Annotated in this window: 50 protein-coding genes; 30 read left to right on the top strand and 20 right to left on the bottom strand. The window is 71.5% G+C overall.

The window, feature by feature from the left end; translation table 11 throughout:
• The 3 genes from ABT297_RS29880 to ABT297_RS29870 all read left to right on the top strand — a co-directional run.
• A partial coding sequence (locus tag ABT297_RS29880; RefSeq protein ID WP_350555646.1) for a ComEC/Rec2 family competence protein occupies window positions 1-2,280 on the top strand: 2,280 nt, incomplete at its 5' end.
• 4 nt (window positions 2,281-2,284) lie between these two features.
• Window positions 2,285-3,262, top strand: coding sequence for a DNA polymerase III subunit delta (holA, locus tag ABT297_RS29875; protein ID WP_350555644.1), 978 nt, complete (start codon window positions 2,285-2,287; stop codon window positions 3,260-3,262).
• The gene (locus ABT297_RS29870; RefSeq protein ID WP_350555642.1) at window positions 3,259-4,857 is read left to right on the top strand and encodes a hypothetical protein; all 1,599 of its coding nucleotides are present in this window, start codon (window positions 3,259-3,261) and stop codon (window positions 4,855-4,857) included. Before holA ends, ABT297_RS29870 begins: the two co-directional genes overlap by 4 nt.
• Window positions 4,858-5,612: 755 nt before the next feature.
• Here ABT297_RS29870 and rpsT read toward each other — a convergent pair.
• The 4 genes from rpsT to ABT297_RS29850 form a co-directional block, all read right to left on the bottom strand.
• Window positions 5,613-5,882, bottom strand: coding sequence for a 30S ribosomal protein S20 (gene rpsT, locus ABT297_RS29865; RefSeq protein ID WP_350555640.1), 270 nt, complete (start codon window positions 5,880-5,882; stop codon window positions 5,613-5,615).
• A gap of 117 nt (window positions 5,883-5,999) precedes the next feature.
• On the bottom strand, window positions 6,000-7,232 hold the full coding sequence (locus ABT297_RS29860; RefSeq protein ID WP_350555638.1) for a L,D-transpeptidase: 1,233 nt from the start codon (window positions 7,230-7,232) through the stop codon (window positions 6,000-6,002).
• Window positions 7,233-7,297: 65 nt separating this feature from the next.
• Window positions 7,298-9,772, bottom strand: a complete 2,475-nt coding sequence (locus ABT297_RS29855) for an ATP-binding protein (RefSeq protein WP_350555636.1) — start codon at window positions 9,770-9,772, stop codon at window positions 7,298-7,300.
• A gap of 61 nt (window positions 9,773-9,833) precedes the next feature.
• A complete protein-coding gene (locus ABT297_RS29850) occupies window positions 9,834-10,580 on the bottom strand; it encodes an ABC transporter ATP-binding protein (RefSeq protein ID WP_350555634.1) in 747 nt (248 codons plus the stop codon).
• A 99-nt stretch (window positions 10,581-10,679) separates the two neighbouring features.
• Between ABT297_RS29850 and ABT297_RS29845 the strand changes: the two genes are divergently transcribed.
• Entirely contained in the window at window positions 10,680-11,264 is a 585-nt protein-coding gene (locus tag ABT297_RS29845; protein ID WP_350555632.1) for a helix-turn-helix transcriptional regulator, read from the top strand.
• A gap of 12 nt (window positions 11,265-11,276) precedes the next feature.
• Here ABT297_RS29845 and ABT297_RS29840 read toward each other — a convergent pair whose 3' ends face one another.
• Complete coding sequence (locus ABT297_RS29840) at window positions 11,277-12,386, bottom strand: NAD(P)/FAD-dependent oxidoreductase (protein ID WP_350555630.1); 1,110 nt, start codon at window positions 12,384-12,386, stop codon at window positions 11,277-11,279.
• Window positions 12,387-12,452: 66 nt separating this feature from the next.
• Between ABT297_RS29840 and ABT297_RS29835 the strand changes: the two genes are divergently transcribed.
• Complete coding sequence (locus ABT297_RS29835) at window positions 12,453-13,460, top strand: bifunctional heptose 7-phosphate kinase/heptose 1-phosphate adenyltransferase (protein WP_350555628.1); 1,008 nt, start codon at window positions 12,453-12,455, stop codon at window positions 13,458-13,460.
• Window positions 13,461-13,475: 15 nt separating this feature from the next.
• Here the strand turns inward: ABT297_RS29835 and ABT297_RS29830 are convergent, their stop codons facing one another.
• Window positions 13,476-13,868, bottom strand: a complete 393-nt coding sequence (locus ABT297_RS29830) for a hypothetical protein (RefSeq protein WP_350555626.1) — start codon at window positions 13,866-13,868, stop codon at window positions 13,476-13,478.
• Window positions 13,869-14,035: 167 nt separating this feature from the next.
• On the opposite strand from ABT297_RS29830, the gene ABT297_RS29825 reads away from it, so the two are divergent.
• Genes ABT297_RS29825 through ABT297_RS29810 form a run of 4 tightly spaced genes read left to right on the top strand, consistent with a single transcriptional unit; the run spans window position 14,036 to window position 17,817 of the window.
• Entirely contained in the window at window positions 14,036-16,465 is a 2,430-nt protein-coding gene (locus tag ABT297_RS29825) for a sensor histidine kinase (RefSeq protein WP_350555624.1), read from the top strand.
• Window positions 16,466-16,888, top strand: a complete 423-nt coding sequence (locus tag ABT297_RS29820; protein WP_350555622.1) for a roadblock/LC7 domain-containing protein — start codon at window positions 16,466-16,468, stop codon at window positions 16,886-16,888.
• Window positions 16,875-17,258: a DUF742 domain-containing protein gene (locus ABT297_RS29815; RefSeq protein ID WP_350555620.1), complete on the top strand. Its 384-nt coding sequence runs from the start codon at window positions 16,875-16,877 to the stop codon at window positions 17,256-17,258. Before ABT297_RS29820 ends, ABT297_RS29815 begins: the two co-directional genes overlap by 14 nt.
• The gene (locus tag ABT297_RS29810) at window positions 17,239-17,817 is read left to right on the top strand and encodes a GTP-binding protein (protein ID WP_350555618.1); all 579 of its coding nucleotides are present in this window, start codon (window positions 17,239-17,241) and stop codon (window positions 17,815-17,817) included. The genes ABT297_RS29815 and ABT297_RS29810 overlap by 20 nt, the downstream gene beginning before the upstream one ends.
• Here ABT297_RS29810 and ABT297_RS29805 read toward each other — a convergent pair.
• Entirely contained in the window at window positions 17,776-19,083 is a 1,308-nt protein-coding gene (locus ABT297_RS29805; protein WP_350555615.1) for an FAD/NAD(P)-binding protein, read from the bottom strand. The two genes, ABT297_RS29810 and ABT297_RS29805, sit on opposite strands and share 42 nt — an antisense overlap.
• A gap of 104 nt (window positions 19,084-19,187) precedes the next feature.
• Here ABT297_RS29805 and ABT297_RS29800 point away from each other — a divergent pair, with 104 nt between their 5' ends.
• A complete protein-coding gene (locus ABT297_RS29800; RefSeq protein WP_350555613.1) occupies window positions 19,188-20,672 on the top strand; it encodes an amino acid permease in 1,485 nt (494 codons plus the stop codon).
• A 3-nt stretch (window positions 20,673-20,675) separates the two neighbouring features.
• Here the strand turns inward: ABT297_RS29800 and ABT297_RS29795 are convergent, their stop codons facing one another.
• The 4 genes from ABT297_RS29795 to hrpB form a co-directional block, all read right to left on the bottom strand.
• Window positions 20,676-21,380, bottom strand: a complete 705-nt coding sequence (locus tag ABT297_RS29795) for a hypothetical protein (RefSeq protein WP_350555611.1) — start codon at window positions 21,378-21,380, stop codon at window positions 20,676-20,678.
• A gap of 136 nt (window positions 21,381-21,516) precedes the next feature.
• Complete coding sequence (gene ybiA / locus ABT297_RS29790) at window positions 21,517-22,077, bottom strand: riboflavin biosynthesis intermediates N-glycosidase (RefSeq protein ID WP_350555609.1); 561 nt, start codon at window positions 22,075-22,077, stop codon at window positions 21,517-21,519.
• 110 nt (window positions 22,078-22,187) lie between these two features.
• Window positions 22,188-23,468, bottom strand: coding sequence for a DUF1254 domain-containing protein (locus ABT297_RS29785; protein WP_350555607.1), 1,281 nt, complete (start codon window positions 23,466-23,468; stop codon window positions 22,188-22,190).
• A gap of 78 nt (window positions 23,469-23,546) precedes the next feature.
• Window positions 23,547-25,865: an ATP-dependent helicase HrpB gene (gene hrpB / locus ABT297_RS29780; protein WP_350555605.1), complete on the bottom strand. Its 2,319-nt coding sequence runs from the start codon at window positions 25,863-25,865 to the stop codon at window positions 23,547-23,549.
• Window positions 25,866-25,899: 34 nt separating this feature from the next.
• Here hrpB and ABT297_RS29775 point away from each other — a divergent pair, with 34 nt between their 5' ends.
• Window positions 25,900-26,718 (top strand): DNA-formamidopyrimidine glycosylase family protein, encoded by an 819-nt coding sequence (locus ABT297_RS29775; protein WP_350555603.1) that lies wholly within the window; start codon window positions 25,900-25,902, stop codon window positions 26,716-26,718.
• A 26-nt stretch (window positions 26,719-26,744) separates the two neighbouring features.
• On the opposite strand, the gene ABT297_RS29770 is transcribed toward ABT297_RS29775, so the two are convergent.
• Window positions 26,745-27,008, bottom strand: coding sequence for a hypothetical protein (locus ABT297_RS29770; RefSeq protein ID WP_350555601.1), 264 nt, complete (start codon window positions 27,006-27,008; stop codon window positions 26,745-26,747).
• Window positions 27,009-27,243: 235 nt separating this feature from the next.
• On the opposite strand from ABT297_RS29770, the gene ABT297_RS29765 reads away from it, so the two are divergent.
• On the top strand, window positions 27,244-27,666 hold the full coding sequence (locus ABT297_RS29765; protein WP_350555599.1) for a helix-turn-helix transcriptional regulator: 423 nt from the start codon (window positions 27,244-27,246) through the stop codon (window positions 27,664-27,666).
• 22 nt (window positions 27,667-27,688) lie between these two features.
• On the opposite strand, the gene ABT297_RS29760 is transcribed toward ABT297_RS29765, so the two are convergent.
• Window positions 27,689-30,619 carry an AfsR/SARP family transcriptional regulator gene (locus tag ABT297_RS29760; RefSeq protein WP_350555597.1) on the bottom strand — a complete coding sequence of 977 codons (2,931 nt, stop codon included), beginning with the start codon at window positions 30,617-30,619 and terminating at the stop codon, window positions 27,689-27,691.
• A gap of 412 nt (window positions 30,620-31,031) precedes the next feature.
• Here ABT297_RS29760 and ABT297_RS29755 point away from each other — a divergent pair, with 412 nt between their 5' ends.
• Window positions 31,032-32,063: a hypothetical protein gene (locus ABT297_RS29755; protein WP_350555595.1), complete on the top strand. Its 1,032-nt coding sequence runs from the start codon at window positions 31,032-31,034 to the stop codon at window positions 32,061-32,063.
• A gap of 22 nt (window positions 32,064-32,085) precedes the next feature.
• On the opposite strand, the gene ABT297_RS29750 is transcribed toward ABT297_RS29755, so the two are convergent.
• Both ABT297_RS29750 and ABT297_RS29745 read right to left on the bottom strand, forming a co-directional pair.
• Window positions 32,086-34,113, bottom strand: coding sequence for an NB-ARC domain-containing protein (locus ABT297_RS29750; protein ID WP_350555593.1), 2,028 nt, complete (start codon window positions 34,111-34,113; stop codon window positions 32,086-32,088).
• Between the two features lie 88 nt (window positions 34,114-34,201).
• Entirely contained in the window at window positions 34,202-34,573 is a 372-nt protein-coding gene (locus ABT297_RS29745) for a hypothetical protein (protein ID WP_350555591.1), read from the bottom strand.
• 473 nt (window positions 34,574-35,046) lie between these two features.
• Here ABT297_RS29745 and ABT297_RS29740 point away from each other — a divergent pair, with 473 nt between their 5' ends.
• On the top strand, window positions 35,047-36,858 hold the full coding sequence (locus tag ABT297_RS29740; RefSeq protein ID WP_350555589.1) for a glycoside hydrolase family 15 protein: 1,812 nt from the start codon (window positions 35,047-35,049) through the stop codon (window positions 36,856-36,858).
• 41 nt (window positions 36,859-36,899) lie between these two features.
• Here ABT297_RS29740 and ABT297_RS29735 read toward each other — a convergent pair whose 3' ends face one another.
• On the bottom strand, window positions 36,900-37,145 hold the full coding sequence (locus ABT297_RS29735; RefSeq protein WP_350555587.1) for a hypothetical protein: 246 nt from the start codon (window positions 37,143-37,145) through the stop codon (window positions 36,900-36,902).
• An 888-nt stretch (window positions 37,146-38,033) separates the two neighbouring features.
• Between ABT297_RS29735 and ABT297_RS29730 the strand changes: the two genes are divergently transcribed.
• From ABT297_RS29730 to ABT297_RS29700, 7 genes are all read left to right on the top strand, one after another.
• A complete protein-coding gene (locus tag ABT297_RS29730; protein ID WP_350555650.1) occupies window positions 38,034-39,695 on the top strand; it encodes a glycoside hydrolase family 13 protein in 1,662 nt (553 codons plus the stop codon).
• Window positions 39,696-39,831: 136 nt separating this feature from the next.
• Window positions 39,832-41,199: an ABC transporter substrate-binding protein gene (locus tag ABT297_RS29725; RefSeq protein ID WP_350555585.1), complete on the top strand. Its 1,368-nt coding sequence runs from the start codon at window positions 39,832-39,834 to the stop codon at window positions 41,197-41,199.
• 102 nt (window positions 41,200-41,301) lie between these two features.
• Window positions 41,302-42,291 carry a carbohydrate ABC transporter permease gene (locus tag ABT297_RS29720; protein ID WP_350555583.1) on the top strand — a complete coding sequence of 330 codons (990 nt, stop codon included), beginning with the start codon at window positions 41,302-41,304 and terminating at the stop codon, window positions 42,289-42,291.
• Between the two features lie 38 nt (window positions 42,292-42,329).
• Complete coding sequence (locus ABT297_RS29715; RefSeq protein WP_350555581.1) at window positions 42,330-43,310, top strand: carbohydrate ABC transporter permease; 981 nt, start codon at window positions 42,330-42,332, stop codon at window positions 43,308-43,310.
• A gap of 115 nt (window positions 43,311-43,425) precedes the next feature.
• Window positions 43,426-43,974 carry a DUF1707 SHOCT-like domain-containing protein gene (locus ABT297_RS29710; RefSeq protein WP_350555579.1) on the top strand — a complete coding sequence of 183 codons (549 nt, stop codon included), beginning with the start codon at window positions 43,426-43,428 and terminating at the stop codon, window positions 43,972-43,974.
• Between the two features lie 97 nt (window positions 43,975-44,071).
• Window positions 44,072-44,245 (top strand): hypothetical protein, encoded by a 174-nt coding sequence (locus ABT297_RS29705; RefSeq protein ID WP_350555577.1) that lies wholly within the window; start codon window positions 44,072-44,074, stop codon window positions 44,243-44,245.
• Between the two features lie 681 nt (window positions 44,246-44,926).
• Complete coding sequence (locus ABT297_RS29700; RefSeq protein WP_350555575.1) at window positions 44,927-45,400, top strand: hypothetical protein; 474 nt, start codon at window positions 44,927-44,929, stop codon at window positions 45,398-45,400.
• A 108-nt stretch (window positions 45,401-45,508) separates the two neighbouring features.
• On the opposite strand, the gene ABT297_RS29695 is transcribed toward ABT297_RS29700, so the two are convergent.
• Complete coding sequence (locus ABT297_RS29695) at window positions 45,509-45,868, bottom strand: tautomerase family protein (RefSeq protein ID WP_350555573.1); 360 nt, start codon at window positions 45,866-45,868, stop codon at window positions 45,509-45,511.
• 2 nt (window positions 45,869-45,870) lie between these two features.
• Here ABT297_RS29695 and ABT297_RS29690 point away from each other — a divergent pair, with 2 nt between their 5' ends.
• Window positions 45,871-46,035 carry a hypothetical protein gene (locus ABT297_RS29690; protein WP_350555571.1) on the top strand — a complete coding sequence of 55 codons (165 nt, stop codon included), beginning with the start codon at window positions 45,871-45,873 and terminating at the stop codon, window positions 46,033-46,035.
• A gap of 374 nt (window positions 46,036-46,409) precedes the next feature.
• Here the strand turns inward: ABT297_RS29690 and ABT297_RS29685 are convergent, their stop codons facing one another.
• Window positions 46,410-47,528, bottom strand: a complete 1,119-nt coding sequence (locus ABT297_RS29685) for an NYN domain-containing protein (RefSeq protein ID WP_350555569.1) — start codon at window positions 47,526-47,528, stop codon at window positions 46,410-46,412.
• Window positions 47,518-48,042: a hypothetical protein gene (locus tag ABT297_RS29680; protein WP_350555567.1), complete on the bottom strand. Its 525-nt coding sequence runs from the start codon at window positions 48,040-48,042 to the stop codon at window positions 47,518-47,520. Before ABT297_RS29680 ends, ABT297_RS29685 begins: the two co-directional genes overlap by 11 nt.
• A gap of 168 nt (window positions 48,043-48,210) precedes the next feature.
• On the opposite strand from ABT297_RS29680, the gene ABT297_RS29675 reads away from it, so the two are divergent.
• From ABT297_RS29675 to ABT297_RS29655, 5 genes are all read left to right on the top strand, one after another.
• A complete protein-coding gene (locus ABT297_RS29675) occupies window positions 48,211-49,191 on the top strand; it encodes a sensor histidine kinase (protein WP_350555565.1) in 981 nt (326 codons plus the stop codon).
• A complete protein-coding gene (locus ABT297_RS29670; RefSeq protein WP_350555563.1) occupies window positions 49,188-49,826 on the top strand; it encodes a response regulator in 639 nt (212 codons plus the stop codon). The genes ABT297_RS29675 and ABT297_RS29670 overlap by 4 nt, the downstream gene beginning before the upstream one ends.
• A gap of 305 nt (window positions 49,827-50,131) precedes the next feature.
• A complete protein-coding gene (locus ABT297_RS29665; protein WP_350555561.1) occupies window positions 50,132-50,341 on the top strand; it encodes a hypothetical protein in 210 nt (69 codons plus the stop codon).
• Between the two features lie 477 nt (window positions 50,342-50,818).
• Complete coding sequence (locus ABT297_RS29660) at window positions 50,819-51,274, top strand: cupin domain-containing protein (RefSeq protein WP_350555559.1); 456 nt, start codon at window positions 50,819-50,821, stop codon at window positions 51,272-51,274.
• Window positions 51,237-51,518: a type II toxin-antitoxin system Phd/YefM family antitoxin gene (locus ABT297_RS29655; protein WP_502885668.1), complete on the top strand. Its 282-nt coding sequence runs from the start codon at window positions 51,237-51,239 to the stop codon at window positions 51,516-51,518. The genes ABT297_RS29660 and ABT297_RS29655 overlap by 38 nt, the downstream gene beginning before the upstream one ends.
• Window positions 51,519-51,778: 260 nt before the next feature.
• Here ABT297_RS29655 and ABT297_RS29650 read toward each other — a convergent pair whose 3' ends face one another.
• Window positions 51,779-52,522, bottom strand: a complete 744-nt coding sequence (locus ABT297_RS29650) for a TetR/AcrR family transcriptional regulator (RefSeq protein ID WP_350555557.1) — start codon at window positions 52,520-52,522, stop codon at window positions 51,779-51,781.
• A gap of 79 nt (window positions 52,523-52,601) precedes the next feature.
• Between ABT297_RS29650 and ABT297_RS29645 the strand changes: the two genes are divergently transcribed.
• The 3 genes from ABT297_RS29645 to ABT297_RS29635 are packed head-to-tail and all read left to right on the top strand — an operon-like array spanning window position 52,602 to window position 55,472.
• Window positions 52,602-54,113 (top strand): MDR family MFS transporter, encoded by a 1,512-nt coding sequence (locus ABT297_RS29645; RefSeq protein ID WP_350555555.1) that lies wholly within the window; start codon window positions 52,602-52,604, stop codon window positions 54,111-54,113.
• Entirely contained in the window at window positions 54,106-54,708 is a 603-nt protein-coding gene (locus ABT297_RS29640; protein ID WP_350555553.1) for an NADPH-dependent FMN reductase, read from the top strand. The genes ABT297_RS29645 and ABT297_RS29640 overlap by 8 nt, the downstream gene beginning before the upstream one ends.
• Window positions 54,642-55,472: an SDR family oxidoreductase gene (locus tag ABT297_RS29635; protein ID WP_350555551.1), complete on the top strand. Its 831-nt coding sequence runs from the start codon at window positions 54,642-54,644 to the stop codon at window positions 55,470-55,472. The genes ABT297_RS29640 and ABT297_RS29635 overlap by 67 nt, the downstream gene beginning before the upstream one ends.
• Window positions 55,473-56,058 lie beyond the last annotated feature (586 nt).

The following is a 56,058-nucleotide window of genomic DNA, read 5'->3' as shown; positions in this document are numbered from 1 at the left end:
GGGCAGCGTCGTGGGCCGGGCGTCGCGCCGCGACAAGTCTCGGCGGACGGGCGGGGCATCCATACCGGGCGGCCTTTGGGGCCGGTCCCCGCGCGGCGATGGGGTTCGGTGGCCGGGCGGGGCATCCGCGGTACCAGATGGATTGTCGCGGCGGTCGCGGCCGGGGTTGCGTGCGGCGCGGCGGCCACCGCGGCGCGGGTCGGGGAGCGCGACGCGGAACCGCTGCACGGGCTCGCCGCGCGGCATGCCACGGTCCGGATGGGGCTGCGGATCACCGATGACCCTCGGCTCGGGCGGGCGCGTGCCGGGCGGGACGCCACCGTCGTCGTGCAGGCCGAGCTGGATTGGCTGTCGACCGCGGACGGCGCGCGGATCGCGGTCTCCGCGCGGGTGCTCGTGCTCGCCGGCGACCGCGGGTGGCTCGGACTGCTGCCGGGGCAGGCGGCCGAGGCCGACGGGCGGCTGGCGCCGGCGGACGGCGGGGACCTGCGCGCCGCGCTCGCCTCGGTTGCCGGGGCGCCCACGCTCGCCGGGGGCGCGCCACTCGTGCAGCGGGCCGCGGGGACGCTGCGGGCCGGGCTGCAGCGGGCGTGCCTCGGCCTGCCGCCGGAGCCGGGCGGGCTGCTGCCGGGGCTCGTGGTCGGCGACACCAGCCGGCTCGATCCGGCGCTGGCGGACGACTTCAAGACGACCGGGCTGACGCACCTGACGGCCGTGTCCGGGGCCAACCTGGCGATCATCGTGGGGCTGGTGCTCGCGGTCGTGCGGTGGTGCCGGGCCGGGCCGCGGGTCGCCGCCGTGGTGTGCGTGCTGGCGCTGGCCGGGTTCGTGGTGCTGGTACGGCCGTCGCCCAGCGTGCTGCGCGCGGCGGCGATGGGCGGGCTGGCGCTCGTCGCGCTGGCGCTCGGGCGCCCGCGGGCGGCGGTGCCGTCGCTCGCGGCCGGGGTGTTCGCGCTCGTCGTGGTCGATCCGGAGCTGGCGGTGGACGCCGGGTTCGCGCTGTCGGTGCTGGCCACCGGCGGGCTGGTGCTGATCGCGCCGCGGTGGACGGAGGCGCTGCGGGCGCGGGGCTGGCCGCGGGTGGCCGCCGAGGCGCTCGCCGTCCCGGCCGCGGCGCAGGCCGCGTGCGCGCCGGTCATCGCGGCGATCTCGGCGAGCGTCAGCCTGACCACCGTCCCGGCCAACCTGCTCGTGGAGCCTGTGGTCGCGCCGGCCACGATCCTGGGCATCTTCGCGGCGGTACTGTCGCCGCTCGCCCCGTCCGCCGCCGCCTTCGCGGCCTGGCTCGCCTCGTGGCCGGCCCGCTGGCTGGTGTTCGTCGCCCATCGCGGTGCGGACGTGCCGGCCGGGTTGCTGCCGTGGCCCGGCGGGACCTGGGGCGGGCTGCTGCTGGGCGCGCTGGTCGCTGTGACGCTGTTCGCGGCCCGGCGGCCGGCCGTACGCCGCTGGGCGCTCGTCACGGCCGTCGCGGCCGTGCTCGGCGCCGTGCCGGTGCGCCTGCTCGCCGCGGGGTGGCCGCCGCCCGGGTGGCTGGTCGTGGCCTGCGACGTCGGGCAGGGCGACGCGCTCGCCGTGGCAGCCGGGCCGGGCGCGGCCGTGGTCGTCGACGCCGGACCGGACCCGGACGCGGTGGACGGGTGCCTGCGCAGACTCGGCGTTCGGCGGGTACCGCTGCTCATGCTCAGCCACTTCCACGCCGACCACATCGGCGGCCTCGACGGGGTGCTGCGCGGGCGGCGGGTGGACGCCCTGCTCGCCCCGGACTTCGCCGAGCCCGCGGCCGGCCGGGCCGCCGTGCTCGGGCGCGGCCTGTCCCGGGTGGGCGGGCCGGCCGGCGCGGTGCTGGACGTCGGCCCGGTCCGCGTCGCGGTCCTCGGCCCGGTCCAGCCCGTGACCGGCACGCGATCGGATCCGAACAACAACTCGCTGGTCCTGGCCGTGGCGACCGGCGGGTTCCGGCTGCTGCTCACCGGCGACGCGGAGACCGAGGAGCAGCTCAGCCTGCGTGCCGCGGACGATCCTGGGCTGTTGCGGGCGGATGTGTTGAAGGTCGCCCATCACGGCTCGGCTTACCAGGACGAGGGGTTCCTGGAGGCCGTTGCGCCCCGGATCGCGCTGGTCAGCGTGGGAGCCGGCAACGACTACGGGCATCCCAGCCCCGTGCTGCTGGCCCGGCTCGTGCGGGGCGGGGCGCAGGTGCTGCGCACCGACCTGCAGGGCGATCTGGCCGTGCTGCGCGACGGCGACGGTCGCCTGGCGGTCGCGGTCCGCAAGGCGTGACACGATGGCTGGCGTGTCGAATCTTCCCCGCCTTCGCCTGGTGATCGGCGACGAGGAGCTGCTCGTCGCCCGCGCCGTCGCCGAGACCATCGCTGCCGCCCGGGCCGAAGACCCGGAGACCGAGGTGCGCCGGCGACCCGGCGGCGAGCTCGTCGCGGGGGAGCTGGCCGAGATGCTGAGCCCCTCGCTGTTCGGCGGGCGGCGGGTGCTCGTCGTGGACCAGGGCCAGGACGCGAAGAAGGACGTGTCGGCGGCGCTGGTCGCGTATGCGAAGGACCCCGAGGACGACGTCGTGCTCGTGGTCACGCACGCCGGCGGGGCCAAGGGCAAGGCGCTCGCCGACGGCCTCAAGTCCGCCGGCGCCGACGTCGTGCCGGCCGCGAAGATCACCAAGCACCGCGAGCGCGTCGATTTCGTGCGCAACGAGATCCGGCGGCAGGGCGGCAAGATCGGCGAGGACGCGGCCGAGGCGCTGCTCGCGGCCGTCGGCAACGACCTGCGGGAGATCGTCGCAGCTTGCTCGCAGCTCATGGCCGATACGGGGGGCCGGATCGACGCGAAGATCGTCGCGCAGTACTACAAGGGCCGCGCCGAGGTCTCCGGCTTCACGGTCGCCGACGCGGCGATGGTCGGCGACGTGGCCGGCGCGCTGGAGGCGCTGCGGTGGGCCCTGCACGTCGGCGTCGACCCGGTGCCGATCGCCGACGCCATCGCCGACGGGGTCCGCACCGTCGCTCGAGTCGCCGCCGCCGGGAAGGGCGGCGCATACCAACTCGCCGGGAGTTTGGGAATGCCTCCGTGGAAGGTCGAACGTGCGCAGCGCCAAGCCCGTGGCTGGACGGCCGAGGCGCTCGTTGATGCCATGCGGGCGGCTGCGGAGTGCAATGCCGCCGTGAAGGGTGGATCCGATGACCGCGGTTACGCGCTCGAGCGGGCGGTGTTCGCAGTGGTCGCTGCACGCGGTGGAGGAATAGGACGATGACGACGAGCAACGGGGTTGCGCACCAAGCGCCGCTGTATGTCCGTGCGCTGCGGCTTCGGCACCTGTACGTGGGCGGGTTCGTGAGTTTCCTGCTGTTCGAGTGCATGATTGCCGTCGGGGTGCTGCTGGCACTCGCCGAACTGGTCAGCTGGTGGGCGGTGCCGGTCCTGCCGGCCGTCGTGGCGATCATGGTCAAGGTCAACGACATGGTGATCGGCGGCTCACGCCGGGCGCGCGTTCAGGCCCGAGTTCAGGTCCGGCCCGCCGAGCGCGGTTCATCCGATCGAGCGTCATCCACCCGGGTGCATTCGGATGCCCGAACCGGCGAGGCGCCATCGGTTTCCCGGCGTACCGCGACCGCACTGGACCGCGCCGAGATCGCCCGCGCCGGTCGGGCGGCATCTGGGGGTACCGCCGGATCGGACGCCACCGGGTCAGGCACCGCGACCGGGGTGCGCGCCCGGACCGTCGAGCCGCCGGCGCAACGCAAGAAGGTCGGCGTCATCAAGATCTCGGTTCCGGCCCGCGACGGCGGCCCCGGCGCGGGCGTCCGCCACGCTGCCGACGGCGGCCACGGGATCTCGCCGGCCTCGGACGAGCCCCCGGCCGTCCCCGCCCCGGCGGCCGAGGAGCCGGCCGGCACGGTCGCGCCCGGCGACGAGTGGACGGACACTGACGCATACGGGTTCCAGCGGTCGCGCCCCCTGCACCCGTCCGGCTGGAGCGAGCGGCCCGCCCAGGACCCGTGGGCCGGGCGCGCCGCCGAGCCGGCCCGCCCGGCCGCGCCCGATGTTCAGGCGGACTGGCCCGGCGAGACCGGCGGCTGGGGCGACCGGGCCGCGTGGAGCACAGCCTCGGCGGGCGCCACCGCACCGGCGAACTGGGGCGACGAGACCGTGTGGGGCGACCGGGCGGCGTGGGGCGACGAGAGCGCCGCGCGCCGCGCATTCCAGCAAGCGCCTCAGCAGGCCCCTCAGCAGGTGCACGCCGACTGGGACGACGAGGCCGGTTGGGCGGACCAGGCGGCGTGGGGGAGCGCCCGTTCGCAGCCCTCCTGGGACCCGTACAACGGCTGGGAGGGCGGCGCGCCCGATTACGCCGCGGACCACACCGGCGAGCACACCGGCGCGCGGCCGGCGTTCGGCCAGGTGGGCCACGAGCAGGCGGCCCGCGACCTGGCGGCCCGCGGCGAGGCGCAGCGCGCGGCGGCATACGGTTACCCCGACCACACCGATGGTTACAGCCGCTACGGCGACACCACCGACGGTTACGGACGTTCCGGCGACGCCGCGGGCGGCTACGGGCACTTCGGCGGTGCGGCGACGGAACACCGCGGGTACGAGGGCACCGCGGGCGACGAGCGCCGGCGGTTCGACGACGGGCACGCCCGGGACGGGGAGTGGCGCCCGCAGAGTCGCGAGTCCGCCGGCCGGCACGCGCGGCACCAGCCCCCCGGGCGGCGCCGGTCGGAGGACACCGACAACGTCACGTCGGGCCACTTCGCGACCGGACGGCACGCGGACCGCCAGTGGCGGTCGGACGACGACCTTGCCCGGCAGCGTACGGGCGGCCTCAACCAGGGCCGCTTCGCCTGACGAGAGCAGACAGAACTTCGATCCGCCGCCCGCCCGCGGGTGCGGCACGCAACCGATAGTTCCGATTTATCCGGCATGCGAGTGTCGGTGCTGTGACCTTGGAAGCCCACGGCCTCGCCGGGATCTTCCAAGGTCACTTTTTTTTGTCGGCGTCTCAGCAACGGGAACCGAGTCGGCGGGCTCGACCGGCGCCGTTGCGGGGCGAGGGCACGGCCACGACGGCGATCGCCCCAGAGCGTCGGCGGGGCGCTGATCGGCTTCATCGCCGCGAACGGCCGCCCGACGAATCCGGCCGGGGTCCAGCTGAGCAGCCCGATCGTCCCGCCGGGCCGGCGCACGCGGACGAGCTCGCCGTCGGCGGTGCGGTGCGACGGCGCGAACACCACGCCGACGGGCGCGGCGAAAGCCCCGCGGCGACGGTGACGGGGCCGCAAGGCGGCGGGGTTGCGGTGGCGGGGTTGCGGTGGCGCGGTTGCGAGGACGGCGGGGAGCGTGGGTGACCGTGGCTGCAGGCAGAGTCAGCGCTACTGCGGCTCGAGCGTGTGCGGAGGAAGGCGTTCGCGGCGGTGCGGAAAGCCGCGTCGTGCAGGCCCGGCGCAACGGTGGCGGGACGCGGAGGCGCCGCCGCCCACGAACCCACGCGCGGCGAAGGAGCGCAGCAGTGCCGGCGGTGGGGGCGTGAGCACGGCGAAAGCGCCGCTCCACCTGGGGTGGGCGGCGCTTTTCGCAGTGCGGCAGCGCTGGCGGCGGAGCCGTCAGGCAGAGGTCAGCGTGCTCAGCTTCTTGGTGATCGCCGACTTGCGGTTGGCGGCCTGGTTCTTGTGGATGACGCCCTTGCTGGCGGCCTTGTCCAGCTTGCGGGACGCGTCACGAAGCAGCGCGGTGGCCGTCTCGTTGTCGCCGGCAGCGGTCGCCTCGTGGAACTTGCGGATGGCCGTCTTCAGCGACGACTTTACCGACTTGTTGCGCAGGCGGCGCTTCTCGTTCTGCCGGTTGCGCTTGATCTGGGATTTGATGTTCGCCACGCGACAGCCTCGTCTTGATAGCTCGGGTTGGGTTTCCTTGGCGCATGGAACAACGACGCGTCACCGTGCGCGATGAATCAGGCTACCAGGTCCCCCTCGGCCAGCCAAAACTGGGCTCTAGAGAGCGCTGCCCTTGACGTACTGCTCCCATGGGAGCTCCCAGTCGGTCCATCCGTCGCCGTACTTCACGCGCTCCTCGGTCCCCTTCACGATCACCGGGTCGCCGATGTGCGTGACGCCGTAGAGCCACTGGGCCAGCTCCAGCGAGATGTTCACGCAGCCGTGCGAGACGTTGCGCCTGCCCTGGTCGGCGACGGACCACGGGGCGGCGTGGATGTACTGGCCGCTCCACGTGATGCGCTGCGGGAACTGGACCTTCGTGCGGTAGCCGTCGGCGGAGTCCACCGGCACGCCGTAGGTGGAGGAGTCGAACCACTCCCACTCGTTCTTGACCATCACGATGAAGTTGCCGCTGTCGGACGGGCTGCTCGGCTTGCCCAGGCTCACCGGCATGGTCTTGAGCAGCACGCCGTCCTCGGTCACGGTCATCTTCTTGGTGGCGTTGTCGACCTCCATGATGAGCCGCTTGCCGACGGTGGCGTCGACGGTGAGGTCCCGCTCGCCGTACGTCTCCTTGCCGGACTGCCCGCCGAACGAGACGCCCCCGAGCGCCGCGCGCAGGGTCAGCTTCGTGCCCGCCTGCCAGTACTCCTTCGGGCGGTAGTGGATCTCCTTGGAGCTGAACCAGTTCCAGACGCCCTCCTGCGGCGGGTCGGAGGACATGAAGAGCCGCCGCTGTACGTCGGCCCGCTTGTTCTTCGGGATGTCCACCCCGAACTGCAGGATCATCGGCATGCCCACGCCGACGACCTGATGGTCGCCGACCTGGCTGGTCACCCGTGTCGTGGCGGGCTTGGCCATGGTGGTGAACTTCACGCTGCTGGTGGCGCCGTCAGCGGTGACGGTGGCGGTGTAGCCGGTGCCCCATTTGAGCTGTTTGTCGGGAATCCACCGAACGCTGTCCGCCGCGGGGGGCGACGAAGCGGCGGACGAGGCAGGGGCCGAGGCGGGGCCTGAGGCGGGGGCCGAGGCAGCGGCCGAAGCGGTGGTGGGGGACGCGGGTGCGGGCGAACCGGTGATCGTCGCGCCGGAGTCGTCCTTCAGCGTCACCGTCGCCGAAGCCGAGGTCTTGGCCGAGAAGACGAGGTCGAGTGCGGTCGGGACGTCCTGCGCCCCGTCCGCCGGCGACGTGATGTGCACGGCGGAGGAGGGTGCTTTCGAGCTGTCGCCGCCGGGGCTCTTCCATGCCGTGCCGGAGCCGGAGCACGCACTGAGTCCCAGCCCGCTCACCAGGAGCAATGTCATCCAACGAACGCGCATGCATCCAGCTTGCCCGACGGTTCCAAGGGCACAAGTCAGGGGCAGTACGCGGGGAGGCGCACCACAAATGTCGTGCCGGGCTTGTCGCCGTGGTCGGTGACGGTGATCGTGCCGCCGTGTCGCTCCACGACCGTACGGCTGATCGCCAGGCCGAGGCCGGTGCCGGGCACGCCCTGGTTGCGGATGTTCGAGCCGCGGAAGAAGCGCTCGAAGAGCCGGGACCGCTCCTCCTCGGGAATGCCCACGCCGGTGTCGACCACCCGCAGCGTGACGCCGGCCGCGTCGCTGTCGAGGCGGATCTCCACCCGGCCGCCGGCCGGAGTGAACTTGACGGCGTTGGTGACCAGGTGGTCGACGACCTTGCGCAGCCGGGGCAGGTCGCCGGACACGGGCGCGGCCCCGCCGGGCAGCCGGACGGAGACGTCGAGGTCCTTCTCCCGGGCCGCCCGCGCGTTGGCGTCGGCGACCTCGCGCACCACGGCGGCGAAGTCGAGCGGGCGCTCGACCATCGTCACGTAGCCGCTCTCCAGGCCGGCCAGGTCGAGCAGGTCGTCGATGATCGCGCGCAGGTTCTCCGCGTTGCGGGCGATGACGGCCAGGAACTGGGCGCGGGTGGTCTCGTCGTCGTGGTCGTGCAGCAGCAGTTCGGTGTACGACGAGATGGACGTCAGCGGCGTGCGCAACTCGTGGCCGACCAGCGCGATGAACTCGTCCTTGGTGCGGGCCAGCTGCTTGGCGAGGTCCTCCGCCCGGCGGCGCTCCAGGAACTGCCCGACGTGCGCGGCGATGCCGGACAGCAGCGCGATGAGGGACTGCTCCGGCTGCTCGGCGGCGTCGCCGAAGAAGCTCAGCGTGCCGGTGACCCCGGTGCCGTCGCGGATCGGCACGGCCAGGCCGACCCGCAGCCCGTGCTCGGCCAGCGACGGCACGTTGAGCCGGCTGCCGACCGCGGAGATGTCCGGCACCCAGGTGGGCTGCCCGGTCTCCCATGCCACGCCCGAGACGCCCTTGCCCGGGGCGAGCAGGTCGGGCGGCGGGATCTCGTACCCCGGCTCGGTCCACATCGCCGCGTTGCGCAGCACGTTGCCGACCCGGTCGACCAGCCACATCTCGGCGTGCGGCCAGTGCAGCGTGCGGGCCACGGTCTCGAGCAGCTCCGGGCCGGCCGCCTCGATCGTGGCCGCGTTCTCCAGGATGCGCGACACGGCGAGCTCGCACTCCAGCAGCCGTCGCGCCCGGCGCCGCTCGGTGACCTCGTGCAGGGCCGCGACCGCGCCCAGCCGGGTGCCGTCGCCGTCGCGGATCGGCTGGGCGTTGACCGTGAACGAGCGGCGCGGGCGGTCCGGCAGGTGGATGACGACCTCGGCGTCGCGGATGTGCTCGCCGCGAAACGCTCGCGTCAGCGGCATCTCGTCGCCGAGGATCGTGCCGCCGCCGGGTGCGCCGCGCTCTCCTGTCCACGCCTCGGCGGTCGAGAAGTTCGCGTCGTGGCCGGTGATCTCGCGCATGGCCCGGTTGAACAGGATCAGCCGGCCGCGCTCGTCGCAGGCGACCACGCCCGCGTCGAGGTTGTCGAGCAGGGCACTGAGAAAGTGTCGCTCGCGGGCGAGCTGCCGCTCGGCGATGACCCGTTCGCTGATGTCGTAGATGAAGGCGTGGGCGTGCGGGCCCAGCGGGCTGTCGACGACGTTGAGCGTCAGCTCGACGGGAAACTCGGTGCCGGAGCGGTGCACGGCGTACAGCTGCAGCCGCTGCCCGATCAGGCGCGGCAGGCCGCCGCGGACCAGCCGGGCCAGCCCGGCGCGGTGCGCGGCGTGGAACCGCTCGGGGATGATCAGGTCGTGCACGTGCTGGCCGATCGCCTCCTCGGCGGACCAGCCGAAGGTGCGCTCGGCGGCCCGGTTCCAGCGGGTGATCTCGCCGGTCAGCTCGATCGCGATGAAGGCCTCCAGCGCGGTCTCCAGCACCGCGTCGGTCTCGGCCGCGGCCAGCGCGATGTCCTCGCGGGACGTCTCGGCGGCGAGCAGGACCTCCAGCAGGCCCGCGCACTCGGCGATCGCGGCGATGTCGTCGTCGGTCCAGTGCCGCGGCACCGAGTCGGTGACGCAGACCGCGCCGAGCGTGTGGCCGCTGACGTCGTGGACGGGCTGGCCGAGGTACGCCGTGATGTTCCGGCTGTGCGCCACGCCGAGGTCGCGCGGCACCGGGTGCTCGCGGGCGTCGCGGACGACCAGCGGGCTGTCCTCGCTGACCACGAACTGGCAGAACGAGTTCGTCGCCGGCTCGGCGCCCACCCGGTCGAGGTCCGGCGGCAGGCCGTGCCGGCCGACGACGTGAATGCGCTCGTCGTCGACGAGGGTGAGCAGGCCGACGGGGGCGACCACCGAGCGCGCGGCGAGCCGGACCAGGCCGTCGACCGGGGTCGATGACGAGGTCAGCAGCAGGCGCGCGCGGCGCAGGGCCCGGAGCCGCTCGGGGTGCGTGAGCACGCCCGTATCGAGTTGCGGCATACCACCCCCAACCCGCAAGCACGTGATACCGATCGTACCCGCGAAAAGGTGCAAACTGCGGCTAAAGCCGCAGTTGGGTGGCGCGCGCGAGCGTCGACTCCGGCGACTCGCCCGCGGTGAGGTCGATGTCCTCGACCAGCCGGCCGTCGGTGAGGCGGATCATCCGGTCGCAGCGCGCCGCGATGTGCCGCTCGTGGGTGGCCAGCAGGACCGTCATGCCGCGCTCCTCGCGCAGCTCCAGCAGCAGGTCGAGGATCTGCCCGCTGTTGGCCGAGTCGAGATTGCCGGTCGGCTCGTCGGCCAGCAGCAGCCGCGGCGTGCCGATGTGGGCCCGGGCGATCGCGACCCGCTGCTGCTGGCCGCCGGAGAGCTGGGCCGGCAGCGAGTGCTCGCGGCCGGCGAGCCCGACCGCGTCGAGCAGTTCGCGGGCCCGCGCCCGCTTGTCGAAGGCGACCTTGAACGGCAGCACCGGCGCGATGACGTTGTCCAGGGCGGTCAGCGCGGGCAGCAGGTGGTAGCGCTGGAAGACGAACCCGACCGTGCGCCGGTACTCGCTCAGCCGGCGCCGCCGCAGCGCCGTCACCTCGACCTCGTCGACGACGATGGAACCCGCGTCGGCGGACTCGATCGCCCCGATGAGATGCAGCAGCGTCGACTTGCCCGAGCCGCTCGGCCCGGTGACCGCGGTGAAGCTGCCCGCGGCGACGGACAGGGAGAGCTCGTCAGCGGCGACGATGTCCTGCTCGCCGGTGTGGAACCTCTTCGTGAGCCCCTCAACGGTCAGCGCGGCCCCGGTCGTTTCGGGCATGGTCACTCCTCGGCGAGCAGGCGGGCGGTGAGCACGAATGGGATCACGTGGATACTCTGTCCCAATACATTGTCGCAATGCAATGGGTAGGCTCTCGGCATGCCGATCCATCACGCGGTGCTCTCGCTGCTGTCGCATGGCCCGAGCTATGGCTACGAGCTCAAGGGCGCCTTCGAGGCGGCGGTCGGCCCCCAGTGGGGCCCGCTGAACATCGGCCACCTCTACCAGGTCCTCGACCGGCTGTCCCGGGACGGCATGGTGATCTCGCAGCGGCACGCCCAGGCGGTGAAGCCCGACCGGGTGGTCTACGAGATCACCGACGGCGGCCGGGAGGAGCTGGGGCGCTGGCTGGGCGAGGCGTCCCCGCGCAACGGCGGCTTCCGGGACGACTTCTTCCTCAAGGTGACGGCCGCGGCCCGGTCGGGAGATCCGGATACGGTACGCACCGTGCTCGGCCAGCAGCGCACCCACCTGATGCGCGAGCTGCGCAACCTGGACGGACTGCGGCGCAAGACCACCGATCCGGTGGTGGTCCTGCTGCTGTCGGCGGCGAGCCGGCACGTGGAGGCCGACCTCTCCTTCGTCGACGACGCGGATCGGACGCTGCTGAGCACCGAGGGCGCGCTGCCGGCGCCCCCGGCCCGCCAGGCCCCGATGTCCGGGGACCTCTCGGCGAGCGCGTGACCCGGCGCTCGCTCAACGGGGCAGCAGCGTCTCCAGCCGCAGGCCTGGAATCTCGTACGGCTCGTCGAGGAGCTGCGCGGCCGCCAGCCTCGCCAGGGCGGGGGCCGTCTGGATGCCGGTGCCGCCCAGGGCCGCGAACCAGTAGAGCCCCTCGTGCCGCGGGTCCGGGCCGACGATCGGGTCGCGGTCGCGCGCGAAGGTGCGCAGGCCCGCCCAGCTGGTGCGGACCCGCTGCAGGCGCAGCGTGGTGGCGGCCGTCGCGCGCTCCACCGCCAGGCCGACGTCCCGGGGCACGGCCACGGCGTCGGTCGGCGGGGACGGCGTCTCGTCGGCGGGGGAGACCAGCAGCCCGCCGCGCTCGGGCCGGAAGTAGAAGCGTTCGCCCACGTCCATGACGAGGGGCCAGGCCGGGCCGATGCGCTCGGCGGAGACGATGGCCACGGTGCGGCGCAGGTTGGTCAGGCCGGCCGGGGTCGCGCCGAGGCGGCCGGCCACGGCGTCGGCCCACGGACCGGCCGCGTTCACGACCCGGCCGGCGCGCAGCTCGCCGCGGTCGGTGGTCAAGTGCCAGCCGTCCGCATCGCGGGTGCCGGTCTCGAGGCCGATCGCGGTGCGCAGGACGGCGCCGGCGGCGGTGGCGCGGTTGCGGTACTGCTGTTGCAGCGCCTCCACGTCGACGTCCTGGGCGGTGCGCTCGACCGCGGCCCGGGCCACCGCCGATTCGCGCAGCACGGGGCACAGGGTCTGCGCGGCGGCCGAGTCGACCGCCCGCAGCGCCGGGTTGCCCGTCAGCAGCCGGTTGAGGCGGTCGAGGCGGGCCTCGTCGGCGACCCACACGACCGGCCGGGTGCGCAGCAGCGACGTACCCGACTCGGCGCCGAGTGTGTCGAGGATCGTGCGCGACGCGCGGGTGACGGCGTGCAGCTGCGGACTGCCGAGGCTCTCGGCGAAGGCGGCGATCGAGCGGCCCGTCGTGTGGTACGCGAACTGGTTCTCCCGTTCGAGCAGCACGATGCGCCGCTCCGGCCGGGCGCCGCCCGACCGCTCGACCAACCGGCCATCCAGTTCGGCGAGTTCGGCGGCGAGGGCCAGGCCGGCGATGCCCCCGCCGATGATCGCCACGTCTGCGCGTTCGATAGCCCGATTGTCGCAGGGAATGAAGCGCGCCGAGCCGGGTAACGGCGGCCGGTGCAAACCTCAGGCAACTTTGCCGCGCTGGCCGACGGGTGGCGCGACGCTACTGTGCTCGTCGTCGGGGACGCGCTGCTCGACGGCTGGCTCTGTGGTACCCCCACCCGGCTGAGCCGCGAGGCCCCCGTGCCCGTGATCGCGCTCGACACCACCCGCGAGGTGTGCGGCGGCGCGGCGAACACCGCGGCGAACTTCGCCGCCCTCGGCGCGCGGACCACCCTGATCGGCGCGGTCGGCGACGACGACGCCGGCGCCCGCCTGCGCACCTGCGTGTGGGACAGCGGCGTGACCGACCGCCTGGTGACCGCGGTCGGGCGGCGCACGGTCACCAAGCGGCGCGTGGTCGCCGACGAGTACGTCCTGGTCCGCTTCGACGACGGCGACACCGGCCCGCTGAGCCCGGTCGCCACCGAGACGCTCGCGCGCCGGCTCGACGAGGCGCTGCGGGCCGACCCGCGCCCGGACGCGGTGGTCGTCTGCGACCACCGCATCGGCGCGCTCGGGCGGGAGGTCCGCGCGCTGCTGGCCGCCCGCCGTCTCGACATTCCGCTGCTCGCCGTCGATGCGCACGACCTCGCCCCGTGGGCGGCGGTCGGCCCCGACCTGGTGACGCCCAACAGGCACGAGGCGAGCCGGGTGCTGGGCCGCGAGCCGGGCCGCGCCGTCAAGGGCTCCGCCGCCGAGTTCGACCGGGAGCGAGACCGCGGCCAGTTGCTGCGGCGCACCGGGGCGGCCGTCGTCGCGGTGACGCTCGACGCGGAGGGATCGGTCGTCATGAGCCTCGACGGCGAGACGGTCGGCATCGCCGCGCCGCCAGCCCGCGTCGCACACGCGGCCGGCGCCGGTGGCGCCTACCTCGCCGGGTTCGTGCTGGCCCGGCTCGCCGGCGCCGGGTTGGCCGAGGCGGCGGACGTGGCGCAGCGCTGCGCCTCGATGGCGATCCGCGGCGTCGGCACGGCCGTGGTGCCGGAGAACATGGGTGTACTGCAGCGGGAGATCGCCTGATGGGTCAGCCCTGGGTCAGCCCAGCGTGATCTCGGCGTGCGGCTCGCCGTCGGCGCAGTTCACGACCACCCGCACCTCCCGGCCGTCGGTCTTGAACGTGACCCGGGACTGCGGCGCGGGCGCCCGGTCCGCGCTCACGATGTGGAATCCGGCCGCCGGGCGGAGGTATTGCACCAGCACCTGGCCCTTGTCGCACCCGGCCATCACGTTGCCGCCGGGCGTGCGCAGAAGCTTCGGTGAGCCCGGGGACGGCGACGGCGAGGCCGGCGGGCTCACGCCGGGCGCCGGTCGCGTGGCCTTGATCAGCGCGTCGCGGGTCGTGCCGACCCGGCCAAGGCTGAACGCGCTGAGCGCCGCCGCGCAGATGGTCCAGGCCGTGATCGCCAGCACCCAACGTGCAACCCGCATGCGGCCGGGTTGCCCTGGGACGGGTCGCCCACACCGGGCAAAGGGCGAGATAGGGGACGAGACCGGTTTCTACCCCCAACACACTTACGGGTGACTTCCGGCGCTCGGTGTCCGTATCATGCCCGAGGCGCCATCCCTGCCCCGCGACCCAGCGAGGAACCGACTGCATGAAGAGTCCTTCGTGGAGAATCCGCACTTGGTCGATCCGCACGAAGATCATCACGCTCTTGTTGCCGCCACTGGCCTCGCTCGTGGTCATGTGGGTGTTCGCGACGACCCTGACCGCTGGCGCCGCGGCGGAGCTGTTCGACAGCCAGACGTATTACGCGCTGAGCGGTAAGCCCTCCGAGAACGTGATCGTCGAGCTGCAGCGCGAGCGCAAGCTGACGCAGGTGTTCCTGGCCATCGGGCGTCAGGAGGACCGGCCCGAGACCACGGCGCTCAAGGACCAGCGGGCCAAGGTGGACGGGGTGCTCGCCGACTTCCGCCGGCGCGTCGACGACCCCAGCCTGCAGGACGCGATTCCCGACCTGGCCCGCGGCCGGCTGCAGGAGGTGGTCGCCGCGTTCGACAAGCTCACCACCGATCGCACCGCCATTTCGCTCGGGCAGGTGGACCGTACCGAGGCGATGGAGGTGTACAACCGGCCGATCGACGCGATCTACCGCTGGTACAACGCCCTGCCCGGCATCAGCAACGCCGAGCTGAACCGCAACGCCCGCACGGTCATCGCCGCCAGCCGCGGCCGTGACCTGCTCTCCCGCGAGGACGCGCTGATCAACGGCGTCGCGGCGGCCGGCAAGTTCCAGAATCGCGAGTTGGCCGACCTGATCGCGGTCATCGGGGCGAAGCGCCTCACCTACGCCGATGCGGTCGTCGAACTGCCCGCCGAGGGCCGGGAGCTCTGGAGGCCGATCGCCGCCAGCGACTCCTACCGGCGGGTGCAGGACCTCGAGAACAAGATCATGTCGGACGCGCGGCCCAATGCGGCGCTGCCGATCGACGTGAACGCCTGGCGCGAGGGCTATGACAAGCTCGTCGAGCAGCTGCGCTACATGGACCTGCGCTTCGGCGAGGTGATCGTGGCCAACGCCGGCCCGGTCGGCACCGTGATCGTGCTGCGCCTGGTCGCCGCCGGCGTGCTCGGCCTCATCGCGGTGCTGGTCTCGATCCTGCTGTCGATCCGGATCGGCCGCTCGCTGATCCGCCGCCTGGTCGGCCTGCGCCAGGACGCGCAGGATCTCGCCGATGTGCGCCTGCCCGAGCTCGTCGCCCGGCTGCGCAAGGGGGAGCAGCTCGACGTGGTGGCCGCGGCGCCCCCGCTGGAGTACGGCACGGACGAGATCGGCAAGGTGGGCAACGCGTTCAGTGCCGTGCAGCGCACCGCGGTGCAGTCCGCCGCGCACGAGGCCCAGCTGCGGCAGGGGCTCAACGAGGTCTTCCTCAACATCGCGCGGCGCAGCCAGACGCTCCTGCACCGCCAGCTGGGCCTGCTGGACCGCATGGAGCGGCGCACATCCGATCCGGACGAGCTGGAGGACCTCTTCCGCGTCGACCACCTCGCCACGCGCATGCGCCGCCACGCCGAGGACCTCGTCATCCTGGCCGGCGCCACACCCGGCCGGGGCTGGCGCAACCCGGTGCCGATGGTCGACGTCATCCGGGGCGCGGTCTCCGAGGTGGAGGACTACGCGCGGGTCGGGTTCCTGGCACTGCCGGAGGCGTCGCTGGTCGGCCGCGCCGTCGCCGACGTCATCCACCTGCTCGCCGAGGTCATCGAGAACGCCACGGCGTACTCGCCGCCGCATACCCGGGTGCAGATCAGCGGGCAGCTGGTCCCGAACGGATACGCGATCGAGATCGAGGACCGCGGCCTGGGCATGGCGCCCGAGGCGATCGAGGAGGCCAACCAGCGGCTGCTGCATCCGCCGGAGTTCGACCCGGCCAACAGCGCCCGGCTGGGCCTGTTCGTCGTGGCGCTGCTCGCCGCGCGGCACGGGGTGCGGGTCACGCTGCGCGCCTCGGCGTACGGCGGCGTCACCTCGGTCGTGCTCATCCCGCCGCACCTGATCACCGGCGCGACGCACGAGCTCACCGCGCCGACGCCGGCGGAGGAGCACCGGATGGCCGCCGAGACGGTTCTGGAACTGGAGCCCGCGGACGCGGTGCGCCCGACGCTCGCCGACGTCAGACCGTCGTCACACCTGTCCGTCGTCCCCGACGCGATCGTGGTCTCCAATGTGGTCGTGGTCTCCGAGCCGGTCACCGTGCCGGAGGCGGCCGCGCCCGCCATACCGGCGCAGCGGCAACCGTACGACGAGCGGACGGCGACCCCCGCGTTCACCGATGACGGGCTGCCGCGCCGCCGCCGTCAGGCTAGTCTCGCACCGCAGCTACGCGAGCGGTCCGAGGACGACCTGACCGTGGACGGCATCCCGGCGACGCAGTTCGCGACAACCACGGTCGGTGGGCGCTCGCCCGAGCAGACCCGCGCCATGATGACATCGCTGCAGGCCGGGTTCACCCGCGGCCGGCGCGATGCCGGGCAGACCCCGATCGACGATACGGCCATGAACACACCGGAAAGGGACGTATAGGTGACGCACTCGACAAGTCGGACCGGCAAGCTCGACTGGCTTCTCGACGACCTTGTCGAGCGGGTCGAGTCGGCGCAGCACGCCGTCGTGCTCTCCGCCGACGGGCTGCTCATGGGCGCGTCGGGCGGGCTCGGCCGCGACGACGCCGAGCACCTCTCGGCGGTGGCCTCCGGGTTTCAGAGCCTGGCGCGCAGCGCGGGGCGGCAGTTCAAGGGCGGCGCCGTCCGCCAGACCATCGTGGAGATGGACGACGCGTTCCTGTTCGTCACCGCTGCCGGACAGGGCGCGTGCTTAGCGGTGCTCAGCGCCTCCGACTCCGACATCGGCGTGATCGCCTATGAGATGGCGATGCTGGTGACCAGGGTCGGGCAGTACCTCACCGCGCCGTCGCGACCGGGCGTCTCCGACGATGCCGCAGGGTGAGCACGACTGGCTGGACTCCGACGCCGGCCCGGTAGTGCGTCCGTACGCCGTGACGGGCGGCCGAGCCAAGCCTGCCGTCGGCGCCTTCGACCTGGTCGCGTTCGTTGTGAGCAGGGTCGACGGCTCGGGCGAGCTGCACCTGCTGCCCGAGCAGCGCGCGATCCTGGCGCGCACCAGCGAGCCGGTGTCCGTCGCCGAGCTCGCCTCTCACCTCGATCTCGCGCTCGGCGTCGTGCGCGTGCTGCTGGGCGACCTGCTCCAGCAGGGGCTGATCGAGATGCACGAACCGGAGTACGACCAGTCCGTCGGGCCGCAGCGGCCCGACGATCGCATCCTCAAGGCGGTTGTCAATGGCCTCCGAGCGCTCTGACGGTCACGTCCCCCTCGCGGTGAAGATCCTCATCGCGGGCGGGTTCGGCGTCGGCAAGACCACGCTCGTCAGCGCGGTGAGCGAGATCCGTCCCCTGCAGACGGAGGAGGTGCTCACCAACGTCGGCGTCGGTATCGACGACGTGCACGGCGTCGAGGCCAAGCGGACCACGACCGTCGCGATGGACTTCGGCCGGATCAGCATCAATCAGGACATCGTGCTGTACCTCTTCGGTACCCCGGGCCAGGACCGCTTCTGGTTCCTGTGGGACGAGCTGGCCCTGGGTGCGCTCGGCGCCGTGGTGCTGGCCGACACCCGGCGGCTGGACGACTGCTTCCCGTCGGTGGACTACTTCGAGCGGCGCAACACCCCCTTCCTGGTCGCCGTGAACTGTTTCGACGGCGTGCAGAAGCACAGCTCCGAGCAGATCGCCAAGGCGCTGGACCTCGATCCGGAGGTGCCGGTCGTGCTCTGCGACGCCCGCGATCGCCGTTCGGTCAAGGACGTGCTGATCGCGTTAGTTGAGCACGTGATGACGCGTAAGCAGATAGCGGCCTAGATCCCTCGCCTGGGCGCGGATCTCCGGCACCGCGGTCGTCTCCCACCAGGCCCCGCGGCGGGTCGGGCCGACCGCGAAGAGATGCTCGATCGGCTCGCCGTGACGGTCGATGAGCCGCCCCAGCCCGTCCACGTCCAAGCCGATGCCGGTGGCGTCGCGCCTGGCCAGGCCGTCGTCGAGCAGCGCCCGCCCGAGCGTGCTGGTCGCCGCGCCGCCCGGACCCGTGCAGTTCACGATCGCGCCGAACGGAATCGCCGCGTCGTCGATGGTGACCACGAAGCCGCGCTCACCGCGGCGGATCGCGCGGATCTTCCCCGATCGGACCGTCAGCGCGCCGCTGTCGCGCAGGCTCCGGATCTTCTCCGCGATCGGCGGTGCCATGCGGTGACGGTGCACCTCCCAGTACGCGGCCACGTGGCGCAGGAAGCTGCGCCGGGCGTCGACGGACAGCTGCCACCACAGGCGGTCGATCTGTGGCCGGACCGCGTCCACGGCCGAGCGCCAGTCCGGCTGGGTGACGGCGTACTCCCGCAGCGCGCGCAGCAGCCCGGCCAGGCCGGTGCCGTGATAGGCGAACGCGGCGTCCCCGGCCGGCTGGCGCTCCAGGTGCGGCTGGGGTAGCAGCCCGCGGCGCGACACGGCGAGCAACGGCGCCCGCCGGCCCCGTCCGTGCAGGGTGAGGGCGACGTCGAGCGCGGTCAGGCCGGTGCCGATCAGTAGTACCGGCAGATCGCCCGGCACCCGGTCCAGCGCGCCCGGGGTCCACGGGTTTCCCACATAGTAGGGGTGGGTCCGCACCGCCGAGGTGATCGCCAGCGGGCCGGCCGGCGCACCGTGCCCGAGCGCCAGCACGACCTGGTCGGCGCGGATCTCGCCGCCGCCGCGCAGCAGGACCGCGCCGTCCGGCCGCACCCGGGTCGCGACCGCGCGCACGTGGGCGAACGACACCCGGCGCAGCCGGTCGTGCAGGTAGTCGCCGTAGACCGAGCGCGGCGCGAAGTCCGCCGGGCCGATGGAAAGCCCCTGCTCGCGGCACCATGCGACGAAGTCGTCGGGGGCGTCGGCGAGCGCGCTCATCGCCGCCGCGCGCGAGTTGAGCAGGTGGGCCAGGTCCGTGGTGCGGTACGCCGCGCCGCGGCCGAGTCCGTGCAACGGCGCCGGATCGACGATCACCACCTCCCGCGCCGGGTCGTCGCGCAGGTGGATCGCCGCCAGCGCCCCGCTACAGCCGCCGCCTACCACGACGGTGGTGCCCGTCCGCCCCATCGTTCACCGCCCTTCCTCGGAAATCCTATTTAAGAGATAGGTTTAATGGTACTGCGGGAGGCCGCGGACGTGTAGCAGGGTGGTCCTGCGGGCATGTCGAGGGCATGTCGTCGCTCTTTCGCACCAAGTCGATCGAACAGTCGATGCGGGACACCGACGAGCCCGGTCGCAGGCTTCGCAAGAATCTCTCCGCCTTCGACCTGACCGTCTTCGGCGTCGGGGTGATCATCGGCACGGGCATCTTCGTGCTCACCGGCCAGCAGGCGGCCCGCAACGCGGGGCCCGCGATCGTGTTGTCGTTCGCGCTCGCCGGCGTCGTGTGCACGCTCGCGGCGCTGTGCTACGCGGAGTTCGCCTCGACGGTGCCGGTCGCGGGGTCGGCGTACACGTTCTCCTACGCCACCCTCGGCCAGTTCATCGCCTGGATCATCGGCTGGGACCTCTGCCTGGAGCTGGCGCTCGGCGCGGCCGTGGTGTCGCGGGGCTGGTCGGCGTACCTGCAGGAGCTCCTTGACCTGCCGACCTGGCTCGCCGGCGACCTGGCCCGGCCCGACCTCGGCGCCGCGTTCATCGTCGTGGCGCTCACCGCCGTGGCCATCCTCGGCGCCAAGCTCTCCGGCCGGGTGACCGGCACGCTGGTGCTCATCAAGGTGGCGGTCGTCCTCTTCGTCATCGGCCTGGGCCTGTTCTTCGTCAAGGCGGCGAACTACACCCCGTTCGTCCCGCCGGCGCGGCCCGCGGCGAAGGAGTCCGGCGGCGACGCGCCGCTGCTGCAGGTGCTCGCCGGCATCACGCCGCAGCACTTCGGCTGGTTCGGCGTCGTCGCGGCCGCGTCGATCGTCTTCTTCGCGTACATCGGCTTCGACGTCGTGGCGACCACCGCCGAGGAGACCCGCCGCCCGCAGCGCGATGTGCCCTGGGGCATCATCGGCTCGCTGGTGATCTGCGGCGTGCTGTACATGGCCGTGTCGTTCGTGGTCACCGGCATGGTCCCCTACGGCCAGCTGAACACCGCCGCGCCGCTGGCCAAGGCCTTCGACCTGACCGGGCAGGGCTGGGCGGCCGACCTCATCTCCCTCGGCGCGGTCTGCGGCATCACCTCGGTCATCCTGGTGCTGCTGCTGGGCCAGGCCCGGGTCTCCTTCGCGATGGCCCGCGACGGGCTGCTGCCGCCGGTGCTCGCGAAGGTCCACCCCCGCTACGGCACCCCGTGGGTGATGTCCGCGATCACCGGCGCGGTCGTGATGGTGCTCGCGGCGTTCGTGCCGCTGTCCGAGCTGTCCGAGTTGACCAGTATCGGCACGCTGTTCGCGTTCGTGGTCGTCTCGATCGGCGTCGCGGTGCTGCGCCGCACCCGTCCCGACCTGCCCCGCGCCTTCCGCGCCCCGCTGGTGCCGTGGCTGCCCGCCGTGAGCGTGCTGGCGAGCGTCTGGCTGATGCTCAACCTGCCCGTGATCACCTGGGTGCGGTTCCTCGTCTGGATGGCGGCCGGGCTGGTGCTGTACTTCTCCTACGGCATGCGCCGGGCCAACCTGGCCGCCGAGCGGGCGGGGCACCGGTCGGCGCCGGCGACGCCGTCATCGTCGTAACCTTCAGCGCAGGCCCAGGGTCGCGAGGACGCGGCGGGTCGTCTCGGCGATCGGGCGGAGCACGGCGGAGCGGACCCATCTGGCCGGCGGGACCACCAGCGTCCGCCAGACCCAGGACACCGGGATGACGACGAGGTATCGCCACAGCAGGACCACGGAGTGGTTCCAGGCCCAAGCGACCGCCTTCGCCACCGGGACCACGAGGTAGATCCCGATGAACGCGAGGACGTACCCGATCGGGCGCAGGAGGTAGCGGTAGAAGGCGATCGTCGCCCATTTCACGGCGAGGCCGAGGGGGTACAGGACGTAGCGGTACAGCAGGTCCAGCGCCCAGCCGACCGCCTTCACCATCTCCAGCAGCACCCGGCCGAGCACGCGCCAGAACGGGCCGAGCGCGCGGACGAACCACACCAGCGCGTTCCACAGCGCCGTGAACAGCGGGGCCAGGATGTGCTCGGCCACCCAGACCAGCGGCCGCCACAGCACGTGCACCGTGATCCAGCGGATCGGCACCCACAGCCCGTAGTACAGGACCGGGTACAGCACGTACTCCCAGATCGGGATCCCGACGTACCGCCAGAGGAAGCGCATGACGATCGTGAGCAGGTCCCAGGCCAGCTTGAACGGCACCACGAAGATGACCGCCAGCACCCGGATCGGCCAGGCCAGCCACCCCGGCAGCGGCTCGATCTCCTCCCTGCCGCTCACGCCGAAACCTCCGCTTCGCTCCGGCCGCGGCATGAGCTGAACCTGCGTTTATTGTGAGCGGCCACAACGCCCGCTCTGGCTCGATGGGGCTTCGCGCTGATCGACCCAGAGCATGCGCGGCTTCGCTCCGTGCCGCTCACCGGGCCGCCAGCTCGAAGCGGGCGTGCATGAGGGCGAAGCCGAGCAGGTTGAGGCCGCGCCAGCGGGCGGGCTCGTCCGCGGACGCGTCGCCGGCGGCCAGGCCGATGCCCCAGACGCGGTCCAGCGGGCTGGCCTCGACGAGCACCCGGTCGCCGGTGCCGAGCAGGAAGGCGCGCAGGTCGTCGTGGGCGGCGAACTTCGCGATGCTGCCGGCGACCACGATGCCGAACCGCTCCCGCGCCCAGGCCTCCTCGTCGAACCCGGCGATCCGCCGGCCGAGGGTCTTCGCCTCATTCGGATGCGAAACGTCCAGCACCCGCGTGGCGATGGCGTCGTCGCCGAAGAGCTTGGCCTTGCGCCACATCATGTAGTGCTCGGCGGACGGAAACCGGACACCGTCCACCTCGAACGCGGCCGGCCACCACTGGCTCAGGCAGCTCGCCCCGATCGTCCCGCCGGGTCGCGGGTGGTGGCCCCAGAAGTGCAGGTACTTGACGCGGACCCCGGACTCGATAAGCCGGAGCAGCTCGGCGGTGCAGGACGGTGGCGCGGACATGCACCGAGTCTGCCCGATCCTCGCCACCGGTTTTGTCGGGAAATCACCCGCCCCGGTGGTGGGCCGGATCACCCGTCACCGTCAGCCCGCCCCCTCGCGGGGTCGGCGGTTCAACGGGCTGTTTCCACGAGTGGGGGCAGGTGGTACTCGTCGCGCAGGATCGCGTCCGCGGGCGCGTAGACGCGCAGCACCGGGTGGAACTCGCCCCGCGGCGCGGGCAGCCAGTTGGGCACGGCCGCCGGGTCGTCCGGGCGGTCGGGCTGGATCAGGATCGTGACCGAGCCGTCGGGTTCGGTGCGCAGGCCGGGCGTCCCGGCGCCGACCGAGTGCTTGTCCAGCTCGTTGGGGACCAGGCGGGAGCCCGGCCCGTCGTACATCGCCAGCGACCAGCCCCCCGCCGACGGCGGCGGCGGGTCCAGGCGCAGCGTGTAGGCGTGGGCGCCGGTCAGCCGAACGCCCTCGCGGTCCTTGTGGACGGTGGGGTACACGGCCTCGTACGCGTGGTGGCCCCACAGCCGGGTGCGGGCCGCGACCGCGCGCACGTGGTGCGCCGTGTCCCGGTCCGGCAGCGTCCACTGCGGGGCGTCGACGGTGCCGACCTCGAAGTAGTCGAGGTTGTAGTCGAACGTGTGCAGGTCGTTCGTCCAGCCGTTGACCAGCGCGGCGTGCTCGGTCGTGGCCGCCTCCTCGAGCGCCTCGCGGCCGCGCTCGAGGCCCTCGCGAATCGCGGCGCGCTGCTCGCGCGGCATGGTCGGATACGGCGAGTTTCCGCCGTCGAACAGTCCCAGCGGCGCGAACCGGCGCTGGTAGCGGCGCTCGGCCGGGGAGGGCGGAAACGCCGCGAGGCTGCGCCGCAGCGTTTCGAGGAAGATCAACTCGTCCGGCACGCCGGCCTGCGGGCGGGGCAGGCCGTCCAGGGACACGCGGGGGTACATCCGGTCGATGGTGAGGGCATCCTGCAGGGCGTGCACGCCGGGCCCGACGCCGAAGCGGGCGATCAGCGTGGTGATCATCGTCGGCACCCGGATGACCTCGGCGGCGGGCGCCTCCCGGCCGGCCCAGCCGGGCGGCACGAGCAGGAACTCGCGCTCCTCGTCGGGGGTGGTGCGGCTGCCGACGTACGCGAAGTTGTCCGTCCACGCGTCGACGAACTGGACCACGTGGTAGCGGCCGCCGGTGTCGGGCACGCGCAGCCACAGCGGGCCGCCGGACAGGTCGAGCTGGGCGATGGAGTACAGCACGTCGGGATTGGCGTTGGGCGTGTCGGGAACGCCCCGCTGGTGCGTGAACGCGTTGAAGACGGATGCGGTGCCGACGGCTCGCAGGTCCTGCAGCAGGGGGTAGCCGTAGCCGTACGCCTCGGCGGCCAGCGTGGGCAGGTCGTCTGTCATCCGCAGCCTCCTCGTCCTGCCTTCCAGCGTCCGGTGCGGGCCGGTGACGGCCGGGTGAGGCCGGGGGTGGGCGTTGGGTCAGCGGCGCGGGTTGGCCCTCCGCGTGGGCGGTGCGGTAGTCGGGTCCTCGGGCCACGGGTGACGCGGATAGCGACCGCGGAGTTCCGCGCGCACCTGCGGATAGCCGGTGCGCCAGAACGAGGCCAGGTCGCGGGTGACGGCGACCGGGCGTCCGGCGGGGGAGAGCAGGTGCAGCAGCACCGGCCGCCCGCCGGCCTCCGGCGTGCGCGCCAGCCCGAACATCTCCTGCACCTTGACCGCGAGCACCGGCCCCTCCGGGTCGGCGTAGTCGAGCCGGACCGCCGACCCGCTCGGCACCGCGAGCCGCTCCGGCGCCAGCCGGTCCAGGTCCTTCGCCTGCGGCCACGGCAGCCGCGCCTGCAGCGCGGTGTGCAGGTCGGTGCCGTCCACCATCGACTCGATGACGGCCTCGTCGCTCACGTCGGGCCACGGCGCGCCCACCACGCGGTGCAGGAAGTCCAGGCGGCGGCGCAGCGGGGTCCACGGCACGCCCTCGCGCCGCAGCCGCTCCCGCCGGGCCGCCTCGGCAAGCTCCGCGGGCGCCGCGCCGATCTGCCGCTGCGACAGCACGATCGCGCCGAGCCGCTCGACCCGCCGTACCCCGGTGGCGCTCGCCTCGTCCGCGGTGGACAGCAGCGCCGCGCCGGCCTCGCGGGCGATGTCCTCGTCGATCGCGGCGGCGAGCCGGATGCGTGCGTTGACGCGCCCCGCCGGCCGGTCCGCGGCCGCGATCGCCAGCCACGGGTGGCCCTGCAGCGACGAGCCCCCGGCGAGCTCGGCCTCGGTGCCGCCGGCCATGAGGTAGCCGTCGCGGCGCCGCCGGGCGATGCGCTCCGGGTATGCCAGGCCGGCGATGATGCCCGCCGCCCGGTCCGCGCTCGTGTCGCGCTCGACCGGGTTCTCGATCATGCGGTACAGCAGGCCGGCCTCCGCCCGCCACCGGTCCGTGGTCCGCCGCGCCGCGGCCAGGTCGTCGGTCGGCAGGGCGTCCTCGGCCAGCACGGCCACGACCTCGGCCGCGTTGCGCGCCCCGACGATCGGCGCCCCGTCCAGCAGCGCCCGGGCGAGCCGCGGATGCGCCCCGACCCGGGCGATGCGCCGCCCGCGCTCGGTGACCTCGAGCCGCTCGTCCACCGCGCCGAGCGCCCGCAGCGTCTCCCGGGCCACCCGCAGCGCGGCCTCCGGCGGCGCGTCCGGCAGCGCGAGCCCCGTGCCGTCGGGCCGCCCCCAGCACGCCAGCGCCAGCGCGAACCCGGTCAGCTCGGCGGTGCGCACCTCGGGCTCCGGCCGCGCCGGGAGGCGCTCGTCGTCAGCCGGGGACCAGCACTTGTACACCACCCCGGCCCCCTCCCGCGCGGCGCGCCCGGCCCGCTGGGCGGCGCCGGCCCGGGAGACCCGGACGGTCGCCAGCGACCCGAGCCCGCGGGCGAGGTCGGTGCGCGGCACCCGCGCGAGCCCGGCGTCGACCACGACCCGCACGCCCGGGACCGTCAGGCTGCTCTCGGCCACCGCGGTCGCCACGATCACCCGTCGTGCACCCCGAGGGGTGAGCGCCTCGTCCTGCGCCGCCGCCGGGAGCCGTCCGTGCAGCGGGACGGTCGGGATCTCGGGGATTCGGCGGCGTACACCCTCGATCTCCGCGACGCCGGGCAGGAACGCCAGGATGTCATGCTTCGTCTCCCGCCAGGCCGCCCTGATCGTCTGCGCGACATGGTCGAGGAACGCGGGCTCGGCCCCGACGTGCGGCCGGCGCGGCGGCGCCCAGCGCACCTCGAGCGGGAACAGCGGGCTGTCGGCCTCGACCACCGCGGCGTCGAGGATCTCCCGGAACCGCCGCACGTCGACGGTCGCCGAGGCGGCCAGCAGCCCCAGATCGGGCCGGATCGTCTGCCGCGCCTCGACGAGGAACGCGGTCGCGAGGTCGGTGTCCAGGTGCCGCTCGTGGCACTCGTCGATCATCACCGCGCCGACGCCGGGCAGCTCGGGGTCCGCGAGCAGCCGCTGCACCAGCAGTCCGGTGGTGACCACCTCGACCCGGGTGTCGCGGCCGACCCGGCGATCGCCGCGCACGGAGTACCCGACCGTCTGGCCCACCCGCTCGCCGCGCAGCTCGGCCATGCGGCGCGCCGCGGCCCGGGCCGCGATCCGCCGCGGCTCCGCGACGACGATCCGCCCGCCGAGCCCGCCGGCGAGCGCGAGCGGCACGAGGGTCGTCTTCCCGGTCCCGGGCGGCGCGACGAGCACCGTCGCGCCCGCCTCCACGGCCCCGACGACCCGGTCGAGCACCGCGGCGACGGGCAGCTCCGGTTCTCCCACGCGGACATCCTCCCAGGGCGCTAACCTCGCCAGGGTGCCGGAGCTTCCCGAGGTCGAGTCGGCCCGCGCGGTCGTGCAGCGGCACGCGCTCGGGCGCCTCATCGTCGACGTCGACGACGCGGACACCTACGTGTGCCGCCCCCACCCGCCCGGCGAGATTCGCGCGGCCCTGCTGGGGCGGCGGCTGACCGAGGCCAACCGGCGCGGCAAGAGCATGTGGTGCGAGACCTCGGGCCTGCGCGGCTCCCGGGTGGCCGGCCCGGCCCTCGGTATCCACCTCGGCATGTCGGGCAAGGTCGTGTTCGCCGGCGAGGACGGGCGGGAGGTCGACGGCGGCGACTACTGGCGGCGCGGGCGGGCGCGGGGAGACCACCGGTTCACCCGGTTCTCGCTCGGTTTCGAGGACGGGACGAGCCTGCTGCTCCTGGATCCCCGGCGGCTCGGCCGCGTACGCCTCGACCCGCCGGTCGAACGGCTGGGGCCGGATGCCGGTGAGATCACCCCGGCCCAGCTCCGGGCGGTGATGGCGCGGGGCGCAGCGCCGGTCAAGGCTCGCCTGCTCGACCAGGAGGCGATCGCGGGGGTGGGCAACCTGCTCGCCGATCAGGCGCTCTGGCTGGCCGAGCTCAATCCGGCGCGTACGGTCGACGGCCTGTCACGCGCGGAGGTCGACCGGCTGCACCGCGGACTGCGGGCCGCCGTCGCCGCGGCTCTCGCCGGCGGCGGCGTCCACGCGCTGTCGGTCGTCCCGGCCCGGCGAGCCGACGCCGTCTGCCCGAGGTGCGGGGCGCCGATGCTGCGCGGCACGGTCGGCGGCCGGACGACCTGGTGGTGTTCGCGCGAACAGCCCTAGGCATTCGGCGAGGTGGAGCCCGACCGTCAGGCGGCGGCGCCGGCGAGCGCCGGCGCCATGGCGCGGGTGCACAGCTCACGCGCCCACTGGATGCGGCCGAGGGCGAGTTCGGGGTGGTCGCCGAACTCCTCGGCGGCGCGGGCGTAGCACTCGTCGGGCCCGAGCCGCTCGAGGGTGCGGTCGACGGTCTCGCGGATGGTGGCGTCGTCCAGGTCGCGCGACTTGGGGGCGTCTGAGACGAACAGAGCCATGCACAGGACCGGGTCAACCGGGCAAGTCGTGGTCGTCATCGTGATCACCTGTTCAACGGGGTGTGGGTGTTGACTCCACCGTCCCTCGTACCGTCGCATCATGACCTCGGCGCCAGCGGGATTCTCCGGCTACGGGTTTCCGCACCAGGGGATACCCGCTGGCAGGTATGCCCGCCTCAACCCGCATCACCCTCCGGGCAGGAGCGCCCCCTATGGGTGCTTTTGTCCCAGTCGGGCCTAGGCCGCGAGGCCGTTCGCAAGGCAGGCTGTCTCTGTGACCAGCAGACCCGACCCGCGCCTGCGCGACCTCGCCCTGCTGCGCCGCGTCCGCGACCGGATCGACCGTGACTATGCGCAGCCGCTGGACGTCGAGGCGCTGGCGCGCGGCGTCCATCTCTCGGCCGGACACCTGAGCCGGGCGTTCCGTGCCGCCTACGGCGAGTCGCCCTACAGCTACCTCATGACCCGGCGCATCGAGAGGGCCATGACCCTGCTGCGACGCGGTGACCTGTCGGTCACCGAGGTCTGCTTCGCGGTCGGTTGCTCGTCGCTTGGCACCTTCAGCACGCGGTTCTCCGAACTGGTCGGCATGTCGCCGAGCAGCTACCGCCGCCTGGCCGCCGAACACGCCAGTGGCATCCCCGCCTGCGTCGCCAAGCAGGTCATGCGACCGATCAGGAACCGAGAGCCGGTGTGACGACCGTTCGCCCGGACGCGGACTAATGTGCCGGCGAGTCCGGCGGTCGCGGTGCCCGGCCGGGGCCGGCGACGGAGTTCAGGCGGTCGCGGACCGGGCGCAGTTGCGGGTCGTCGACCTCGTCCAGCAGGGCCAGTGCCTCCACGGACCGGAGGTTGGCGAGCGCATGGTCACCCACCGCCGCGAGCGCGTCCACCAGCGCCGCCAGGGCCTGGCAGTGGCGGCGGGTGTCGGCAAGGTCGACGCTCAGCGAGATCGCCTGCTCGGCGTCCCGGACCGCGCTGCGGTTCGAGCCGAGGGCACGCCTGACGTCCGCGATCGTGACGAGCGCGTCGCAGAGGCCCGGGTCGTCTCTCGCCCGGGCGTGGAAGTCGAGCGCCCGCTCGCCGTGGCCGAGGGCGCGGGCGGGCCGGCCGGTGGCGAGGTAGAGCTCGGCCAGGGTGCGGTGCAGGCTGCCCTGACCGCGCAACGAGCCCGTCCGCTCGCGGATGTGCAGCGCGTCGAGGTAGTGCGTCGCCGCCTCGTCGTGCCGGCCCATCCGGCGCAGGGCGTCGCCGAGCCGGTGCAGCGCGGACGCCTCGCCCGTCGAGTTTCCGCCGGCGCGGCAGGCGGCGAGGACCGAGCGGTGGATGCGGGCGGCCATCGGGGCGTCACCGTTGCTCAGGTGTACCGCCGCCAGGTTGTGCAGGCACATCGTCTCCGTCCCGGTATCGCCGCTCCGGCGGGCCAGCCGAAGCGCGCCGTCGAAGCTCGTCAGGGCGTTCGCGTAGTCGTGCAGCGCGAAGTACATGGCGCCGAGGTTGTTCAGGGTGCCGATCTGCGCGATCTCGTGACCGTCGCGTTCCGCCGCGGCGAGTGCCGATCGCAGCAGCGGCAGGGCCTCCTCCAGGTGGCCGCGTCGCTGGAAGGTCTCCAGCAGCACCTGGGGCAGTTGCCATCCGTGCCGGTCGAATCCGTTGCGGCCGGCCCATAGTCCGGCCGCGCCGAGGTTCTCCCGCTCCGCCTCGCACCACGCCATCGCCTCGCGGTCGGCGGCGAACGTCCGCGGCGTGACGGCGGACGGCGCCGGAAGGTCCGGAACCGGCGCGCGATCGGGCGCCAGCACGGCGAGGGCGTTGGCGCCGGACAGCACCGACCAGTCCAACAGGCGCCGCAGCGCGGCGGAGCGTGCGTCCGACGAGTCCTCCTCGACGGCCCGATCGGCCGCGAACCGGCGCAGCAGGTCGTGCGGGCGCCAGCGTCGCGCGGTGTCGTGGTTGATCAGGCCCATCCTGGCCAGCCCGTTGAGCAGCTGCTCCGCGCGCGCGGCGTCGGCGCCGAGCAGCGCCGCGCCGGCCTCCGGGCCGATGGTCGGGCCCGGTTGCAGCCCGAGGAGCCGGAAGAGTCGTGCGGCGTCGGGTGCGAGGGCCTGGTACGACCACGCGAATACGGTCCGCAGGCTCGCTTCGTCGTCGTCGCTGTCGGCGTCGAGCAGCCGGCCGGTGAGCTCGCCGACCAGGTCGGCGACCGCCGCCCGCGGCCGCTCGGCGACCTGGTCTCCGATGATTCGCAGCGCCAGCGGCAGGCCGGCGGACAGCCGGGCGAGCGCTCCGACCGCGTCCGGCTCCGCCCTGGTCCGCGCGGCGCCGATGGTCCGTCCGAGCAGGGCCAGGCCGTTCGTCTCGGCCAGCGGCGGGACGGTGACGCTGGGGATCCCGTCGCGGACGCTGAGACCGCGCAGGCGCGTCCGGCTGGTGATCAACGTGACGCAACCGTCGGCGGTCGGGATGAGCGGGCGGACCTGGCCGGCGTCCCGGACGTTGTCGAGCAGGATCAGCATGCGGCGCTCGGCCAGCAGCTGGTTGTACCGGCTGCGGCGCTGGTCCAGGCCGGCGGGCATCCGATCGGGCGGTACGTCGAGGGCGTCCAGGAAGCGGCCCAGAGCGTCCTCGGGGTCCACCGCCGCGGTCGGCCCGTACGCGCGGGCATTGAGATACAGGTTCCCGTCCGGGAATCGGCGCCGCTGCCGGTAGGCCCAATGCACCGCCAAGGTGGTCTTGCCGACGCCGGGCATTCCGCTGATCGCCACCACGGTGGCCGCCGCGGTTTCGGGTGCGGCCAGCGCGTCGAGCGTGGCCAGCAGCGGCTCGTGCCCGACGAAATCGCCGATGTCCTTCGGCAGCTGCTGCGGCGGCATGGCGCGCCGCGAGTCGTCGATCTGCTCCATGGCCGTGCCGACCCGATGTTTGGCCCTGCCCAGGTGTGGCAGCTCGACCGTCGTTTCGGCCCGCAGGTGCCGGCGGAAACGACGCCGAAAGTCCTGCAGGAACGTGCGTGCCTCATGCTCCTGCCCGGCGCCGCACAACGCGCTCACCCAAAGCTGTGCGAGCGTTTCGTCGAGGTCGTTGGCCCGCATGAGTGGTTCGATTTCGGCGAGGGTCCGATGGTGCCGGCCGAGCCGCAGCAGGCTCTCGGCGAGCAGTTTCTGAGCGCCGAGCAGCGCGTTGTTCATGTGCCGGCGCAGGTCCTCGGCGCGCGCGGCGTGCAGGTCGGCCAGCGGCTCGTCGTGCCAGAGCCGTGTCGCGTTGTCGAACGCCTTGACCGCGGCGTCGTATCGATGCTGTCGTGCGGCGTCACGGCCGTGCGCCACAAGGCGCTGAAACCGATGGTAATCGACGAGTCCCGGATCGATGTCGAGCCGGTACGCCCCGGTGCTCGGCACCCGGACCAGGGCTTCGCCGAGGTCGGCCTGGCCCAGCGCGGCGCGAATCCGGCTGACCATCGAGTACAGATTCGTCCTGCTCACCGACTTGTGCTGGCCATTCCAGAGGTGTTCGAATATCGTATCGACCCTAACGGGTTCACCGGCGTGATAGAGCAGCAGCGCGAGCATGCCGCGCTGCTTGGCGGTGCCCAGCGGGATCGATTTCCCATCGACGTGCAGCGCTGTTGGTCCGAGGATGACGAAGTCCACGCTGCTCCTCTCAATCCGTCCCGAGGTCGCATCCTCAGTGTGTGCCCGACACGGCGGCCGACCAAGCCGGTGTGCACATTGAGCTGATATCCGACATCGTCTCGTCCAGCCCGCGGCAAGTCGATTGCAAGACCGTCCGCAACAACGCGTACAACCGCCTGGTCGCACGCTGCCCGAACCGCGAACTTTCTCGCCAAGGGTGGTGGTGTCGATGACCTCGCAGGACTGGCCTCGAACGCCGATCGGGATTGACGCTCCGAGATGGGTCAGCCGGCCCGGATGCCGAAATGTCTTGATCGTGGCCCACACGATCGTGAGCTGTAGCCGAATTCTCGACATCATCGATCATATTGAATCTGATTCACGCATTCAATTCCTTTTCACGGTGGCGCCCGACGTGTTCAATCACACGGTGCCGCGATTCCTTTCGGAACTCGGCGCGTGTGTCGTGCCGTGGGAGCAGGCGATCCGGCACCGGTTCGACCTGGCGCTCGCCGCGGCCTACGGCGGCCTGCACGAGCTGCATGCCCCGATCGTGGTCATGGCGCATGGCGCCGGGTGGGGCAAGCTCGCCCGCCCGGATCGAATCGCCGGCGGTCCGGCCCTCGCCGAGCCTGTGGTGTACGGGCTGGACGGCCCGCGGCTGACCCGCGACGGCCGAGTCCTGCCCTCCGCGCTCATCCTCGCCCACGAGCATGATCGTGAGATCCTGCGCCGTCAGTGCCCGGAGGCGCTGCGGGTCGCGGTGCTGGCCGGCGATCCGTGCCTCGACCGGCTGGTCGCCAGCCTGCCGTGGCGGCAGCACTACCGCGACTCGCTCGCCGTGCCGGCCGGCCACCGGCTCGTGGTGGTCGGCTCGACATGGGGCACCGACGGGCTGTTCGGCGGCGAGCCGGACCTGCTGCCGCGGCTGGTCGACCAGCTGCCGCCCGACGAGTTCCGGGTGGCCGCCCTGCTGCATCCGGCGGTGTGGAGCGCGCACGGCCGGCGCCAGGTCTGGGCGTGGCTGCGCGACTGCCGCGACGCCGGGCTGATCGTGCTCGATCCGACCGGCGACTGGAGGAGCCTCGTCGTCGCCGCGGACTGTGTGATCGGCGACCACGGTTCGGTCACCGCGTACGCCGCCGCCGTCGAACGTCAGGTCCTGCAGGTCGGCGGTCTTCGTCCGGCGACCGCGCGCGGTTCGGCGCAGGAGATCGTCGCGACCCGCGCGGAGCGGCTTGACCCGGACCGGCCGCTGCTGCCGCAGTTGCGCCGCGCGCGGACGGTCGACCCGGCGGCCGTCGCCGCCGCGCTGACCTCGTGCCCGGGGGAGGCGGGCCCGCGCATCAACCGGACGATGTACGAGCTGCTGCGGCTGGACGCGCCGGCCCGGCACCGGAGGCCGGATCCGGTTCCCGTTCCCAGGATCCTCAGGGGTGAGCACGGGCCGTGGCCGTCGTGAGCGGCCGGCCGGCGTCGGCGGCTCAGCCTGCCAGCCGCAACTCGGCGCGCACCGCGGAGGCGCGGGGCGAGCCGGCAGCGGCGAACAGCTCCATCGCCGCGCGGTAGTGCCGCCGCGCCGCCCCGGCGTCATCGCGCCGCAGGGCGATGCGCCCGAGCAGTGCCAGCGCCTCCGCCTGCTCGTGCGACGCGCCGAGGTCGCGCATGCCGCGCGCGGCCTCGGCGGCGGCCCGCTCCGCCGCGGGGAGGTCACCGGTGGCGAGCAGGGCACCGGCCAGGCCGAGGGTCACGCGGACCCCGTTGTACGGATCGGCCACGGCCGCATCGCCGAACGCCGCCCGGGCCTCTCGCAGCAGGACGACGGCCTCCGCCGCCCGTCCGAGGCCCGGCAGCAGCATGCCCAGGCCGATGAGCGTCAGGCCGACGCCGCGGGAGTCGCCGAGCCGGCGGTACCCGGCGAGCACGCCGAAGAGCATGGCGGCCGCCCGCTCCTCCCGGCCCGATTCGCGGTACACGGAGGCGAGGTCCTGCTGCGCGTCGAGCCGCCCGCGCGGATCCCCCGCGTCGCCGTACCGCCGGATCGCGGCGTGCGCGTGCGACTCGGCGGCCGCGTAGTCGCCCAGCTTCGTCAGTACCCGGCTGAGCCGCCGCAGCATCACGGCCTCGGCGGCCGGCTCGCCCCACAGTCGCGCCGCCGCCACGCCGCGGCTGTCCACCTCCAGCCGCTCCCGCAAAGGAGGCTTGACGAAAAGCAGCAGTGGCCACAGCGCGTCAGACAAATGCCACGCCAGGGCCGCGTTCCCGAGCTCCAGCGCGACCCGACTGGCCGCGATGAGGTTCGCCCGCTCCCGGTCCAGCCAGCGCAGCGCGTCGTCGCGGCCGCCGAAGCGGGGGAGGCTCGCCGGCTCGGTCGCGGCCGCGTAGGACGGTCCGGTGCGATACGGCGTCAGAACCGCGTCGGCGCGGCGGGCCGCCGCGAGGTACCACTCCGCCATGGTCAGGACCGCGGCGTCGCGGTCGCCGGCGTCGTCCTCCTGCGCCTTCAGCCGGGCGTGGAGCCGGACCAGGTCGTGGAACCGGAACCGCTCCTCGTGGCGCTCCTGGAGCAGGCTCGCCTGCAGCAGGGCCTCGATCGGCGCCCGCGCGCCGGCGCATCCGGCGGCGGTGGCGAGCGCATCCACGACGCCCGACCCGAAATCGACGCCCGGGTGCAGGCTCAACCTGCGATACAACGTCGCCGCATCGCTGTTCAAGGTTCGGTACGACAGGTCGAACGCGGCACGCACCGACAATCCCTCGGGCACCGACAGTCCCTCGAGCCGGGTCGCCTCGTTGGCCAGTTCCACGGCCACCCGGGCGACTGACAGCCTCGGCCTGGCCGCGAGCCGGGCCGCGGCCACCAGCAGCGCGAGCGGCAGCCCGCCGCAGATGTCGGCGAGATCCTGGGCCCCGCCGCGCTCGCGGGCGATCCGGGCCCCGCCCACGGCACGTGCCAGCAGCGCGACCGAGTCGCGGGCCCGCAGCGGCGGCACGTCGATGATCCGGGCGCCGCCTGGAACCAGCCCGGCGAGGCGGCTGCGGCTGGTCACCACAACCGCGCTCGTCGCGGAGGCGGGCACGAGCCCTCGCACCTGCGAGGGCGTGCGGGCGTTGTCCAGGATCACCAGGACCGACCGGTCGGCGGTGATCGACCGGTAGAGCGCCGACTGTTCGGCGGGAGTCCCGGGAACGTGTTGCGGGGCGACCCCCAGTCCGCGGAGGAACATCGTCAACGCGACGCCGGGATCGACCGGCTCGTTGTCGCTGAACCCGTCGAGGTCGACGTACAGCTGGCCGTCCGGGAACCGGTGCTTGACGCTGTGCGCCCATTGCAGCGCCAGCGCGGTCTTGCCGATGCCGCCCGGTCCGGTGAGGATCGCCGGCATCGCCCCGCCGCGGCCGAGCAGCGTGTCCAGCTGCGCGAGCTCGCCGGTGCGGCTCGTGAAATGCGGCGCCGGCGGCGGTAATTGGCGCGGTACCGCCGATCTGGCGGGCGCCTGGTGCAAATGCACGGTGCGGATGGAGCCGGCCTGCACCATGGGCCCGACGACCGTTCCGGAAAGATCGTTTCGCGTGCCGGCCGCCTGGCTCTCCGATGGCTCAGATGGAGACGTCGCCATGAATGTCTCTGGCCTGTATGACCTTGTGCGCCGCGCCGCTGACGTGATTCACGACCAACCCGCTCAAATCCTCGGTGCGGGCGGTCCGCCAATGCGCGAGCACCTGCGCGGCGAACCGCGGATCGGCCGCCATCGCCGCGGCGAGCGCATCGGCGAGCGCCAGCTGGCCCTGGCGGTCGCGGGGATCGGCGAGCGCCCGGTCGAGCGCGGTCGCTGCTCGCCGGTTGGCCACGAAGTGCCCGCGGAGCAGCCCGGCGAGCGCGGAGAAGGCGTTTCGGCCGCCCGCGATGACGGCCTCGGCCCCTTTCGCGGCCAGCGTCGTGGCAATGACCAGGGCAATCTCGTCGGGCATGCGCGGCCTCCGGCGCGTTACCGCGATGGACGTCAATCCGTCTAACGGTGACTGTATCGCTTCGGAGCGCAGTCCGGCGGTCATTGTGGATAACGATGTGTGCCCGAAAGGTCGCAATCGGCAGCATTGGCATAAGCGCGCAGAAGTGGCGTAGGGTCCCTACCCGCTTGATCGTTCAGCTTGGGTGCTCGAGGGGAGCCATTGGTGCCCGACTCTCCGGGCGTTGACACGCCTGAAGTCGATGATTCGGCCACGTTCGCCAATGTTGCGTGCTGGATCTGGCTGTGATAACGAGATGCCGACGGTGCTCCGCGCCGTCGGTTTCTCTTGAGGTGATCGTAGTTCATAAAGTGGCCATGTGGCAACACGGTGCCATGACCTGCCGGTTCACCTGTCCCGCTGCTGGCCAAATTCGGCTTCACGCCAAGGTGGCCGCTCGTTAGGCGGGCCCCGAATTGGGGAAGTACCCACGTATGAACGGTGCGGCATCCGGATATCTGCCGATTGCCGAGCACGGCCTGATCGGCGACCTGCGCACCGTGGCCCTGGTGGGCACCGACGGCACCATCGACTGGTACTGCTGTCCCCGCTTCGACGCCCCGAGCGTGTTCGGCTCGATCCTCGACGCCGACCGGGGCGGGTCGTTCGAGCTGGCCGCCGACGTGCCGGCGCGGACCAAGCAGTTCTACTTCCCCGACACCAACGTGCTGATCACCCGATTCTTCACCGAGGACGGCGTCGGCGAGGTCCAGGATTTCATGCCGGTCGCCGGTGAGTCCGGCGAGGCGGGCCGCCACCGGCTGATCCGGCGCGTCCTGTGCGTGCGTGGCGCGATCCCGTTCCGGGCACGGGTGGCTCCCCGGTTCGACTACGCCAGGCAGCCGCACACCGTCCGGTGGCACGCCGGCCAGACGCGCTTCGAGTCCGCCGGCCTGTCGCTCGCGCTGACCGCCACCGTGCCGGTCGAACACGACGCCCTGGACGCGACGGCGACGTTCAAGCTCCTGGAGGGCGAGTCAGCGGTGTTCGCGCTCGACCGGGTCGGTGACGACGTCGAGCCTCGCGGGTGCCCGCACGCCGAGGCCGAGCAGGAGTTCAGCGCCACGGTGGCGTTCTGGCGGCGATGGCTGTCCGCCTCCCGGTACCGCGGCCGGTGGCGCGAGACCGTGCACCGCTCGGCACTGACCCTCAAGCTGCTCACCTACGCACCGACCGGCGCGATCGTGGCCGCGCCGACGACCAGCCTGCCCGAGCGGATCGGCGGCGAGCGCAACTGGGACTACCGGTACGTGTGGATCCGCGATGCCGCCTTCTGCGCCTATGCGCTCCTGCGACTGGGCTTCACCGGCGAGGCCGCGGCCTTCATGACGTTTCTGGCCGATCGCATCACCCGGCAGGGCAACAGCCCGTCCGGCCCGCTGCAGATCATGTACGGCATCGACGGCCGCACCCACCTGCCCGAATGCGAACTGGACCACCTGGACGGATACGAGGGCTCCACCCCGGTGCGCATCGGCAACGCCGCCGCCGACCAGCTCCAGCTCGACATCTACGGTGCGCTCATCGACTCGGTCTACCTCTACGACAAGTGGGGACAGCCCATCTCCAGCGACCTCTGGGATGCGGTCTCCGCCGTGGTGGACTGGGTCTGCGACAACTGGGACCAGCCGGACGAAGGCATCTGGGAGACCCGCGGCGGGCGCAAGAACTTCCTGTACTCGAGGCTGATGTGCTGGGTGGCGATCGAACGGGCCATGCGGATGGCCAACCACCGCGGCCTGCCCGCCGACATCCCGCGCTGGGGACGGGCCCGCGACACGATCTACCGGCAGATCATGCGCCGCGGCTGGTCCACCACCCGGCGGGCGTTCGTACAGCAGGAGGACAACGACGTCCTCGACGCCGCCGTCCTGATGATGCCCCTGACGAAGTTCATCGCGCCCACCGACCCGAAATGGCTCGCCACCCTCGAGGCGCTCGCCGCGGAGCTGGTGTCCGACTCGCTGGTGTACCGCTACGACCCCGCCGCCAGCCCGGACGGCCTCCGCGGGGAGGAGGGCACCTTCTCGATCTGCTCGTTCTGGTACGTCGAGGCCCTGACCCGTGCCGGGCGGCTCGACGAGGCGCGGCTGGCGTTCGAGAAGATGCTGACCTACGCCAACCACCTCGGCCTGTACGCCGAGCAGATCGGCCGCGCCGGTGAGCAACAGGGCAACTTCCCGCAGGCCTTCACGCACTTCGCGCTGATCAGCGCCGCGTTCAACCTCGACCGGGCTCTGGGCTGACCGGTTCGTCCGGTGCCGGAAAGCCAGGTGGCGGCGGCCTATCAGGCTGCCGGGACCGCCATCGCGCGGGTGCACAGCTCGCGCGCCCACTGGATCCGGTCGAGCGCCGTCTCGGGACGGTCGCCGAACACTTCCGCGGCGCGGGCGTAGCACTCGTCCGGCCCGAGCCGTTCGAGCGTGCGGTCGACGGTCTCGCGAATTGTGGCGTCGTCGAGTTCACGGGACCCGGGGGCGTCGGAGACGAACAGCGCCATGCACAGGACCGGGTCAACGGTGTGGGTCGTCATGGTGGACCACCTGTCCAACGGGGGGTGTGGGCGTTGAATCCACATTCGCTCGTACCGGTGAGCGACCGCCTCGGCGCCAGCGGGATTCTCCGGCTGCGGGTTTCCGCACCACCGGATACCTGCTGGCCGTCATGCGCGCCTCCACTCGGATCACCCCGCGCGTCCTCACGGCGCGGCCACCCGCGATCACCCGGCAGCTCACCCCACGTCGCGCCGCCGAGGGAGTAACTTCGGATGTGGGCCTACGAGACGTGCGGGAGAGCCCAACTGGATGACAGTTGAGCTGAGAGGTCGAACAACCGAGAGGCTGAACGGCGATCCCCACTACCTGATCCAGGCAATGCTGGCGAAGGGAAACCGCCTCGTAGGTCTTTTGCTGTGCCCTCTTCCCCGGTGCCCCTTTTTCGCGGTGCCCTTTGCGCGCCGCCGTCCGCCCGCTCCGCGAGGCGCGTTCGCCCGGAGCGGCATACGCACCGCATACCGGTCGCAAGGCCGCACCGACGGTCACGTTCCGAGACTGAGCCGGGACCGACCCCCGGACCCTGGGCCGTGGGCTGTCCCGGCGGCCGCCGGCTGCGCTCGGACCGAGCTGACCGCGCCGGTTGACTGGTTCCCGGCATCGGTCGCCGACCCGGACAGGATCGCCTGCCTGAATGTATGAGGCCGCGATCACCCGGGCGGCATCCTCCACAAGTACCAAGCATGCTGTGTGACCTGCGTGGACGGGCGTTTTCAGCAGATGCGCCTGCAAGTACGGATCGCGTTTCGGTAACATGGCCGTCTGGTTCTTGCACACTTGCTGTCGAATAGCTACCGTCGCTGCATCGCAGGTTTACTACGGCACACCCCGACCGAGCAGGCTCGGCAACAAGGAGTCCGCAAGTGAGCATGAGCCCGAGCGGGACGCCGGTACATCCCTCATCGTGGTGGCGCAACGCCGTCATCTACCAGATCTACCCACGCTCCTTCGCAGACGGAAACGGCGACGGCACCGGGGATCTCGCGGGAGTCCGCGCGCGTCTCGCCTACCTGAAGGACCTCGGCGTCGACGCGATCTGGTTCACTCCGTGGTATCTCTCCCCGTTGAACGACGGCGGTTACGACGTCGCGGACTACCGGGTGATCGACCCCGCCTTCGGCACCATCGAAGAAGCCGAGGCGCTCATCGCCGAGGCCGCCGCGCTGGGCCTGCGGACCATCCTGGACATCGTCCCGAACCATGTCTCCGACCAGCACGTCTGGTTCAAGGCGGCGATCGAGGCCGGACCCGGCTCGCCCGAGCGCGAGCGTTTCTGGTTCCACCCGGGCAAGGGCGACGACGGCTCGCAGATCCCCACGCGATGGGTGTCCAGCTTCCAGGGCAGCACGTGGACCCGCACCACGGACCCGGACGGCACGCCCGGCGAGTGGTATCTGCACCTGTTCACTCCCGAACAGCCCGACGTGAACTGGAACCACCCCGATGTGCGGCGCGAGCACGAGGACATCCTGCGCTTCTGGTTCGACCGCGGCGTCGCCGGCATCCGCATCGACTCCGCCGCGCTGTTGATCAAGGATCCGGCGCTGCCCGAGGCCCCGGCCGCCCCGCCGCCCGGCGGGCATCCGTTCACGGACCGCGACGAGTTGCACGACGTGTACCGGAGCTGGCGAGCGATCGCCGACTCGTACGAGGAGCCGCGCGTCCTCGTGGGCGAGATCTGGCTTCCGGACATTCCTCGGTTCGCGGACTACCTGCGGCCCGACGAGATGCACACCGCGTTCAACTTCGATTTCATGGTACGGCCGTGGAACGCCAAGGAGCTGCGCGAGTCGATCGAGACGACGCTCTATGCGCACGGGCTCGTCGGCGCGCCCGCCACGTGGGTCCTGTCCAACCACGACATCACGCGACCGGTCACCCGCTATGGACGGGAGGACACGTCGTTCGCGTTCGACGCCAAGCGTTTCGGCACGCCGACCGACCGTCAGCTCGGCACCCGCCGGGCCCGCGCGGCGGCGCTGCTGACCGCGGCGCTGCCGGGCTGCCTCTACCTGTACCAGGGCGACGAACTCGGCCTGCCTGAGAACGAGGATCTGCCGCTCGGGGCCATCGAGGACCCGATGCACTTCCGCTCGGGCGGCGTCGACCCCGGACGCGACGGCTGTCGTGTCCCGCTGCCGTGGACGAGCGACCCCGCCCACGCGCACGGGTTCTCGGCCCCGCGGCCCGACGCCACCACCGCCGAGCCCTGGTTGCCCCTGCCCGGCTGGTGGGGTGCCCACGCCGTCGACGCGCAGGCGGTCGATCCCGCGTCGATGCTCTCGCTGTACCGCGCGGTCATCGCCACGCGGCGCTCCGAACCCGGGCTGTGCGACGGACCGTTCGCCTGGCTCGACATTCCCGGCGCGGCCAGCAGTGTCCTCGCCTTCACGCGCGGCGACATCGGCTGCGTCGTGAACTTCGGCGCCGATCCGGCGTCGTTGCCACAGCATTCCGCGGTGCTTCTGGCGAGCGGGGACCTCCCCGATGGCCGACTGCCCACGGACACCGCCGTCTGGCTCCGGCTCTGACGGCTAGCCCTCGCACAACGAATCCCTACATCCGATCCATCCGACCCGCAAACGCATCACCGTCCGCATGGGAAACATCCCCGTCGATGAGCACCATGCAGGGTCGGATTCCTCCACACCCCAACAAGGAGCGACGATGAAGTACTCACGTACCACGATGGCAGCCGCCATCGTGGGCGCGCTCGCGCTTAGCAGCACGCTCGTCGCGTGCTCGAGCGACGACAAGAGCGGCGACTCGAACGCCAAGGTGGAGCTCAACGTCGTGGGTCTGCTCCCCGGCTCCAAGCCCGAGGCGCTGCAGGCGCTCGCACAAGAGGTGACGGACTTCCAGAAGGAAAACCCGAACATCACGGTCAAGACGCACGACTACGAGTGGAAGGCCACCACGTTCGCGGCCGACCTCGCGGGCGGCACGCTGCCGACGGTGTTCGAGATCCCCTTCACCGACGCGAAGACGCTGATCGCGAACCAGCAGATCGTCGACATGCAGTCCTACCTCAACCAGCTGTCGTACGCGTCGGCGTTCAACAAGAACCTGCTGCAGTACGGCCAGGGCCAGGACGGTCACGTCTACGCCATCCCCGCGAAGAGCATCTACGCGGTCGGCCTGCACTACAACCGCGACCTGTTCACCCAGGCCGGCCTTGACCCGAACAAGCCGCCGACCAGCTGGGACGAGGTCCGCCAGGCCGCCAAGGCCATCGCGGAGAAGACCAACCAGGCCGGCTTCGCCCAGATGTCCAAGGACGGCACCGGCGGCTGGCAGCTCACGGTCGACACCTACGCCCGTGGCGGCCGCGTTGAGGACGGCAAGAAGGCGACGCTCACGAACGAGCACACGAAGGCCTCGCTGCAGTTCCTGAAGGACCTGCGCTGGACCGACAACTCCATGGGCGCGAACTTCAGCTACGACTGGGCGGGCATCAACCAGGCCTTCGCCGCCGGCAAGATCGGCATGTACACCTCGGGTCAGGACGTCTACACGAGCCTCGTGCAGACGAACAACATCAACCCGAAGTCGTACGGTCTGACCATGATCCCGCTCTCCGGCAGTGAGTCGGGCGTGCTCGGCGGCGGCACCATGGCGGCCGTCTCCAGCAAGGCCAAGGACAACGAGAAGTCCGCGGCGATCAAGTGGATCGACTTCCACTACCTGCGCAAGTACACCAACCAGGGCGCCGCCGCGAAGAACGCGGAGACCCAGGTCGCGAGCAAGCAGCCCGTGGGCACCCCCGAGCTGCCGATCTTCACGCAGCAGCAGTACCAGCAGTACCAGGACTGGATCAAGTCCTACGTCAACGTGCCGCTGGACCAGATGACCACGTTCACCAGCAAGGTCTTCGACGCCAAGCTCGTCAACGAGCCGGCCATCGCCACCCAGGACGTCTACAAGGCGCTCGACACGGTTGTGCAGGCCGTCCTGACGGACAAGGACGCCAACATCGACCAGCTCCTCAACGACGCCAACGCGAAGGCGCAGCGCGCCATCGACGCCGCGGGCTGACACTCACCACACCATCAACAACCCGCTAAGTGTGGGCCGTCGGTAGACCGGCGGCCCACACCGGGGGTCTGCCCCCGAAACCAGGACGAGGAGTGATGTGCCGTGAGTGCTCCGGGCACCCTGCGGCAGACCGGCGACGCCGCCGCCGGGGGCAACCACAAGCCGGGGACGGGCGGGCCCCGGGGCCGGCAGCTCCGCCGGCGCGACCCACTGACCTGGGCCCGGCGCGGCGGGCTGAGCTCGGTCGTGTTCGCGCTGCCGCTCCTGGTCATCTTCGGAGTCTTCTCGTGGTGGCCGATCGTGCGGTCGGTCATCATGAGCTTCCAGAAGACCAACCTCGTCGGGACACCGAAGTGGGTCGGCTGGCACAACTTCCAATACGTGCTCACCGATCCCGACCTGCCCACGGCGATCCGCAACACCCTCTACTTCGCGCTGCTCGCCCTCGTGATCGGCTTCCCGGTCCCGCTGGTCACGGCGGTGCTCATCAGCTCGGTCCGGCGGCGCAAGGGCCTGTACTCCGCGCTCGCCTACCTCCCGGTGGTGGTGCCGCCCGTCGTCGCCGTCCTGCTGTGGAAGTTCTTCTACGACGGCTCCTCGGACGGCGTGTTCAACACGATCCTGCGCTGGGTCGGGCTCGGCCCGTACACCTGGCTGTCGAGTCCCTCGCTGGCCATGCCGTCGCTCGTCGTCGAAGCGACGTGGGCCGCGGCCGGCGGGACCGTGATCATCTACCTGGCCGCGCTCATCAGCGTTCCGGACGAGCTGTACGACGCCGCCGAGGTCGACGGCGCCGGCATCTGGCGGAAGGTGTGGCACGTGAGCATGCCGCAGCTGCGCGGCGTCCTGCTCATCACCTTCATTCTGCAGATCATCGGTACCGTCCAGGTGTTCCTGGAGCCCTACCTGTTCACCGGTGGCGGCCCGGCGAACGCCACGCTGACGATCCTTCTCATGATCTACAACTACGGGTTCGGCAGCTCCCTGGGCGGAAACTACGGTGCGGCGACGGCCCTGTCCGTCATGCTCGCCGCGTTCCTGGCGATCCTGTCGCTCGTGTACTTCAAGCTCACGTCCCGCTGGAGCAAGTAGTGACCGGCCAACACACCCCCGAGGGGAAGAGGACCACCATGACCTTCCCGTCGACCTCCGACGGATCCGGCCGCGCGACCGGAGGACTGGTCGGTGCGGCCGGTGCGCGACCGGTCCGCAAGCGCAAGGCATCCCAGTTCGACGGCGGCCGCGGCTACGTTTCCGAGCAGGACTGGCGTAATCCCCGCGTCAACGTGACCATGAAGATCCTGCACGGGACGCTGCTGGTGCTGCTCCTCGTAGTCGGCATCGGGCCGATGCTGCTCCTCGCGAAGTACGCGATCACTCCCACGCAGGACATCATCCGCACGCCGCTTGCGATCTTCCCGAACGGTGTGCGCTGGGAGAACATCAGCGAGGCGTGGAACGACGTCCACATCAGCAGGTACTTCCTCAACACGATCTGGCTCGCCGCCGGCTCCTGGTTCGTCCAGCTGCTCGTCGCGACCACGGGCGGTTACGTGTTGTCCGTCCTGCGGCCCGCTTGGGCCAAGATCGTCAACGGTCTGGTGATCGCGACCCTGTTCGTGCCGACCGTCGTGCTCCTCGTGCCGCTGTACCTCACGGTCCTCAACCCGCCGGTTGTCGGCACGTCGCTCATCAACAGCTTCTTCGCCGTATGGCTGCCGTCGGGCGCGAGCGCGTTCAACGTCGTGATCGTGACGCGGTTCTTCGACAGCCTCCCGCGTGAGGTGTTCGAGGCGGCCAAGGTCGACGGCGCCAGTTCGTTCCGGCTGTTCTGGTCGGTCGTCCTGCCGATGTCCAAGCCGATCCTCGGCGTCGTGTCGGTGTTCGCGGCCATTGCGAGCTGGAAGGACTTCCTCTGGCCGCTGCTCGTGCTCAAGGACCAGGCCAAGCAGCCGCTGTCGGTGCGCCTGCCCGCGATCGCGCAGCAGACAGATCTGGGCGTGTTCCTTGCGTCCCTTGCGATCGCGACGCTCATTCCGGTCGTGTTCTTCCTGATCTTCCAGCGCCTGTTCCTCTCGAGCGCCGGCTTGGGCGGCGCCGTCAAGGGCTGAGCTCGCGACCCTTCGCCGACTCCCCGGGTCCATCGGGCCCGGGGAGTCGAGGTCGACTGTCCCGCGCGGCGGATCTGGGGCTGCGTTCGAGCGCTGCTCCTGGCATGCTCGCTGAGTGGACACCAGTGACCTCCGGGCCGGAGACGCCGACCGCGAGCGGGTGGCGCAGTGGTTGCGCACGGCGCTCGACGAGGGTCGGCTCAACCTCCATGAATACGACGAGCGGCTCCGGGAGACGTATGCGGCCAAGACCTATGCCGACCTCGACCGGTTGCTGATCGATCTGCCCGTGGCCGACCCGGCCACACAGGCACTCGACCTGCCGGCGAAATCGCGCGTCCTCGGCGGCGTGGACCAGCGGTGGCAGCGGAGTCCGGACGGTCACTACCCGGGCGCGACCCGCGCCTGGCTGGCGAACATGTGGCAGTCGTGGGCCAGGACCATCGCCATATGCGTCGGGATCTGGGGCGTCACGTCGGTGCTCTCCGGCGATCTGGGCTACTTCTGGCCCGGCTGGGTCGCCGGCCCATGGGGAGTCGTGCTCCTGGTCCAGACGATCACCGGCCTGATGAGCGGCGAGTCCCAGCGGTGGGCCGCGAAGCAGGCCCGCAAGGAGGCCGAGCGGGAGGTCCGCCGCCGGGCAAAAGGGGAATCCGAGAGCTGACGGCCCGCGAGCCTCGGCCCGGGGTGTACATCGCCCCTCCGACGGAATTGACCAACGCTGTTATGCTCCGAACACCGTCAGTACCAATCTCGACGAGATGGCGCGCAGTCTGGTGCTCGACGACGCGCAGCGGTCCGCGTTGCACAGCCTCCTGCCGGCCCTCGCCGCCTGGCGCCGGCGTCGGCAGACGGCGCCCGAGCCGACCGCGGAGGGACACGGCCTGCCGGTGGCGCCGGCCGCGCCGATGACGCCGGACGTTCCCGTCACCTGATCGCCCTTCGGAGACAAGCACCCGCAGTAACGCCCCGGACGGGTCGTCCGGGGCGTGCTCACGTCGGGTTAGCCATCGGGCCGCGTTACGAGATGCCGGCTGCACGTAAGGCCAAGGCGATTTCAGGCACGTCGAGTTCACCCCTGGCGATGCTCATGGTGAGCTTGTAGGCGTCGTAGCCGAAGACGAAGGTCTGTGGCCGCGCCGACGAGGCGTTGAGCAGCCCGATGTCGCGGACCTTCGGCTCGCCGCCCAGCGTGCGCTGCGCGATGTACAGCAGATCCTCAAGACTGAGGTGCAGCGTCGTTCGCCGAGCCGCCGGATTGCCTCCGAGTACGCGGGCAGGACCCGATTCAAGGCGCGGTCGATGAGCTCATGCTTACTGTGTCGCTCGATGTACTCTCGATGGCCTTGACCGCAACCGCCTGCATTGAGGTGCCCTCGTGCTCCGCGCGAACGCGCAGCGCGTTGGTCTGCTCATCGTCAAGCCGAAGCGTCATCGCCATCTCAGCCGGGCGCGGTTGCTGGCGGGCAAGTGGTTCGCCGTCGCCACGGTCGTCCCTGGCGGGATTCTCGGGCCGCTAGCGCCGGGTGGTGTATCTCCTGTTGCCCGTGCGGTCCGCCGCCCGGGCCGCGGCGTGATATGACTGCTGTCGGCGTCTGACCGGGGAGGCTGTTTCGATGCGTGGCGGTGCACTCGCCGTTGTCGCTGCGGTGCTCATGCTGGCCGCCGGGTGCGGTGACGAGCCGGACGAGAGCACGGCTCAGCCCGCGGCCACTTCGTCCCTAGCGACGTCGGCCGCCGCGTCTGTGCCGCCGTCGGTGAATGCGCAGGACTGCCCGGACGTCAAGGGTGTGCTCGACCAGTACTACCCGCTGTTCGTCGCGGTGCAGGGCAAGGTGCTCGAGTCGGTCAAGCGCAACGACCAAAAGACCGCGGCCGAGGGGATGCGGAAGGCGGACCAGCTCGTCAAGGAGTGGGCCGGGCTCGTCGAGCCGCAGGTGGCCAAGGTGAGCCAGCCTGACCTGCACGACGCGCTCGTGACGCTGCTCGACCAGTTGCGGCAGTACACCACCTCGAACGGGATGAACGCGGGCAACGTGACCAAGGCCGCCGACAACGTGAAGACGACGCTGGGCAAGGTCTGCGCCTGACACGGCGCGCGGGGGCGCCCTGCAGGAACACCTCGGTCAGCGCCGCCGCGGGCGACCGGCCATGGCATCGTGAGCCGTTGGTACACCAGCGCGATGACCTTCGTGTCCTCAGCTGCCCTTCAGCTCAGAGTTGTTGTCATTTTCTTGGCCAGTGGGGTGTATCTTGTCACCGCGACGGTTGCACATCACTCCACCGACTGCCCAGTGCTCAGCCGGTGTCTCTTGGATGATTGTCCATACGCCCTCGCGAACACCACCGCAGGTGCGGATGAAAGCCTCAGTTACCGCATCGCACAAGGCTGCCTTTTGATCCTCGGTACGTCCAGGAAACATCGTGATGGTGATGAGCGGCATCTTCGTTCCTCTCCCGTATGGCGTTCCGGTGCTGGTTACGTCTCTTGAGCGGCCCTGTCCACAGCCGGGCAGAAGGCCGGTCGATGTAAATCGAGCAGACCCCGTTCGTTGCACCCATGCAGGCGGTCAGCATCTTGTCCGAGGTGCAGGCCGTCGTAGCCGCCGCTGGCGAGCCGGCCGGCACGCTGGTGGCGGTGTCGACGCACGAGGCCGTCAGCGCCGCCGACCGCCAGGGCCCGCCGTCCGGCAGGCGCCAGCGCAGGGGGATCGACACGTGTTGACCTTAGCCGGTGGGCGCGCTTTGCGGCCGGCATGCACCGGCAGGTCTTCGCTCGATGACGCTCGCGGACGGCTTCCTCGAAGAGGCGTCAGCCGAGCCCTTACGCCAGCGCGGTCCTCCTGTCAGTCGTGCGACGCCCGATCGTCCGCCCCCGGCGGGCCCTGGACGGAGCCGCGCCGGCCGACCGGATCTGCGCGAACCGTGCGGCGATGGCGCCGCTGCCCCGATCGACACCGCGGTGATCGGCTGACGGCACGCGGTGCGGCTGCCCGAGACCACTACGTGCGACTACTCGGTGCACCCGGCCGCGGTCGGGTACCGGTCGAGGTGACCGCCGACCTGCGTCCGTCGATCCGTCGGGTGCGTCGGTGCGTATCACCTCGATGGATCCCGCTCACCACCTTGGCCGCAATGCCGGCAGGCGCTGCGACGGCGGAGGTGGTAGGCGTACGTCGCTCCGCCGAGGCCGGCGCTCCAGAGCAACCAGAAGATGCTGGGTATCTGCAGCGCCCAGCCGTGCCGGACGTTCGCGGTCCAGAGCATCATCAGCCCGGCAGGGACGAGGACGATGGAGACGATGGACGCCGGGACGACTGCGAGGGCGAGCGGTACCGGCTGGCCGGCCTTGAACCAGATCCACCGCGGGTAGATCTCGCCCCACCGGCTCACCAGGCCGTGGGTGAGAATGCCGCCCACCCCGGACGCGACCGCGCAGCCCAAGCCGACTTCCAGCATGCCGGGCGTGTCCTGCATCATCTTCAGGAAGGCCGGGCTGATCCCGAGGGGGTACCCGAGATACCAAGCCACCCTGGTGATCTCGTAAGGCAGCGGCGCCAGGCAGGCGACCGCCACCGCCCAGCGACCCCACCGCAGCAGCGTCTGCCGGGACGGGTCTCTCCCCGTCGCGCCGTGACGGCCGCAGTGCTGGCATCTGGCGCGTACCCGGCGCTGGTAGGCCAGCGTGGCCGCCGTCCACAGCAGGCCCCCGGCGAACAATATGATCAAGTTGGTGCGGTGCCAGTAGAGGATGTCGCCGATTCCGTCCTGCGCGCCCGGCACGCCGGTGAACGCGAAGACCAGCAGCAGCGGGCCGAACGCTACCAGCGCGATCATCGTGTAGTCCGGGATGAAGAGGGTCAGGCCAGCCGCCGCGATCCAGCCGACGGCGATCATCGCCACCGCACCGCGCCGGGAGCCGATGCCGCGGACCATCGCCAGCGCGATGACTGCTCCGAGCAGGCCGAGCACGGCCATGATCGGGGCGACCACCTCGGACCGGCTGCCCTCCAGTACCGAACCCGACCGGTGAGCCTGGTCGATCGGGGCGAACGGGAATCCACCGCCACCGGCTGTCCAGTACATGCCCAGCGAGCCGTACATCAGCGACCAGCCGGCGGCCGCATACCCCGACCAGGCCGGCCAGCGCCGCCACCACCTCGTCCGTCCGGCGATCCGTCCGGCGGTGGACGCGGGCCGGACCCGTTCAGCCAGCATGGACGGTGTACCCGCCGGTGAGGACCGGATAGCGGGGCTGGCCCGGGAACACCACGTCGAAGTCGATGCACTCCGTGGGTGGCCGCTCCGACCCGTTCTGCGCCTGGATGAACGACACCTGGTCTGGCTTCGCGTCCCGGTCGGTGATCTTCATGTAGAAGGCGTGGTTCTTCACCACTCCGACGCCCTCCGGCACGACCGCGGTGAACAGCGCGACGTTGCCCGTCACCTGCAGGCATGTCACCTCGGCCCACCCCTCGCCGCGCAGGGTGCCGTCCGGGCTCAGGTGACGGAACCAGAACCGCCCGTCGGACGACCCGTCGGCCGCGGTCGCCGCCAGGATCGCGAACCACACGCGGTCCCCCACCGTGTTGGGCTCGTCGAGCGTCACCTGACCGACGCCGGCCACCGCCGAGCCGGACACCGGATGGGCCTGCGCATTGCCCGGCCCGGCGAATGCCCCCGCCGCCGCGATGACCAGCAGCGCCGCCGCCCGCGTCATCAATCGAGACATGCCACTCCTTCGGGAATCGGCGGCTCACGTCGGCCGCCGCTTCACCAGCGTCGGCCGTCGCGGTGCGCGGAACCATCTGCCGATCTGGCGATCTACGGCCGGTCCGCCGGCGGTCCTCTGCCGATCGGCAGAGAGCGTTGGACGGCGGCGCCTGCCTAGGATTCGGTCATGCTGCGTGCCCACCTCGGCTGGATCGTCATGGCCGCCGGCGGCATCTCGCTGTGCGCGAGCCTGCTGGCCGGCCCCGGCAGCCCGGCGTATCTCCTCGCCGTCGTGTCGGGCGTCCTCGCGGTGCTGCTGGCTGTAGCGGTGCGGTGGGGTCCACACCGGCACATCGTTCCCGCCGCCCTGCTCGCCGGCTCCGCGACGGCGCTGTGGCTGTGGTCGATCGCCGACGGCCTGGCCCCGCTCGAACGCGCTGTCGCCTCGCTGGTCTGGACCGCGCCGGCGGGCCTGGCGCTCGTCGTCGGGGGCTACCCGCGGCTGACCGCCCACCAGCGGGCCGTGGACGTCGAACAGGCCCGTCAGGCGCAGCGCCTGCAATGGGCGCGCGATCTGCACGACTTCGTCGCCCACGACATCAGCGGCATCGTCGCTCAGGCCCAGGCGGCCCGTTTCGTGGCGGAGAGCCGGCCGGAGGCGGCCGGTGCGGCCCTGGAACGCATCGAGGCCGCCGGGCTGGCCGCGCTGGCCACGATGGATCGCATGGTCGACATGCTGCACGAACCGGACGGCCCGGCGGTGCGGCCGCTGCCCACGCTGGACGACCTGCCGGGGCTCGTCGACCGGTTCCGCGCCGCCGGCGACATCGACGTCCGGCTCGTCCAAGCCCCGCACCTGGCCGGGGTGCCCCGCGACACCGCGGGGATGGCGTACCGGGTCGTGGCCGAGGCGCTGACCAATGTCCGCCGGCATGCGGCGACGGCGAGGCGAGTGGACGTGTCCGTCACCGGTGACGCCTCGGGTGTCGAGGTACGGGTGCGTAACGACATGGCGAGCGCCGCGGCCCCGCGGCGGCGACCGGGCTCCGGCGGTCGGGGACTGGCGGGCCTGCGTGAGCAGGTCGTCTCCGGCGGCGGCAGCCTGGCCGCCGGGTCGAGCGGCCGTGACTGGGAGGTCGTCGCCGTGATCCCCGGGACTGTCACGTGACCACCCGCGTCCTGCTCGCCGACGACCAGCCCGACGTCCGCTGCGGCTTCCGCCTCGTGCTGGACTCCCAGCCCGACATCAGGGTGGTCGGTGAGGCCGCCGACGGTACCGCGGCCCTGGATCTGGCCCGCCGGCTCCGGCCGGATGTCGTGCTCACCGACATCCGGATGCCGGGTGTCGACGGTCTCGAACTGACCCGGCTGCTCACCGAGGCGGGCCTGCGCGTGGTCGTGGTCACCACCTTCGACCTCGACGAGTACGTCCACGGCGCGCTGCGCAACGGCGCGTGCGGCTTCCTGCTCAAACGATCGGGGCCGACGCTGCTCGTCGAGGGGGTCCGAGCGGCGATGGCCGGCGATGCCCTGATCAGTCCTCAGGTCACCGTCCGGCTGCTGCGCGCCGTGACGGTGGCCAGCCGGCCCGCCGGGCCCAATCCGCTGACGAATCGCGAGACCGACATCGTCCGGCTGGTCGCGCAGGGGCTGACCAACGCCCAGATCGGCGCCGAATTGTTCATCTCCGCAGGCACGGCCAAGACCCATATCGCCAACATCCAGGCGAAACTTGGGCTGCACAATCGGGTGGGCGTCGCCGCTTGGGCGTGGCGGGCCGGGCTGGCCGAGCCGCTGGCATGACCACAGGCTGATCCACACCAAGGTCAAGCGCTACGCCATGCTCAAGTGGGCGTACCAGCAGGCGTCCTCGGGCTGGTGGAACCAGCCCGGCGGGCCTCCAGCGGCGGGTGGTGATGGCAAACGCCTTTACGATTCGCTGAGCGACGACGCCTGACCTTTGGCGTGCACGTAGCCCGATGTCGGTCTGCTCAGCTCCACCTGGACCACGGTGCGGAAGGGGAAAGGGCGCACGAATGTCAACCGAACCGGAACCGGGCGTCGCGCCCGAGCATACGAGACCCCGCCATGCCAAGGATGATCCGATCATGATGACGGTCGACGGGCAGGACTTTCGCATTCGTGAGCGTGCTGAGAAGTCCGGCGAGTACGACTTCGACTGGCTCAGCGGGCCGCACGACTACGGCTTCGGGATCACCAGAGCTGACGGCTCCGCGATGCCCCTGCCTGAGATGGAACAGGCCATCCGCAATTTTCTCGCTGAGATCGACCCCGCCACCGGATACCTGAGGGAGTAGACGAGCGGGCATTACGCTCTGCGTCTGAGGTCATGCGAGTCATGGTAGGTCGTCGTGGCTCGATTGAACCGACGGACTCTTCGTCCCTAATTAGGCACAGGAATGGCAGTCGCCTGGCAATCACGGCAAAGCGGCTGGTCATGGCGTTGGCGGCTGTCGGTTTTCGTTGGTACGCGGCGCGGCTGCTCGGCCGTCCTGCTCCCTCGCTGCTCCCCACCGCCCGGCGAGCCGACGCTGGCACTCGGTTGCGTGAGGGTTCCGCTTCATCGCGTAGGCATGAGCCGAACCCGCAGTTTACAAGGCGCGATTCGGGCGCCGCTCAGATGGTGTGTGCTCCAGTTTTGCGGCCGGCTTCGCTGCGACCCGCCAGGGCCGGCCCGGTCTCCGAAGATAGCGGGCCCGGGCGGTAATCCTCGTGCCGGTGGTGACACAAGCAAGGGTGTAACCGTTTGCGGAACAGTCAGGAGCTCAGAGCCAATGGAGATCATCCGTGCCGTATGGAAGAGTCGAGCAGGTCCGAAGAACGGCTACAGCGGTGTGGTGTGGACCGGCGAGGACGTTGTCGCTATGGAGCCTTCCCGACTACGGGTGGTCAACGAACAGTTCAGCCCAGGCGCTCGGACCGCCTGGCGCCGCGACCCGTACGGTCAGATGCTCCACGTTGTGTACGGCGTGGGTCGCGTGCGGCGCCGCGGCGGTCCGGTGATAGAGGTCCGCGCCGGTGACACGGTGGTCGCTTATGCCGGCGAATGGCACTGGTATGGTGCCGCGCCGAACTCGTTCGTTGCGATGGTGTCGGCCCGCGAGGCTGGCAACGATGACGCTGAATGGGGCGCACATGTGAGCGACGCTGAATATCTGCTGGCACCGCGTACGGCGTCGATTCCGCGCCAGGATCTGGACCGGACAGTCGAGCGAGAGGCGTGTTGGTAATAGCCTGGGAAGGCAAACCCTGGCCAAGATGCTCGATCACGTCGTCGACGACGCCGAGGAGATCGTGGTAACCCGCTCGGGCCGCGAGGCTGCGGTGATCATCTCGCTGCGCGAGTACGAGTCGTTGAAGGAGACGGCGTACCTCATGGCCAGCCCTGCTGACGCCCGTCGGCTCAACGATGCTGTCGAGGAGCTCCGCAACGGCGGCGGCGCGGTACGCGGCAACTGGTGGCCGGAACCCTGAGGCCCCGCCGGAGGCAAAGGAGCGTGACTACCGTGATCCCGAAGGAGGGAAACGACACCGAACCTGCCACCCCCGAACTGGCGGCGGCCTAACATTCGCCTATATGGATCAGCGCGCCGTTCCCGAAGCATGCCTGCCACAGGGATTCGCCGGCTGAGAGGCTGTCGTGCGGGGTGACAGCTATAGCGCCGCCGACCAATGTCTGTTCGACATCCCGTCGATCCGTGAGCAGCTTGCCCGCGCGTCTCGGCGCTAGGCTCTCACCGCGTCGTCGTGTTGGGCAGGCCGGCGGCGATGCCGTTGAGCACGTGGTTGAGGCCGTACTGGAAGCGAGCATCAGGCGACATGTGCGAGAGCCGTCCTTCGCGGATGGTGCGGTTGAACATCTGGTACTCGCCGGACTCGACGACGTGCCGGACGTACGGTCCTACGTATTCGGCCATCCACTGCTTGCGGTCCATGCCGGTGTGCCGGGCGTGGTCCAGCCAGCCGATCTCGTCGCGGACCGCACTGGCGACGTAGTCGCCGACCATGCCGCAGAGGCTGGTCATCTCGTCAACGTGCAGGCCGAACCCGTCGAGGGCGCGCAACGCGAAGTCGTAGACCCGCAACGAGTTGGGGCCGAGCGTGGGGCGCCGGGCCAACGTGGCCTGCCAGGGGTGGCGCAGGCCGACCCCGCGGGTCTGGTGGGCCACCAGGGAAAGGTCCGTCCGCCAGTCCCCGCTGGCCTGCTCGGGCAGCGTGATCTCGCCGACCACCGCATCGAGCATGAGGTCGATCAGGTCGTCCCGCTTGGGAACGTACCGGTACAGCGACATGGCACCGGTGCCCAGCTCCTGGCCGATGCGGCGCATGGTGGTGGCGTCGATGCCTTCTGCATCGGCGATCTCGACAGCGACCCGGGTGATCTGAGCGCGGCTGTACCCGGGCCGCCGGCCTGGACCTGACCGCTCCACGTTCTCGGGCCGCATCCAGATGCTGACCTGTTGCTCGGCGATGGACATCACACTTCCTTTCTTGCGTACATCGTACCCGAATGGCTAGCGTTGTATTTCGGGTACGACGTACGCGATTGGAGGAGCCGTGAGTAGATCTCTACACGTGGGCCTGGTCGGGGTGGTCCTCGGCATGATTACGGCTCCGCTCGACGGGATGATGCTGGGGCCAGCGCTGCCGGTGATCGTGGGCGATCTGGGCGGCCTTCAATACTTCTCCTGGGTTGTGACGGCGTATCTGGTCGCCATGGCCGCCGCGACCCCGATCTGGGGGAAGCTCGGCGATCTGTACGGTCGCAAACGGGCGTACCTGTCAGCGATCGTGTTGTTCCTGCTCGGGTCCGGGCTGTCCGGGGCTGCCCAGGACATGACCCAGCTCATCGGCTTCCGGGCGGTACAGGGCCTGGGCGGCGGCGGGCTGATGGTGGGCGCCCTGGCGCTCATCGCCGAATTGGTGCCACCCCGTCAGAGCGGCCGGCTCATGGGCCTGTTCGGCACGATGATGCCCATCGCGTTCATCGCCGGCCCGCTGCTCGGCGGCTTGTTCGCCGACCATCTGAGCTGGCGGTGGGCCTTCTACGTCAACATCCCGATCGGTGTCGTCGCCGTGCTGCTCATCGCCGCCACGGTTCCGGCCGCGCTCCGACGGATCAAGCCCCGCATCGATGTCCCGGGCGTGACGCTGCTCACCGCCGCCCTGGTCGCGCTGAGCCTGCTGGCCAGCTGGGCCGGCAGTCGGTACGCCTGGCTGTCGGCGCCGATCGTCACGCTCGCCGTCGTGAGCCTCGCGGCTCTGGCGGCGTTCGTCGCCGTCGAGCGGCGTGCCGCCGAGCCGGTCGTCCCGCTGCGGCTGTACGGCGACCGCAACTTCGCCCTCGCCCAGATCCTGCGGCTGCTGGCCGGCGCCGGGATGATGGTGTCCGCCGTGTTCCTGCCCCAGTACATGCAGCTGGTCAAGGGGGCATCCTCGACCGCGAGCGGCATGTTGATCCTGCCGGCGATGCTCGGCATGGTCGTCGTGCTGATCGGCAGCGGCCAGCTCATCAGCCGCACCGGCCGCTACCGTGCCTACCCGATCCTCGGCGGCGCGCTACTGGCGGGCGGGATGTTCGCTCTGCTCGCCCTCGGGCCAGGCACCGGGCTGGCGCTCGCGTCGGCGCTGACGTTCTTCGGCGGCGCGGGCGTTGGGCTGCTGATGCAGAGCACGACGATCGTCACCATCAACAGCGCGCCGCCCCGCGACCTCGGCGCGGCCAGCGGCTCGGTCACGCTCTGGCACACCATGGGCGCCTCGCTGGGCGCTGCCGGGCTCGGCGCCCTCTACACCAACCAGCTACGCGACACGCTCAGTAGCCGCCTCGGCGTCTCAGCCGCCGGCCGGATCCTCGCCGACGGTGAGCTGACCGCCAGCGCCGTCCACCGACTCCCAGCCGCCGCGCAGGATGCCGTGCACGCCGCGGTCAGCAGCGGTGTCCACGCCATCGCCTTCGCCGGCGCAGCCCTCGGCGCCGTCGCGTTCGTGCTCGCCTGGCTCGTCCGCGAGACACCGCTACGGGAACGTCCCGCCTCTACCCCCGTTCTGGAGGAGACTCATGTCTGACAACCAACTGCGGCTGGCCGTCATTCTCGGCAGCGTCCGAGATGGGCGGATCGGCCCGACCGTCGCGAACTGGTTCGTCGGCGAGGCCGAGCGCCGCGACGACGTCTTGGTCGACCTTGTCGACCTGGCCGACGTACCGATCGGGTCGGCCGCGCCGACCATGACGCCGCCACCGCAGGTGCTGGCGGCACTGCACGAACTGACCCCGCTCCTGGACGCCGCCGACGCGTTCGTCGTGGTGACCCCGGAGTACAACCGCAGCTACCCCGCCGGGTTAAAGAACATCATCGACTGGCACAACACCCAGTTCCACGCCAAACCCGTGGCGTTCGTCTCCTACGGCGGAGTTTCCGGTGGCCTGCGCGCGGTGGAGCACCTACGGGCCGTCTTCGCCGAACTGCACGCTGTCACCACCCGAGACACGGTCAGCTTCCACAACGTGTGGGAACAGTTCGACGGCGACGGCAAGCCCAAAGACCCGAGGCGGCCCGCTGCCGCGGCCAACATCCTCCTCGAGCAGGTGACCTGGTGGGCACGAGCTCTCAAGGACGCCAGGGCCGCCTCCCCCTACCGGGCCCTGAGCACCGCACGATGAAAGGCGTACCAGAAATGGCGGCACTTGCTGGGAAGACGGCGCTGGTCACCGGCGGTAGCCGAGGAATCGGCCGGGCCATCGCCGAACGCCTCGCCCGTGACGGCGCCCGCGTCGGCGTGCACTACGGCAACAACGAGGCGGCTGCGAAAGAAACCGCCTCCGCGATCGAAGCCGCCGGCGGGCAGACGTTCACCGTTCAGGCCGAACTCGGCGTGCCCGCGGACGCCGAAACGCTGTGGGCCGTGTTCGACACGCAGGCAGACGGCCTGGACATCCTCGTAAACAACGCCGGCGTCCTCGGCGATCAAGCCGAGATCCAGAGCGTGACCGAAAGCGGCTTCGACCGTGTCTTCGCGGTCAACACGCGAGCCCCGTTCTTCATCACCCAACACGGGCTACCACGACTACGCGACGGCGGCCGGATCATCAACATCTCCACGATGCTGACCCGCGGCTTCGCCATGCCCCGGTCGATCGCCTACGCGATGTCCAAGGGAGCCCTCGATGTGCTCACCACGATGCTCGCCAAGCAGCTCGGCCCTCGCGGTATCACCGTCAACACTGTGGCGCCCGGTGTCATCGACACCGACATGCATCAGGGACGGCTCGTCGGCGACGCGTTGGCCTGGCTGTCGTCCCTGTCACCGATGGGCCGCGTCGGCACGCCCGAGGACGTCGCCGACACAGTGGCCTTCCTCGCCTCAGGCGACAGCCGTTGGATTACCGGCCAATGGATCGACGCCTCAGGCGGCACGCTGCTGTAGTCAGCGGGCATGCAACGTACTGCTTGAGATCATCACCCGCTGAACGGCATCCTCGCGTTGACCGATGTGCGGCGCCGGACGCACCCGGATCGCGGTAAGTCTTGGACGCCAAGACTGTCGGCTTGGAACTTACTCCGCAGCGACGCCAGGGCAGTGCGTACTTGGCCGCCGCGGGCGCTGTCAGGCGGCTGCCGCGATTCGTTCGGAGAAACTCGACGGGCGGTTGGAGAACGCCCACTCGTAGTGGTGCCAGCCGAGGACCTTGACCTGGTTGCCGACGATGTCCGCCGCGGTCAGTGGCGCCTCGGTTACCGTAGGTAGTGCTTCCGGTGCATCCCACGGCAGCGGCTGGACGGAGGCCGTACGCCGTCGGCCCCGTCCTGGGTGGCTCGTCGAGCTCTTGAAAAAAATTTGTTGGCCGGTTGTCGAAGTCGCCCTGTCCTGTTCGAAGTCTGTACGGAAGCGAGCCCCGCGACCCCAGCCAGATACCTGCAGGAGAGTTCCGTGCGCAAGATCATCGCCTCGACCTACGCCACCCTCGACGGCTACATCGACAACCCCCACGAGTGGTCGTTCCAGTACTCGA

The sequence above is a fragment of the Dactylosporangium sp. NPDC000555 genome (assembly GCF_040300025.1).
Taxonomy (GTDB): domain Bacteria; phylum Actinomycetota; class Actinomycetes; order Mycobacteriales; family Micromonosporaceae; genus Dactylosporangium.
This window is presented reverse-complemented; position numbering and strand designations above follow the sequence as displayed.

Excerpts from the sequence above, each read along its gene's own strand:
- ABT297_RS29810 (WP_350555618.1), top strand. The coding sequence starts at position 17,239 with ATGGCCTCCGAGCGCTCTGACGGTCACGTCCCCCTCGCGGTGAAGATC.
- ABT297_RS29735 (WP_350555587.1), bottom strand. The coding sequence starts at position 37,145 with ATGACGACCCACACCGTTGACCCGGTCCTGTGCATGGCGCTGTTCGTC.
- ABT297_RS29830 (WP_350555626.1), bottom strand. The coding sequence starts at position 13,868 with ATGCGGGTTGCACGTTGGGTGCTGGCGATCACGGCCTGGACCATCTGC.
- ABT297_RS29855 (WP_350555636.1), bottom strand. The coding sequence starts at position 9,772 with ATGCCGCAACTCGATACGGGCGTGCTCACGCACCCCGAGCGGCTCCGG.
- ABT297_RS29660 (WP_350555559.1), top strand. The coding sequence starts at position 50,819 with ATGGAGATCATCCGTGCCGTATGGAAGAGTCGAGCAGGTCCGAAGAAC.
- ABT297_RS29680 (WP_350555567.1), bottom strand. The coding sequence starts at position 48,042 with ATGTCTCGATTGATGACGCGGGCGGCGGCGCTGCTGGTCATCGCGGCG.
- ABT297_RS29825 (WP_350555624.1), top strand. The coding sequence starts at position 14,036 with ATGAAGAGTCCTTCGTGGAGAATCCGCACTTGGTCGATCCGCACGAAG.
- ABT297_RS29800 (WP_350555613.1), top strand. The coding sequence starts at position 19,188 with ATGTCGTCGCTCTTTCGCACCAAGTCGATCGAACAGTCGATGCGGGAC.
- ABT297_RS29815 (WP_350555620.1), top strand. The coding sequence starts at position 16,875 with ATGCCGCAGGGTGAGCACGACTGGCTGGACTCCGACGCCGGCCCGGTA.
- ABT297_RS29845 (WP_350555632.1), top strand. The coding sequence starts at position 10,680 with ATGCCGATCCATCACGCGGTGCTCTCGCTGCTGTCGCATGGCCCGAGC.
- ABT297_RS29805 (WP_350555615.1), bottom strand. The coding sequence starts at position 19,083 with ATGGGGCGGACGGGCACCACCGTCGTGGTAGGCGGCGGCTGTAGCGGG.
- ABT297_RS29770 (WP_350555601.1), bottom strand. The coding sequence starts at position 27,008 with ATGACGACCACGACTTGCCCGGTTGACCCGGTCCTGTGCATGGCTCTG.
- ABT297_RS29700 (WP_350555575.1), top strand. The coding sequence starts at position 44,927 with ATGCGTGGCGGTGCACTCGCCGTTGTCGCTGCGGTGCTCATGCTGGCC.
- holA (WP_350555644.1), top strand. The coding sequence starts at position 2,285 with ATGGCTGGCGTGTCGAATCTTCCCCGCCTTCGCCTGGTGATCGGCGAC.
- ABT297_RS29785 (WP_350555607.1), bottom strand. The coding sequence starts at position 23,468 with ATGACAGACGACCTGCCCACGCTGGCCGCCGAGGCGTACGGCTACGGC.
- ABT297_RS29850 (WP_350555634.1), bottom strand. The coding sequence starts at position 10,580 with ATGCCCGAAACGACCGGGGCCGCGCTGACCGTTGAGGGGCTCACGAAG.
- ABT297_RS29690 (WP_350555571.1), top strand. The coding sequence starts at position 45,871 with ATGCAGGCGGTCAGCATCTTGTCCGAGGTGCAGGCCGTCGTAGCCGCC.
- ABT297_RS29715 (WP_350555581.1), top strand. The coding sequence starts at position 42,330 with ATGACCTTCCCGTCGACCTCCGACGGATCCGGCCGCGCGACCGGAGGA.
- ABT297_RS29640 (WP_350555553.1), top strand. The coding sequence starts at position 54,106 with ATGTCTGACAACCAACTGCGGCTGGCCGTCATTCTCGGCAGCGTCCGA.
- ABT297_RS29675 (WP_350555565.1), top strand. The coding sequence starts at position 48,211 with ATGCTGCGTGCCCACCTCGGCTGGATCGTCATGGCCGCCGGCGGCATC.
- ABT297_RS29650 (WP_350555557.1), bottom strand. The coding sequence starts at position 52,522 with ATGTCCATCGCCGAGCAACAGGTCAGCATCTGGATGCGGCCCGAGAAC.
- ABT297_RS29745 (WP_350555591.1), bottom strand. The coding sequence starts at position 34,573 with ATGCCCGACGAGATTGCCCTGGTCATTGCCACGACGCTGGCCGCGAAA.
- ABT297_RS29870 (WP_350555642.1), top strand. The coding sequence starts at position 3,259 with ATGACGACGAGCAACGGGGTTGCGCACCAAGCGCCGCTGTATGTCCGT.
- ABT297_RS29740 (WP_350555589.1), top strand. The coding sequence starts at position 35,047 with ATGAACGGTGCGGCATCCGGATATCTGCCGATTGCCGAGCACGGCCTG.
- ABT297_RS29730 (WP_350555650.1), top strand. The coding sequence starts at position 38,034 with ATGAGCCCGAGCGGGACGCCGGTACATCCCTCATCGTGGTGGCGCAAC.
- ABT297_RS29685 (WP_350555569.1), bottom strand. The coding sequence starts at position 47,528 with ATGCTGGCTGAACGGGTCCGGCCCGCGTCCACCGCCGGACGGATCGCC.
- ybiA (WP_350555609.1), bottom strand. The coding sequence starts at position 22,077 with ATGTCCGCGCCACCGTCCTGCACCGCCGAGCTGCTCCGGCTTATCGAG.
- ABT297_RS29705 (WP_350555577.1), top strand. The coding sequence starts at position 44,072 with ATGGCGCGCAGTCTGGTGCTCGACGACGCGCAGCGGTCCGCGTTGCAC.
- ABT297_RS29665 (WP_350555561.1), top strand. The coding sequence starts at position 50,132 with ATGATGACGGTCGACGGGCAGGACTTTCGCATTCGTGAGCGTGCTGAG.
- ABT297_RS29725 (WP_350555585.1), top strand. The coding sequence starts at position 39,832 with ATGAAGTACTCACGTACCACGATGGCAGCCGCCATCGTGGGCGCGCTC.